Annotated in this window: 48 protein-coding genes and 3 tRNA genes (1 of these 51 running past the window's edge); 30 read left to right on the forward strand and 21 right to left on the reverse strand. The window is 63.3% G+C overall.

What is annotated here, in order from left to right:
* Nucleotides 1–47: 47 nt before the first annotated feature.
* Nucleotides 48–770: a 1-(5-phosphoribosyl)-5-[(5-phosphoribosylamino)methylideneamino]imidazole-4-carboxamide isomerase gene (gene hisA / locus VXL81_RS17800; protein WP_340545015.1), complete on the reverse strand. Its 723-nt coding sequence runs from the start codon at nt 768–770 to the stop codon at nt 48–50.
* Between the two features lie 193 nt (nt 771–963).
* Between hisA and VXL81_RS17805 the strand changes: the two genes are divergently transcribed.
* Nucleotides 964–1350: a DUF2147 domain-containing protein gene (locus VXL81_RS17805; RefSeq protein WP_340545016.1), complete on the forward strand. Its 387-nt coding sequence runs from the start codon at nt 964–966 to the stop codon at nt 1348–1350.
* 72 nt (nt 1351–1422) lie between these two features.
* On the opposite strand, the gene VXL81_RS17810 is transcribed toward VXL81_RS17805, so the two are convergent.
* Both VXL81_RS17810 and VXL81_RS17815 read right to left on the reverse strand, forming a co-directional pair.
* The gene (locus VXL81_RS17810) at nt 1423–1674 is read right to left on the reverse strand and encodes a WGR domain-containing protein (protein ID WP_416555467.1); all 252 of its coding nucleotides are present in this window, start codon (nt 1672–1674) and stop codon (nt 1423–1425) included.
* Between the two features lie 171 nt (nt 1675–1845).
* Entirely contained in the window at nt 1846–2382 is a 537-nt protein-coding gene (locus VXL81_RS17815) for a peroxiredoxin-like family protein (RefSeq protein ID WP_416555469.1), read from the reverse strand.
* Nucleotides 2383–2484: 102 nt separating this feature from the next.
* Here VXL81_RS17815 and VXL81_RS17820 point away from each other — a divergent pair, with 102 nt between their 5' ends.
* Entirely contained in the window at nt 2485–3216 is a 732-nt protein-coding gene (locus VXL81_RS17820; RefSeq protein ID WP_416536741.1) for an AraC family transcriptional regulator, read from the forward strand.
* A gap of 94 nt (nt 3217–3310) precedes the next feature.
* Here VXL81_RS17820 and hisH read toward each other — a convergent pair whose 3' ends face one another.
* Both hisH and hisB read right to left on the reverse strand, forming a co-directional pair.
* Complete coding sequence (gene hisH, locus VXL81_RS17825; RefSeq protein WP_340545020.1) at nt 3311–3949, reverse strand: imidazole glycerol phosphate synthase subunit HisH; 639 nt, start codon at nt 3947–3949, stop codon at nt 3311–3313.
* Nucleotides 3950–4537, reverse strand: coding sequence for an imidazoleglycerol-phosphate dehydratase HisB (gene hisB, locus VXL81_RS17830; RefSeq protein ID WP_340545021.1), 588 nt, complete (start codon nt 4535–4537; stop codon nt 3950–3952). It lies immediately after the preceding gene.
* A gap of 203 nt (nt 4538–4740) precedes the next feature.
* Here hisB and VXL81_RS17835 point away from each other — a divergent pair, with 203 nt between their 5' ends.
* Nucleotides 4741–4980, forward strand: a complete 240-nt coding sequence (locus tag VXL81_RS17835) for an Lrp/AsnC family transcriptional regulator (RefSeq protein ID WP_340545022.1) — start codon at nt 4741–4743, stop codon at nt 4978–4980.
* A gap of 508 nt (nt 4981–5488) precedes the next feature.
* Here VXL81_RS17835 and VXL81_RS17840 read toward each other — a convergent pair.
* The 6 genes from VXL81_RS17840 to VXL81_RS17865 form a co-directional block, all read right to left on the reverse strand.
* Nucleotides 5489–6841: an aminotransferase gene (locus VXL81_RS17840; protein WP_416555471.1), complete on the reverse strand. Its 1353-nt coding sequence runs from the start codon at nt 6839–6841 to the stop codon at nt 5489–5491.
* 201 nt (nt 6842–7042) lie between these two features.
* Nucleotides 7043–7117, reverse strand: a tRNA-Gly gene (locus VXL81_RS17845).
* Nucleotides 7118–7360: 243 nt separating this feature from the next.
* Nucleotides 7361–7435, reverse strand: a tRNA-Gly gene (locus VXL81_RS17850).
* A gap of 67 nt (nt 7436–7502) precedes the next feature.
* Nucleotides 7503–8414: a NaeI family type II restriction endonuclease gene (locus tag VXL81_RS17855; RefSeq protein ID WP_416545344.1), complete on the reverse strand. Its 912-nt coding sequence runs from the start codon at nt 8412–8414 to the stop codon at nt 7503–7505.
* Nucleotides 8415–8516: 102 nt separating this feature from the next.
* Nucleotides 8517–9491: a DNA cytosine methyltransferase gene (locus VXL81_RS17860; protein ID WP_416540446.1), complete on the reverse strand. Its 975-nt coding sequence runs from the start codon at nt 9489–9491 to the stop codon at nt 8517–8519.
* Nucleotides 9492–9649: 158 nt separating this feature from the next.
* Nucleotides 9650–9724 (reverse strand) — tRNA-Gly (locus VXL81_RS17865).
* A 234-nt stretch (nt 9725–9958) separates the two neighbouring features.
* Here VXL81_RS17865 and VXL81_RS17870 point away from each other — a divergent pair.
* Nucleotides 9959–10165 (forward strand): hypothetical protein, encoded by a 207-nt coding sequence (locus tag VXL81_RS17870; RefSeq protein ID WP_340545026.1) that lies wholly within the window; start codon nt 9959–9961, stop codon nt 10163–10165.
* 115 nt (nt 10166–10280) lie between these two features.
* Here the strand turns inward: VXL81_RS17870 and VXL81_RS17875 are convergent, their stop codons facing one another.
* The 3 genes from VXL81_RS17875 to VXL81_RS17885 form a co-directional block, all read right to left on the reverse strand.
* Nucleotides 10281–13721, reverse strand: coding sequence for a pyruvate carboxylase (locus VXL81_RS17875; RefSeq protein ID WP_416545346.1), 3441 nt, complete (start codon nt 13719–13721; stop codon nt 10281–10283).
* Between the two features lie 126 nt (nt 13722–13847).
* Nucleotides 13848–15053: an alpha-hydroxy acid oxidase gene (locus VXL81_RS17880; protein WP_416555473.1), complete on the reverse strand. Its 1206-nt coding sequence runs from the start codon at nt 15051–15053 to the stop codon at nt 13848–13850.
* A gap of 582 nt (nt 15054–15635) precedes the next feature.
* The gene (locus VXL81_RS17885) at nt 15636–17432 is read right to left on the reverse strand and encodes a diguanylate cyclase (RefSeq protein ID WP_416555475.1); all 1797 of its coding nucleotides are present in this window, start codon (nt 17430–17432) and stop codon (nt 15636–15638) included.
* Between the two features lie 230 nt (nt 17433–17662).
* Here VXL81_RS17885 and VXL81_RS17890 point away from each other — a divergent pair, with 230 nt between their 5' ends.
* A complete protein-coding gene (locus tag VXL81_RS17890; RefSeq protein ID WP_416555477.1) occupies nt 17663–20023 on the forward strand; it encodes an ATP-dependent helicase in 2361 nt (786 codons plus the stop codon).
* A gap of 334 nt (nt 20024–20357) precedes the next feature.
* Here VXL81_RS17890 and VXL81_RS17895 read toward each other — a convergent pair whose 3' ends face one another.
* Nucleotides 20358–20576, reverse strand: coding sequence for a DUF1127 domain-containing protein (locus tag VXL81_RS17895; RefSeq protein WP_340545031.1), 219 nt, complete (start codon nt 20574–20576; stop codon nt 20358–20360).
* A gap of 328 nt (nt 20577–20904) precedes the next feature.
* Between VXL81_RS17895 and VXL81_RS17900 the strand changes: the two genes are divergently transcribed.
* From VXL81_RS17900 to mraY, 8 genes are all read left to right on the forward strand, one after another.
* Nucleotides 20905–21975 carry an Mrp/NBP35 family ATP-binding protein gene (locus VXL81_RS17900; RefSeq protein WP_340545032.1) on the forward strand — a complete coding sequence of 357 codons (1071 nt, stop codon included), beginning with the start codon at nt 20905–20907 and terminating at the stop codon, nt 21973–21975.
* 698 nt (nt 21976–22673) lie between these two features.
* A complete protein-coding gene (gene mraZ, locus VXL81_RS17905; protein WP_340545033.1) occupies nt 22674–23177 on the forward strand; it encodes a division/cell wall cluster transcriptional repressor MraZ in 504 nt (167 codons plus the stop codon).
* A 3-nt stretch (nt 23178–23180) separates the two neighbouring features.
* Nucleotides 23181–24185: a 16S rRNA (cytosine(1402)-N(4))-methyltransferase RsmH gene (gene rsmH, locus VXL81_RS17910; protein WP_416540442.1), complete on the forward strand. Its 1005-nt coding sequence runs from the start codon at nt 23181–23183 to the stop codon at nt 24183–24185.
* Nucleotides 24185–24559, forward strand: coding sequence for a cell division protein FtsL (gene ftsL / locus VXL81_RS17915; RefSeq protein WP_014874069.1), 375 nt, complete (start codon nt 24185–24187; stop codon nt 24557–24559). Before rsmH ends, ftsL begins: the two co-directional genes overlap by 1 nt.
* Complete coding sequence (locus VXL81_RS17920) at nt 24556–26343, forward strand: peptidoglycan D,D-transpeptidase FtsI family protein (protein ID WP_416555479.1); 1788 nt, start codon at nt 24556–24558, stop codon at nt 26341–26343. The genes ftsL and VXL81_RS17920 overlap by 4 nt, the downstream gene beginning before the upstream one ends.
* A gap of 15 nt (nt 26344–26358) precedes the next feature.
* Complete coding sequence (locus tag VXL81_RS17925; protein WP_416536754.1) at nt 26359–27843, forward strand: UDP-N-acetylmuramoyl-L-alanyl-D-glutamate--2,6-diaminopimelate ligase; 1485 nt, start codon at nt 26359–26361, stop codon at nt 27841–27843.
* Entirely contained in the window at nt 27840–29252 is a 1413-nt protein-coding gene (locus VXL81_RS17930; RefSeq protein WP_416555481.1) for a UDP-N-acetylmuramoyl-tripeptide--D-alanyl-D-alanine ligase, read from the forward strand. Before VXL81_RS17925 ends, VXL81_RS17930 begins: the two co-directional genes overlap by 4 nt.
* A 27-nt stretch (nt 29253–29279) precedes the next feature.
* Nucleotides 29280–30362: a phospho-N-acetylmuramoyl-pentapeptide-transferase gene (gene mraY, locus VXL81_RS17935; protein ID WP_061048820.1), complete on the forward strand. Its 1083-nt coding sequence runs from the start codon at nt 29280–29282 to the stop codon at nt 30360–30362.
* A 331-nt stretch (nt 30363–30693) separates the two neighbouring features.
* Here the strand turns inward: mraY and VXL81_RS17940 are convergent, their stop codons facing one another.
* Nucleotides 30694–31608, reverse strand: a complete 915-nt coding sequence (locus tag VXL81_RS17940; protein ID WP_416555483.1) for a glutaminase — start codon at nt 31606–31608, stop codon at nt 30694–30696.
* Between the two features lie 129 nt (nt 31609–31737).
* On the opposite strand from VXL81_RS17940, the gene murD reads away from it, so the two are divergent.
* Both murD and VXL81_RS17950 read left to right on the forward strand, forming a co-directional pair.
* Nucleotides 31738–33168 carry a UDP-N-acetylmuramoyl-L-alanine--D-glutamate ligase gene (gene murD / locus VXL81_RS17945; RefSeq protein ID WP_416555485.1) on the forward strand — a complete coding sequence of 477 codons (1431 nt, stop codon included), beginning with the start codon at nt 31738–31740 and terminating at the stop codon, nt 33166–33168.
* Entirely contained in the window at nt 33168–33509 is a 342-nt protein-coding gene (locus VXL81_RS17950; RefSeq protein WP_416555487.1) for a thiamine-binding protein, read from the forward strand. Before murD ends, VXL81_RS17950 begins: the two co-directional genes overlap by 1 nt.
* 56 nt (nt 33510–33565) lie before the next feature.
* Here the strand turns inward: VXL81_RS17950 and VXL81_RS17955 are convergent, their stop codons facing one another.
* The gene (locus VXL81_RS17955; protein ID WP_340545041.1) at nt 33566–34747 is read right to left on the reverse strand and encodes an NAD(P)/FAD-dependent oxidoreductase; all 1182 of its coding nucleotides are present in this window, start codon (nt 34745–34747) and stop codon (nt 33566–33568) included.
* A gap of 132 nt (nt 34748–34879) precedes the next feature.
* Here VXL81_RS17955 and ftsW point away from each other — a divergent pair, with 132 nt between their 5' ends.
* The 15 genes from ftsW to VXL81_RS18030 all read left to right on the forward strand — a co-directional run bounded on the left by ftsW (nt 34880) and on the right by VXL81_RS18030 (nt 52472).
* Nucleotides 34880–36049: a putative lipid II flippase FtsW gene (gene ftsW, locus VXL81_RS17960; RefSeq protein ID WP_340546293.1), complete on the forward strand. Its 1170-nt coding sequence runs from the start codon at nt 34880–34882 to the stop codon at nt 36047–36049.
* A gap of 84 nt (nt 36050–36133) precedes the next feature.
* A complete protein-coding gene (locus VXL81_RS17965) occupies nt 36134–37231 on the forward strand; it encodes a UDP-N-acetylglucosamine--N-acetylmuramyl-(pentapeptide) pyrophosphoryl-undecaprenol N-acetylglucosamine transferase (protein WP_416555489.1) in 1098 nt (365 codons plus the stop codon).
* Nucleotides 37228–38625, forward strand: a complete 1398-nt coding sequence (murC, locus tag VXL81_RS17970; RefSeq protein WP_340545043.1) for a UDP-N-acetylmuramate--L-alanine ligase — start codon at nt 37228–37230, stop codon at nt 38623–38625. Before VXL81_RS17965 ends, murC begins: the two co-directional genes overlap by 4 nt.
* Before the next feature lie 58 nt (nt 38626–38683).
* Nucleotides 38684–38938 carry a DUF2484 family protein gene (locus VXL81_RS17975; protein WP_340545044.1) on the forward strand — a complete coding sequence of 85 codons (255 nt, stop codon included), beginning with the start codon at nt 38684–38686 and terminating at the stop codon, nt 38936–38938.
* Nucleotides 38935–39186 (forward strand): DUF2484 family protein, encoded by a 252-nt coding sequence (locus VXL81_RS17980; RefSeq protein ID WP_340545045.1) that lies wholly within the window; start codon nt 38935–38937, stop codon nt 39184–39186. Before VXL81_RS17975 ends, VXL81_RS17980 begins: the two co-directional genes overlap by 4 nt.
* 193 nt (nt 39187–39379) lie before the next feature.
* Nucleotides 39380–40303, forward strand: a complete 924-nt coding sequence (gene murB / locus VXL81_RS17985; RefSeq protein WP_416555491.1) for a UDP-N-acetylmuramate dehydrogenase — start codon at nt 39380–39382, stop codon at nt 40301–40303.
* A 286-nt stretch (nt 40304–40589) separates the two neighbouring features.
* On the forward strand, nt 40590–41510 hold the full coding sequence (locus VXL81_RS17990) for a D-alanine--D-alanine ligase (protein WP_340545047.1): 921 nt from the start codon (nt 40590–40592) through the stop codon (nt 41508–41510).
* A complete protein-coding gene (locus tag VXL81_RS17995; protein WP_416536763.1) occupies nt 41498–42391 on the forward strand; it encodes a cell division protein FtsQ/DivIB in 894 nt (297 codons plus the stop codon). The genes VXL81_RS17990 and VXL81_RS17995 overlap by 13 nt, the downstream gene beginning before the upstream one ends.
* Nucleotide 42392: 1 nt before the next feature.
* Nucleotides 42393–43727 carry a cell division protein FtsA gene (gene ftsA / locus VXL81_RS18000; protein ID WP_014874087.1) on the forward strand — a complete coding sequence of 445 codons (1335 nt, stop codon included), beginning with the start codon at nt 42393–42395 and terminating at the stop codon, nt 43725–43727.
* A 438-nt stretch (nt 43728–44165) separates the two neighbouring features.
* The gene (gene ftsZ / locus VXL81_RS18005) at nt 44166–45944 is read left to right on the forward strand and encodes a cell division protein FtsZ (RefSeq protein ID WP_416536764.1); all 1779 of its coding nucleotides are present in this window, start codon (nt 44166–44168) and stop codon (nt 45942–45944) included.
* Between the two features lie 213 nt (nt 45945–46157).
* Entirely contained in the window at nt 46158–47093 is a 936-nt protein-coding gene (lpxC, locus tag VXL81_RS18010) for a UDP-3-O-acyl-N-acetylglucosamine deacetylase (protein ID WP_416536765.1), read from the forward strand.
* 641 nt (nt 47094–47734) lie between these two features.
* On the forward strand, nt 47735–48583 hold the full coding sequence (locus VXL81_RS18015; protein ID WP_416555493.1) for an outer membrane protein assembly factor BamD: 849 nt from the start codon (nt 47735–47737) through the stop codon (nt 48581–48583).
* A 28-nt stretch (nt 48584–48611) separates the two neighbouring features.
* A complete protein-coding gene (recN, locus tag VXL81_RS18020) occupies nt 48612–50258 on the forward strand; it encodes a DNA repair protein RecN (protein WP_416555495.1) in 1647 nt (548 codons plus the stop codon).
* 114 nt (nt 50259–50372) lie between these two features.
* Nucleotides 50373–52064, forward strand: coding sequence for a chloride channel protein (locus VXL81_RS18025; RefSeq protein WP_340545053.1), 1692 nt, complete (start codon nt 50373–50375; stop codon nt 52062–52064).
* Nucleotides 52065–52280: 216 nt separating this feature from the next.
* Entirely contained in the window at nt 52281–52472 is a 192-nt protein-coding gene (locus VXL81_RS18030) for a hypothetical protein (protein ID WP_340545054.1), read from the forward strand.
* 402 nt (nt 52473–52874) lie between these two features.
* Here the strand turns inward: VXL81_RS18030 and VXL81_RS18035 are convergent, their stop codons facing one another.
* The 4 genes from VXL81_RS18035 to cobS form a co-directional block, all read right to left on the reverse strand.
* Entirely contained in the window at nt 52875–53216 is a 342-nt protein-coding gene (locus VXL81_RS18035) for a DUF427 domain-containing protein (protein WP_416555497.1), read from the reverse strand.
* A gap of 62 nt (nt 53217–53278) precedes the next feature.
* Nucleotides 53279–55069, reverse strand: coding sequence for an aminopeptidase P family protein (locus tag VXL81_RS18040; RefSeq protein WP_416555499.1), 1791 nt, complete (start codon nt 55067–55069; stop codon nt 53279–53281).
* Between the two features lie 235 nt (nt 55070–55304).
* Nucleotides 55305–57182: a cobaltochelatase subunit CobT gene (gene cobT, locus VXL81_RS18045; protein WP_416536768.1), complete on the reverse strand. Its 1878-nt coding sequence runs from the start codon at nt 57180–57182 to the stop codon at nt 55305–55307.
* 192 nt (nt 57183–57374) lie between these two features.
* Nucleotides 57375–57671, reverse strand: the end of a protein-coding gene (gene cobS, locus VXL81_RS18050) for a cobaltochelatase subunit CobS (RefSeq protein WP_416536769.1). The gene runs 690 nt beyond the window's last position; the window shows 297 of its 987 coding nt (coding positions 691–987); the start codon falls outside the window, past its right edge; its stop codon occupies nt 57375–57377.

Raw genomic sequence — 57671 nt, forward strand, 5'->3', positions numbered from 1 at the left:
TGGCCCATTCACCCCCGGGATATTTTCGGCCAGAAGAAGACCAGGTCTCAGCCCTTCAGGATCTTCAGCGCCTGCGCGAGGTCGATGGCCCCATCGTAGAGGGCGCGGCCGGAAATCGCGCCATTGAGCGGCGCGCCGCAGGATTTCAGGGCCTGCAAATCGTCGAGCGAGGACACGCCGCCCGAGGCGATCACCGGGATGCTGACGGCATTGGCCAGATCTGCCGTTGCCTCGATATTCGGCCCCTTCATGGCGCCGTCGCGCAGAATATCGGTGTAGATGATCGCGGCAACACCTGCGTCTTCGAAGGATTTTGCCAGATCCGTAACCATCACATCGGTTTCCTCGGCCCAGCCTTTGGTCGCAACGCGGCCATTGCGCGCGTCAATGCCGACGGCAACCTTGCCCGGGAATGCACGTGCCGCCTCGCGGACCAGATCGGGATTTTCCACCGCCACGGTGCCAAGGATCACCCGCGCCAGCCCCTTGTCGATCCAGCGTTCGATGGTCGCCATATCGCGAATACCGCCGCCCAGCTGTGCGGGCACCTGGCACCGTTTCAGAATGTCCTCGACCGGGGCCGCATTGACCGGCTCGCCTGCAAAGGCACCGTTGAGATCGACCAGATGCAGCCATTCGCAGCCTGCGGCGACAAACTCCAGCGCCTGTGCGGCCGGATCGTCGTTGAAGACCGTTGTCTTGTCCATATCGCCATGCAGCAGGCGAACGGCTTGCCCGTCCTTGAGATCAATTGCGGGGTAGAGGATCATATCGCGTGCCCTTATCGGTACTGCCAGAACTGTCTGAGCCGGGGCCGCTGCCTCCGGTCGCCGGTGATCGGGGGCGGGCCTGCTCTGACGCCTCTTTTGCACAAGGCGGCCCGTGATTGCAACGCGACCCGAGGTCAAGCTTGCCTGAATTGCCTGTTGGCGGCCAGACTGGCTGCAAAAGGGAGGATGACACATGAAGAAACTGGCACTTGGCGTGACATTTGCACTGGGGCTGGCGGGCATGGCGGCGGCGGATCCGGTGCTGGGCACCTGGAAGACGCAGACGGATGACGGCTCTTATGCGCATGTCACCATGGCGCCCTGCGGCGCGGCGGTCTGCGGCAAGATCAGCCGGACCTTCAATGCCGAGGGAGAGTATAAATCCCCCAATATCGGCAAGACATTGGTGATCGATATGGTGGCCAATGGCGACGGGTCTTATGCGGGCAAGGTCTGGCGGCCGTCGAACAACAAGATCTACATCGGCAAGATGAACCTGTCGGGCACATCGCTGGCTCTGCGGGGCTGTGTCGCGGGCGGGCTGATCTGCTCCAAACAGACCTGGAGCCGCGTGAAGTAAACAGCCGGAGTGCTGTGAGTGATCGGACGGGCGGCGTGGACGGTATGTCTGCGCCGCCTTTTTTGTGCCGGTCTAGAACAGCCCCAGCTGAACCGGAATCGGGACAAAGCCGCGTTTGATCTGACGGTCGCGCTGCTGCGCCGCTGCGTCCAGCGCGATCTCCTGCGAGGCATAGTAGCTGCGCCGCTGCTGCCCTCCGGCCTCACCCAAGGGCCCGCTGGTCTGCTCGACACACCATTCGCCAAACAGGGTTCGGCTCAGATGCAGCACGCAATAGCGGTGCTGGCCTTCCTGGTGGTCGAATTTTTCAAGACGGATCTGCACCGGACGGTGACCTGCAAGCGACTGGGATATCTGGGTCTGCGGTGTATGCCCTTGTGCGGCACCGCTGTCCATCCATTCTTGCCCGGATTTCTGCCTGTCGACCTGAGGCAGGTGGCGATCCGGCCACAGCACGCCGTGGCCGACAGGCGCCGCGACCTGGCGCAGCCCGCGTCAGACGTCGCCGTCGTATTCGCCGCGCGCCGGATAGTCGTTGGCGATGGCGAAATCCAGCGCCGATACCAGTTCCGAAAAATGCGGCCGGACAAAGGGCATGGTCTGCACTGACCCATAGTAGAGCGTCTGCTCAGGGGTCACCATGAACAGGCCCGGTTCGGAGAACAGCGCCGGCTCCTCGATCCCGATTGATGTCTTCCCGCGTGAGGTCGACAGGTACAGACCCCATTGGCGGGCGACATTCAGGGGCAGATCATAGCCAAACCGTAGGTTCTTCGCCTCGATCTTCTCGGCCATAGCGCGGGTGCGCTCTTCGCCGTCCGCACTGACCGCAATGCAGTTCACGCCACGGCTGGCGAAATCGGCCACCCGTTTTTCCAGTTCCTTGAGGTAGTTGGCACAGATCGGGCAGTGCAGTCCGCGATAAAAGCAGATCACGGTGCCGCGCTGGCTGTCTTCCCGCGACAGGTCAAACGGTCCATGGTCCAGCGTTGGCAGGGTCAGATCGGGCGTGGTTTGGCGTGGCATCAACATGTTGTCGCTCCTTGTTCGAAGTCAGCTCTGGGGGCTTGTCTCGAAGTATGACGCAGCATAGTGTCAGATAAATCCGAAAAACCTGACGGAAACACCGATACCATGGACCGCCTGACCACATTGATGGAGCGTTTCCAGCTCTCCGTTCGCGCTGCCGCACCGGGAGAGGCCAATCTTATCGCTCTGGCGGATGCGTCGGGGGAGCCGGTGCGGCTGCTCTACAGCAGTTGTGATGATGCCCCGGCGCAACCGCCCGACAGGGTGATGTGGGCGGCACGGGTGGATTGGTCAGGGCGCCGCAATCCGCTCATCGCCGCACTGCCCGGGCTGGTGGATTATGATATCGCCGACAAGCCGGAGGCCCGGGATCTGCTGCGGTTGATGCGGGACGAGGCTGATGCGCAGCGCTGCGGGGCGCAATCGGTGATCAACCGGCTGGGGGAGGTGCTGATGGTGCGGCTGCTGCGGCATCAGATCCGCGAGGGTGCTACGGAGCCAGGGCTGCTGGCAGGGCTGTCCGACCCGCGTCTCAGCCGGGCGATTGTGGCGATGCACGATCACCCCGGCCGCCTTTGGAGCAATGCCGATCTGGCCGAGGTCGCCGGCCTGTCGCTGTCCCGCTTTGCCGAGCTGTTCGGGGCCGCTGTCGGCGAAACCCCGATGGGGTACCTGCGCCGCTGGCGGTTGATTCTGGCGCATCAGGATCTCACGCGCGGCGACCGGGTGGAGGCCGTGGCCCGCCGCTATGCCTATGCCAGCCCCGAAGGCTTCAGCCGTGCCTTTCGCAAGGCCTATGGTGCGGCGCCGCTCTCGCTGCGCAGGGCAGCGGCCTGATCGCGCCCCGCCTGTCATCTTTCCATAAATACTCAAAAACAAAAGCCGCCTGTGCAGCAGGCGGCTTTTCATATGCTGCGGGCCAACCGCTGTGTCACGGTCGCCAGGTCAGAAAATTCCCGATCATCCGCAGGCCGATATCCTGGCTTTTCTCCGGGTGAAACTGCATCCCCACCATGGTGTCGCGCCCGATGACGGCCGTGACATCGCCGCCATAGTCCACATGCGCCAGCCGTTCCGCCGGATCGGTGACGCGGAAATGATAAGAATGCACGAAATAGCAGTGATCGCCTGAGGAAATACCATCAAAAATCGCGTGGTCATGGTCGATCACCAGATTGTTCCAGCCCATATGCGGCACTTTCAGACTGTGGTCGCTGGGGGTGATCTTGACCACATCGCCCTCAACCCAGCCAAGGCCGGGCGTCTCGCGATACTCATGACCGGTGGTGGCCATCAGCTGCATGCCGACGCAGATGCCGAGGAAGGGGCGGCCGTTCTGCTCGACCGCCTCCACCATCGCTTCATAGATGCCGCGATGGCCGCGCAGTTCTTCTGCGCAGGCCGGAAAGGCGCCGTCGCCGGGCAGCACCAGCCGATCGGCCCGCGCCACCACATCCGCGTCAGAGGTCACGATCACCTCGCCACCATTCACCTCCCGCGCCATGCGCTGAAAGGCTTTTTCGGCGGAGTGGAGATTGCCCGATTCATAGTCGATGATCGCGGTCAGCATTTACAGAGCGCCTTTGGTGGACGGGATCGCATCCGCCTTGCGCGGGTCGGTCTCAACGGCGGTGCGCAGCGCGCGCGCCACCGCCTTGAACGCGGCCTCGGCAATATGGTGGCTGTTGAACCCGTGCAGCTGGTCGATGTGCAGGGTGATGCCTCCATGGGTGCTCAAGGCTTGAAAGAACTCGCGCACCAGCTCGGTATCAAAGCTGCCGATCTTCTGGGTTGGCAGCTCAACGTTCCAGATCAGGAAGGGGCGTGCCGACAGATCCAGCGCACAGCGCACCTGGGCGTCATCCATCGGCAGGTGGCATTCGCCATAACGGTTGATGCCTTTCTTGTCGCCAAGTGCGGCAACCAGCGCCTGACCCAGTGCAATGCCGGTGTCCTCCACCGTGTGGTGGTCGTCGATGTGATAGTCACCCTTGGCGCGGATGGTCATGTCAATCAGCGAGTGGCGCGACAGCTGGTCCAGCATGTGATCAAAGAAACCGACGCCGGTCTGATTGTCATAGGCACCAGTGCCATCGAGGTTGATCTCGACACTGATCTCGGTTTCGGCGGTCTTGCGGGTGATCTGAGCGGTACGCATGGTCGGCATGTCCTTGATATCCTGCCGCTGCTTATAGGGGCAGGGCGGGGCCGCGCTCAAGCCTGCCGCGTCAATTGGCGCAAAACTGTTGCGCCAATTGTCTGCGGCCAGCCTCTCATGCCCGTCGCCGGGGATTGCCTCTGCTGCGCCCGCATGCCAGCTTGGCGCGCAAACCACGCATTCCCAAACAGTTGAGGGCCATCATGTCCACCTGCGTCTTTATCCAGATCCGCTGCAAACCCGGCACCACCTACAAAGTGGCCGAAGAGATTGCCCTGCGTGAAATCCACTCCGAGCTGTATTCCACCAGTGGCGATTATGATCTCCTGATGAAACTCTACATTCCCAGCGATCAGGATGTTGGCAAATACATCAACGATCAGCTGCTCGATATCGAGGGAATCGAACGCTCGCTGACAACGATGACGTTCAAGGTGTTCTGACCTGGGATCCGGCTCAAAGGCTCAGACAGGAAGCTCTGCGGCCCGCAGCCTGTCAGGCAGAACTTCACGCAGAGTTTCAGCCAGACTGTCCGGCGGCAGGGAGTGACGCGGTCCGTGCCGCCTCACGTCCCATGCCCCGGTTCCCCCGACCTACCGGATACAGTGGTCCCCGGACCCATTGGTCTCCGTATCCCACAGGTCCCGGACCATCAGGTTCCCCCCGAAACCATCCGACCACAGGGCCATGCGGGATCGCGAAATGCGCTGGTGCTGAAATGCAAGGTTTGGAACACCCTTGGGATAAGACAAACCTCGCAGTAATTTGTGATCCTTTCACGGGGAAAAACCGCAAGATTGTGACATTATCGGATATCGCACAGATCTCGCGGGTGTCGCTATCAGCCTGTTGTCTGGCGAGGCGGAGGTCTTGGGGGCGATAAACAAGCAGCGCCTCAGCCGGGGCGCTGCTCTTGTCGGTCCGTCGTTGCACACTGGGGCGTCTGCGGCCTCAATGCGCCAGGTGACCGGCTGCTTTCAGCTCTTCGAAACTGGCGTCGATCGCGGTTTTCAGGCGTGCCAGCATGTCGTCCACCTCATCCTTCGTGATGATCAGCGGCGGGCAGAGCGCGACCGCATTCCCGGCCACGGCCCGCAGGATTAGACCATTGTCCTGACACAGCCTTTGCGCGGTGGCCCCGGCAAGACCCCTGTCAAAGCTTGCGCCGGTGGTCTTGTTCGACACCAGTTCCAGCGCCGCGATCAGCCCCTTGCCGCGCACTTCGCCGACCAGCGGGTGATCGGTGAAGATCTCGCGCAGCTGCGCCTGCATGTAGCTGCCAACCTCGGCGGCGTGGTCGAACAGATTGTCGCGCTCGTAGATTTCGAGCGTCTTCAGCGCGGCGGCACAGGCGACCGGGTGCCCGGAGTAGGTATAGCCATGCCCAAACACGCCGACCTGATTGGTCTGATCCACCATCGCCTCATACATCCAGCCCGGAATGACCGAGGCCGAGATCGGGAAATAGGCCGAGGACAATTGCTTGGCAAAGGTCATCAGATCCGGCTTGATGCCCATGGTGGTGCAGCCGAAATCGGCGCCGGTGCGCCCAAAGCCACAGATCACCTCATCGGCCCAGACCAGAATGCCATATTTGCGCAGCAGCGCCTGTAGCCCCTCATAGTAGCCCTCCGGCGGCACGATCACACCAGAGGCGCCGGTGATCGGCTCCACGATCATCGCCGCAATCGTGTCGGGATCTTCCGCCAGGATCTGGTCTTCGAGGTTCTGAAGGATGCGCTCGACAAACTGCGCCTCGGTCTCATTGCCCTTGCGGGCGGTGTAATAATGCGGCGAGTCGGCGCGCAGGATCGACAGCGCCTCCAGCGGGGCATCAAAATGCGCAAGATTCGCGGGCAGGGAGGTCAGCGAGCCGGCTGCAACCGTGACCCCGTGATAGCCGCGCTCGCGGGTGATGATCTTGCGCTTCCCCGGCTTGCCGATTGCGTTGAAGTAATAGCGCAGCATCTTGTAATGGGTGTCATTGGCGTCGGAGCCTGAGTTGCCAAAGAAGATATAGGCGTTCTCCACCGGCACCATCGCGGCCAGCTTCTTCGCCAGATCCTGGATCGGCTGATGGGTCTTGCCGCCAAAGGTGTGCGAAAATGGCAGCTTATGCAGCTGCTCGGTGATCGCATCCATCACTTCGGTATTGCTGTAGCCCAGCGATGTACACCAGAGCCCGGCCAGCCCTTCGATATAATTGTTGCCCTCGCTGTCGAACACAAAGATGCCCTCGCCGCGCTCAAGGCAGAGCTGTTCGGTGGCGGTGAAATTGGTGGTGGGATAGATGACCGGGGCCATGGGCTGTTGTCCTCCTGAGCTGAAGCGCCAGACCTGCGGCGCATAGGCGATGGGGCTCTGGCCCCTTTGGCACAGCATTGGCGGGTTTTGAGAGTCGCGTCAAAGGAATTTGATCAAATGTTCGCGCAAGCGCATCGTGGCGCTGATCCGGGTGCGGAAACGCAAAAGGCCGCTCGTAAAGAGCGGCCTTTGCAGTCCAAATGGAGCGGGCGAGGCGATTCGAACGCCCGACCCTAACCTTGGCAAGGTTATGCTCTACCCCTGAGCTACGCCCGCGCTGCCATTTGGTGAGGCGGTGTTTAGGAAATTGCCGCAGCACCTGCAAGAGGAAAAATGACAGCTGCGTGAAGAAATTAATCGGACGCCCACCCGCACGTCAGCCCTGCACGTCAGCCCCGTGCGCAGATCCAGACCGCCGCAATCGTCATCGCCGTAAAGACACCGCAGATAGCCGGGTAACCCTGTGTTTTTGTTAGAAAAACAAAAAGCCGCTCAAAAGAGCGGCCTTTGTGATCCCGATGGAGCGGGCGAGGCGATTCGAACGCCCGACCCTAACCTTGGCAAGGTTATGCTCTACCCCTGAGCTACGCCCGCGCTGCCATCCGGTGAGGCGGTGAATAGGCAATTGCGCGCAGGGCTGCAACCGAAAAACAGCGGGTTTTCACCTCGGATCGAAAAAATCTTCGCGGATCGTGTGACCGGCGCTGGCGGCCAGCCGCGCCTGCATCAGGTTGGAGAGCTGCGCCGATATGAACTCCGAGCCGCCGCAATGGGGCAGGTCAAGTGCGCGGATCAGCTGCGCATCCTTGCGCCCCTCGAGGATAACGATGCCCTCCCGCCCCAGAAGGTCCCGCGTGCCATGGCCGCCATCCGAGCGGATCCGCCGCATGAAATCCTTCTGCGCGGCCACCGCCTCGACGACGTCACGGGGAATCGGCTGACGCTGCACCTCCCGGAACAGCGTCGCCATCCGGGCATTGCCACTCTCCCCGGCAAAGATACGCGCCACCACCCGCTCCGGCAGCAGGCGCCAGAAATTGGCCGGATAGGGCTGATCGCAGAGCAGCCAGAGAATATTGCCAAACCCCTCGGCCGAGATCGAGCGTTTGGCGTCCTTGTTCTGACCGGCGGTCAGATAGGCCTGCCGTGCGACGATCAGCCCGAGGTAACAGCGCGCCCGCGGCTCATCCGCCGCCACCAGGATACAGGGCTGGTCGACGGCTTCGGTCGGGATCATCCAATTGCTGCCCATGGTGTGTTTGATATCCACATCATGGCCGAGGATCACGGTATCCAGCCGCCCCTTTGGCAGGCGCAGCAGCGCCCGCAGCTCAATCTCGACGCGGGTGCCGATATAGGTCTTCTCGGTTTTTTCCAGATCCTCATAGGCGCGCCGCCCGGTCTTGGCGGTCAGGATCACATCGTCGATGCACGTGCGCAGCATCAGCGGAAAGCCGGCCGCCAGCTCCATCGGGCCGCCTGCGCGGCTGGTGATATCCTGTGCCAGCGCGCTGAGCAGCAGGTGATCGGCATGGCCGGGATGGATCCGGCTGGGCGGCAGTTTCTGTTTCATCGCAGAGCCTGTTCCCGGTTGCAGCCGTGGCTTGAGTATTTTGGGAAAGGTGACAGGGCAGGATGTGGCCCCACATCGCGCAGCGCCATCACGACGGCCCGATCAACGCCCGGTGGCAGGGCTGGTCACCACCTTCAGGCTGGGGCGTGCGATGGCCTGACGGATCTGCCGGGCCACGGCTTCGGCCACCGGCGGCGGAAAGGCATTGCCGACCTGGCGATAGGCGTTGGTCTTGGCCCCGGTGAAATGCCAGCTGTCGGGGAAGCCCTGAATGCGCGCCACCATCCGCACGGTGAGGCGCGGCATGTCGTTGTGAAAGGGATCCGGCGCCTCATAGGCGATGGTGCGCCCCTCGACGCCCAAGGCGGCCCAGGCGCGCCGCGCCCGGGTGGGGCCGAGGTCCGGCCCGCCATGTTTCTTGGAGCCGCCCACAATCGTTGGCGCAATCTCATCGGCCCTGGCGGCCCAATCCTCGGCCCCGCGCCAGCCGCGTTCCTTCATCAGGTCAAGCAGGGTCTCGCCCACGGTGCGGGGATTATGCGGCAGCGGCTCGGGCCAGTTGAACTGGCCGGAGAATTCCTTGCGCAGGGCGACGATGGCCACCCGCGGGCGCAGCTGCGGCACGCCGAAGTCGGAAGCATTCAGCAGGCGCCAGTCGGTCTCATAGCCCAGTTTGGCCAGCTGTTTCTTCAGCTTCTCGCGGTAGTCATGGAATACTGCATCCAGAAAGCCGCGCACATTCTCGATCATCACCGCGCGGGGGCGGGTGGCGGCGACGATTTCGATGGCATCGTCAAAGAGGTTGCGCTCGTCCTTCTCGCCCAGCTGTTTGCCGGCCACCGAAAATGGTGGGCAGGGCAGCCCGCCGGCCAGCAGGTCAATGCCGCGATAGGCGTCGGCATCCGCCTTGAAGGCGCGCACATCCTCTTCCAGCACATTCCACTGGGGCCGGTTGTGGCGCAGAGTGGCGCAGCAATGTTTGTCGATTTCGACCAGCGCGGTGTGGTCAAAGCCGGCTTTCTCAAGCCCCAGTGCCTGGCCGCCTGCACCAGCGCAGAGTTCTACCGATGTGAGCATGCTGCCGTATCACCTGTTCTCATGCTGCCGTTGCAGCTGTTCGCGCTCTGTTCTTAGGCGCTGAAGTGATTCCGCGCAAGCCAGAGGCTATGTCGTATTTCACAAACGCGAAAGGCCACCGTTGCGTCTGCAAGCGGTGGCCTTTTCATGTGTCCAAATGGAGCGGGCGAGGCGATTCGAACGCCCGACCCTAACCTTGGCAAGGTTATGCTCTACCCCTGAGCTACGCCCGCGCTGCCATTCGGTGAAGCGGATTTAGTCATTCACAGGCAGGGCTGCAAGGGAAAAACGCAAAGCCGTCGGCAAAAAAATGACCGTCACGGTGTTTTGAGCGACGGAAGCCGCCACGTGCGGCGTTTTACCCTTATGATGATGACATGAGCCTGGCCAAGACGACCTGAGGTTTGCGAGCCAACGAGCCGGGCCAACCCGCGGAGATATCTGCGAAACCGAAAGGGAGCCCCGAGATGACACTGCTTAGCAAACCGCTGCGCGACCGGATGGGTAAATCCTTGGACGACAGGCTGGACACATTGCGCATCCTTGGCCTGACCGTCGCCATTGGTCTGGCGATCGGCGCCAAACTCACCACGGATGGGCAGGCTGCGGGTCTTCATACCGCCGAGGCCCCGGTGATGTTGCCACCACAGATCGAGACACAGGCGCTGATCTGACCACCGCGCATCTGGCAGACCGCGCCACCTCACAGAAAAAGGCGCCCCCGGAATGCGGGGACGCCTTCATATGATAGTCGCAGTGCCTGTCATCGGTGACAGGCGCGGGCTGTGATCACTCCAGCTCGATCAGCAGATCCTTGGCGTCGATCTGCCCGCCTGCCTGCACATGCAGGGCCTTCACCACCGCATCGCGCTCGGCATGGATGCCGGTTTCCATCTTCATCGCCTCGATGGTCAGCAGCAGGTCGCCCTCATGCACCGGCTGGCCAACCTGCACGGCAACGGTGGCCACGACACCGGGCATCGGCGCTCCGACATGGTTGGCATTGCCCTGCTCGGCCTTGGGCCGGGCCTGCGTCGTCGCCTTGACCAGACGGTTCGGCACGCGGATGACGCGGGGCTGGCCGTTCAGTTCGAAAAAGACTTTGACCTCGCCCTTGTCATCGGTATCGCCGATGGCCTGCAGGCGGATTTCCAGCGTCTTGCCGGGGTCGATTTCTGCGGTGATCTCCTCGCCCGGTTCCATCCCGTAAAAGAAGGTGCGGGTGGGCAGGCTACGGACCGGACCATATTGGCGATGGCGGCCCATGTAGTCGAGGAACACCTTGGGATACATCAGGTAGCCGTTCAGATCCTCGTCATCGACGGCCTTGCCTTCCAGCTCCCGCGACAGCTCCGCACGGGTCGCTTCCAGATCGACCGGGTCCAGATGGGCGCCGGGGCGATCCAGATTGGGCGCGTCGCCTTTCAGCACCTTGGATACGATCCCCTCAGGGAAGCCACCCGGAGGCTGGCCGAGGTTGCCGCGCATCATGTCGACAACCGAGTCCGGGAAGGCCACATCACTCTTAGGATCCTCGACGTCGTCACGGCTCAGACCCTGGCTGACCATCATCAGTGCCATGTCGCCAACCACTTTGGACGAGGGCGTCACCTTCACGATATCGCCGAACATCTGGTTCACATCGGCATAGGTCTGGGCGACCTCATGCCAGCGATCCTCCAGCCCCAGGCTGCGCGCCTGTGCCTTCAGGTTGGTGAACTGGCCGCCGGGCATCTCGTGCAGATAGACCTCCGAGGCGGGCGCCTGCAACCCGGATTCAAAGGCGGCATATTGCATCCGCACCTGTTCCCAATAGTCCGAGATTTCGCGGATCTTGGCGATGTCCAGCCCGGTGTCGCGGTCGGTGTTGCGCAACGCTTCGACGATGGAGCCGAGGCAGGGCTGCGAGGTGCCGCCACTGAAGGCGTCCATAGCCGCGTCCACCGCATCGACGCCGGCATCCGCTGCCGCCAGGATGGTGGCACCAGCCACACCCGAGGTGTCATGGGTGTGGAAATGGACCGGCAGGCCGACCTCTTCTTTCAGCGCCTTGACCAGCTGGCGGGCAGCGGCCGGCTTCAGCAGGCCCGCCATGTCCTTCAGGCCCAGAATATGCGCGCCTGCCGCTTCCAGCTCCTTGGCCATGCCGACATAATACTTCAGGTCGTATTTGGCGCGGTTCGGATCAAGGATATCGCCGGTATAGCAGATGGTGCCTTCGCAGATCTTGCCGCTTTCAACGACCGCATCCATGGCGACGCGCATGTTCTCGACCCAGTTCAGGCTGTCAAAGACGCGGAATACATCAACGCCGGTGGCCGCCTGTTTCACAAAGCTCTGCACCACATTGTCGGGATAGTTGGTATAGCCGACACCATTGGAGGCGCGCAGCAGCATCTGGGTCATCAGGTTCGGCATCCGCTCGCGCAGGTCGCGCAGGCGCTGCCAGGGGCATTCCTGAAGGAAGCGATAGGCCACGTCGAATGTCGCACCGCCCCAGCACTCGACCGAGAACAGCTGGCTCAGGTTCTGGGCATAGGCCGGGGCCACCTTGATCATGTCATGGCTGCGCATCCGGGTGGCCAGCAGCGACTGGTGGCCGTCGCGCATGGTGGTATCAGTCAGCAGCAGCTGACGCTGCGCCTTCATCCAGTCGGCCACGGCCTGCGCGCCCTTTTGCTCCAGCAGGTTGCGGGTGCCATAGGGCTGCGTCGCGGCATCGGCCTTGGGCGCGCGCGGCTCTTTCAGATCGGGATGAGGCGCCGGGCGACCTTCGGTTTCGGGATGCCCGTTCACCGAGATATCAGCGATATAGGTCAGCACCTTGGTGCCGCGGTCGCGGCGCTTGGCGAATTGGAACAGCTCCGGCGTCTCGTCGATGAATTTGGTGGTGTATTCATTCGACAGGAAGGTCGGGTGTTTCAGCAGGTTCTCGACAAAGGCGATATTGGTGCTGACACCGCGCACCCGGAATTCACGCAGCGCGCGGTCCATGCGGGCAATCGCCTTTTCCGGGGTGGGGGCCTTGGCCGTCACCTTGGTCAGCAGCGAATCATAGTAACGGGTGATCACGCCGCCCGCATAGGCGGTGCCGCCATCCAGACGGATGCCCATGCCCGTGGCCGAGCGGTAGGCGGTGATTCGACCGTAATCCGGGATGAAGTTGTTGAGCGGATCCTCGGTAGTCACCCGGGTCTGTAGCGCATGACCATTGAGCTGGATCTCGTCCTGCGATGCCTTGCCGGTGGCCTCGGCAATGGTCTTGCCCTCGGCGATCAGGATCTGCGCCTGCACGATGTCGATGCCGGTGACTTCCTCGGTCACCGTATGCTCCACCTGCACCCGCGGGTTTACCTCGATGAAGTAGAATTTGCCGTCGTTCATATCCATCAGGAATTCGACGGTGCCTGCGCATTCATAGTTCACATGCTGGCAGATCTTGCGGCCCAGATCGCAAATTTCGGCGCGCTGTTCCTCGGTCAGATAGGGGGCGGGCGCACGCTCGACCACTTTCTGGTTGCGGCGCTGCACCGAGCAATCCCGCTCATAAAGGTGGTAGATTTGCCCATGTTTGTCGCCCAGGATCTGTACCTCGACGTGGCGGGCGCGGGTGATCATCTTTTCCAGATAGCCCTCGCCATTGCCAAAGGCCGCTTCCGCTTCGCGGCGGCCTTCCAGCACCTTTTCCTCAAGTTCGGATTCGCTGTGGATCGGGCGCATACCGCGACCGCCGCCGCCCCAGGAGGCTTTCAGCATCAGGGGATAGCCGACCTCAGCCGCTTCGGCGCGGATCGCATCCATGTCATCGCCCAGCACTTCGGTGGCGGGGATCACCGGCACGCCGGCCTCGATTGCGACGCGACGGGCACTGGCCTTGTCGCCGAGCGCGCGCATGGTTTCCGCCTTCGGACCGATAAAGGTGATGCCGTTGCGGGCGCAGGCATCCACGAAATCCGGGTTCTCCGACAGCAGGCCGTAGCCGGGGTGGATCGCATCGGCGCCACTTTCCTTGGCCACGCGGATGATCTCGTCAATCGACAGATAGGCGGCCACCGGTCCCAGACCTTCGCCGATCCGATAGGCTTCATCCGCCTTGAACCGGTGCAGGCCCAGCTTGTCCTCTTCGGCATAGACGGCAACCGTCTTCTTGCCCATCTCATTGGCTGCCCGCATGACGCGGATGGCGATTTCGCCGCGGTTGGCGATCAGGATTTTCTTGAAGTCAGTCATGGCTTCCTCGGGGTCGTGCAGTTTGGCGGAGTGATAAGCGCAAATTAGGGTCCGGTATAGACGTAGTTCTGGGTATGGACAGCGTGATAGCGCTGACCTGAGGCCAGAATCCGGCAAAAAATACGATTACGGCGGAGATTTTAGGTCCGTATCGGTCCTAAATGTCGCAAATGGCGGCGCAATCGGCTGAAGTGGGAGCGGTTGCGGCAGCATCGTCAGGTCCTCCGCCCCCAGCTGGCCCATGTTTGCCAGCAGATCCAGGCGCAAAAGATCGATCAGATGGTCCGGCCCCTGCGGGCCAAGCGCTGCCAGGGCAAAGTGGAACGCGCGGCCTAACATGACGTAGTCCGCCCCCAAGGCCAGGGCGCGCAGGATATCCAGACCACCTTCGATACCGCTGTCGAAAATCAGCGGCAGGGTGGTGGCCGCACGGATATCCGGCAGGGCCTCGATGGTGGCGCGGGCCGCATCGAACTGGCGCCCGGCATGGTTCGATACCCACAGCGCATCGACGCCAAGCGCCTCCAGCGGTGCGGCATCCTCGGCGCGCATCACCCCCTTGATGATCAGCGGCCCCTCCCAATGGTCGCGCAGCCATTTCACATAGTCCCAATCGGGCGAGGTGCGCAGCAGGTAGCCGACATGGGCCGTCGACGACAGGCTGTCGCTCTGGCCGGTCACATATTTATCCAGCGTCCGCATATGCGGCATCCCCCGGCGCGCCATGCCCAGGGCCCAGGCCGGTCGCATCGCCACCTGTGCCAGCAACCGGGGCGTCAGCCGGGGGGGCTGCGTCAACCCGGAGCGCGTCTGCCGTTCCCGGCGCGAGGCCACGGGCACATCAACTGTCAGCACCAGACCGGCAAAGCCTGCGGATTTGGCGCGCTGCAGCATATCGCGGCGGATGGCGGGATCCTTCGGCGGGTAAAGCTGGAACCACGGCGCCGCCCCGAGGTCATCGGCCAGATCTTCGGGGGACTGGCTTGCCACGGTCGACAGGCAGTAGGGCAGGCCCTGCGCCGCGGCGCAGCGGGCCAGCTGGCGTTCCGCGTCGGGCCAGATCAGCCCCGACATGCCAACTGGCGCAATGCCAAACGGCAGCGGGCGCGACACGCCCAGAAACTCGGAGCTGAGCGAGGGCTGTTGCGGCCCATGCAGAATCGACGGGGCAAAGCCGATACAATCCAGCGCTTTGCGGTTGCGGGCGGTGGTCGCCTCTCGCCCGGTGCCACTGTCCAGATATTCCCAAACGAAACGGGGCAGGCGCCGCCGGGCGCGCTGGCGAAGGTCACTGAGAGCGGGGTAACGCTGGTGCAGATCCATGCTGCGCATTTGTCGCTGCCTTGCAGCAAAAGTCTAGTGTGGAGTGCAGCATTGAAACATTTTTGTAACTATTTGGACCGCACCCGTTCCAGCTCCGGCGCTGTTGTCGTCCGTATGTGCCACCTGCTGCGCGCCCTTTTGGTGCCTCGCTCGCGGGTCGCTGCCATCCGTTACCACCCCGGTGCATTGTGCGGGCCTCTATCGCTTGCGAGCCTTCTGATCGGCGTCTTGTTGCGGCCCTGCGGGGATCACGCCGGGTCGTGGGGCCGCACAGGCCCAGAGCCAGGCCCATCGGGCGCGCGATGTGTCCGCCAATTGCAAAAGGGGGCTATTGCGCGCCCGATGGGCCAACAGTCGGCGTCGGGGCGTGTCATCCTGCTGGCTGGTCAATGACCGATCCGAAGGATCGCGCAGCGAGCGCGAAGCCCATGTCGAAGGCGGTCTGCCCAAGCGCCCAGTTGCCCGGTCACGCCGTCAATCCAGCCGCCGCAACTGGGGCGCTGGCGCCGGGTGCATCGTTTGGTCGCTGTGACGGGGCTTTGGTCAATGCCCGTCGGCCCGGTTTCTGCTGCGGGGGCAGGGGTCTCCGGCCTACTCCGCAGCGATCGAGCTGCCCGAATCCGACGGCCTTGAGGGACCTGTCTGCGCGGCAGGGTTGCGTGGCGCCTGCTCTGCGGCGGAGGCGACACAGACCTGGTTGCGGCCTTTCGCTTTTGCATCGTAGAGCGCTTCGTCGGAGGCGCGCAGCAGGTCCTGTGGCATCGTGCCGTGGCGCGGGTAATGGGCCACGCCAAGCGAGATCGAAATCCCCGGCAGCGCCTTCTCGCCGTAGCGGACGACAATCGCCTCCACGGCCTGGCGCAGCAGCTCGGCCTTGGTCATCACATCCTGCTGGCTGACCCCGGGAAGGATCAGCGTGAATTCCTCTCCGCCCGGACGGCAGGCCACTTCATCGCCGTCACAGGCCTGTTCCAGCACCGAACCGACCGCCCGCAGGACCATGTCACCGGCATCATGGCCGTGATTGTCATTGAACTTCTTGAAGTGATCCACATCCACCGCAATCAGGCTCAGCGGTGTGCCGCTCTTCTGGCTGCTGGAGATGCTCTTGCGCAGGGTCTCCGTCATGTGGCGGCGGTTGAACAGACCGGTCAGCGGATCACGCACCGACTGATCATGCAGCTGGTCGCGCATCCGCACATTGGCGATCGCCATGGAGATCTGTTCGGCGCACATCTGGGCCAGTTTCTTGCTGCTGCGGAACTCTTCGGTGGCGTCGCTCAGCGCGCGCAGATGCATCAGGCCGACGGTCTCGCCATGGGCCAGAATCGGGAAGCAGTAATAGGCGCGGCCGTCATGCGGCTCGGCATGTTCGCAGACAAAATCAATCTCGGAGGAGCCGAATTCATAGCTGCGGCCGCGACGCAGACCCCAGCATTCTTCCGGGTGGATATGGTCCTTGTGACTGCCGCCATTCCAGCTGGCACAGCCGTCGAGCACATCGCGCGAGTTGGAGTAGACATAGACGCTGCCCTCAGCCGTCGGCAGGATATGGGTCATGAAACGGGCCACCATGTCGAACAGCTCGTCGAGCGAACGGCTGGATTGCAGCCATTCGTTCAGCTCGCCCAGCAGCTGCACTTCACGGGCAAGCCGCAGCTGCTCGTCCAGGATCTCGCGCTCGGTCTCGTTGCGCTGGCGCAGCTGATTCATGCGGAATCGGTTCGATTTGAACACGACATAAACTGCAATTGTCATTGCCAGCAGCGCTATGGATGTCAGCACGATCAGCGACAGTCGCACCCGGTTGATGAAGATATTCCGCAGCTCGGTGATATCGGTATAGAAATCAATCGCACCGTCGAAATGCCCGTTATGAATAAGGGGCATGTATACCTGTGCGATCTCCCGCGTGACCTCGCTGTTGTAGTTGCCGGTTGCCAGGGTCAGCCCGTCGACGTCATAGGCGGGCAAGGCATCGTGCATATAGTAGACCTCACCTTTGGCGACCTTGGTGGTGAAAAAGACATTTGCCTCAAACTCGCCGATTTCATCGCTGCGCGAGGACCAGAAAATTTCGCCCGAGCTGGTCAGCAGGCGATAGCGGTAGACATCGGTTTCCTCGGTGAACAGCGCCAGCATATGGGCGTCATGCGGCTGGATGATGCCCTCCTCGAACGACTCCTCCGGTTTTGCCATATGCAGGACGATCCGCCGCTGCCAGAGTTCCGCCTGTTTGCGGATGTCGGCTTCCAGCATGTGATCGACGATGGGGGTTGGCACCGCAAAAACGGCCCAGACCGAGGCGGCCGCGGCCACAACCAGCACGAAAAGGAGTGACATGCTGCGGGTTCTCTCCGCGACGCTGGTTTTGAGATCAGGTTTCATGGTGCCGTCTGCCGTCCGATTGAGAGTGCCCTCACGGCGCTATGGCCGCTGGTCCATGCTGGTCGGTTGAGTTTTCAATTGTGTTAATCGTTAACCTAAATTCCGGGGTGTCGGGGTTTAAACTACTGAAGATTTTCGGGATTTGCCCGGTTGATCTGTTGCGGATGCCTGCGGAACAGACTGTGAACGCCCTCTTTCCGCCGGGATTGAATCACGTTAATGTCCTGCCCATGAGCAGTTTTGACGATATCGACCCCTATGAGGGGATTTCGCTGTCCGCGCGGGCCATGGCGGCGCGGCCGATGCCCTATCTTGACGGGCTGAACCCCGCACAGCGCGCCGCCGTCGAATGTCTGGAAGGGCCCGTGCTGATGCTGGCAGGGGCCGGCACCGGCAAGACCAAGGCGCTGACTGCGCGGATTGTCCATCTGCTGACCACCGGCACGGCCAAACCAAACGAGATCCTTGCCGTGACCTTCACCAACAAGGCCGCGCGCGAGATGAAGGAGCGCGTCGCCGGAATGCTGGGACAGGCGGTTGAGGGGATGCCTTGGCTTGGCACCTTCCACTCGATCTGCGTGAAACTGCTGCGCCGTCACGCCGAACTGGTCGGGCTGAAATCCAATTTCACCATTCTGGACACCGACGATCAGATCCGGCTGCTGAAACAGCTGATCAAGGCCGAAGGCATAGATGACAAACGCTGGCCTGCGCGGACGCTGGCGGGGGTGATCGACGATTGGAAAAACCGCGCGCTGACGCCTTCCCGGGTGCCGGTCGCGGATGCCAGCGCCTATAATCACCGTGGCGTGGACCTCTATGCGCAGTATCAGGTGCGGCTGAAGGATCTGAATGCGGTCGATTTCGGCGATCTTCTGCTGCATATGGTCACCATCTTTCAGGACAACCCGGATGTGCTGGAACAATACCAGCGCTGGTTCCGCTTTATCATGGTGGACGAATATCAGGATACCAACGTGGCCCAGTATCTCTGGCTGCGGCTTCTCGCGGGCGCGCATAAGAACATCTGCTGCGTTGGTGACGATGATCAGTCGATCTATGGTTGGCGCGGGGCCGAGGTGGGCAATATCCTGCGGTTTGAAAAGGATTTTCCCGGCGCCAATGTGGTCCGGCTGGAACAGAACTACCGCTCGACCGAACATATTCTCAGCGCCGCCTCCGGGGTGATCCGGGGCAACAGCGGACGTCTGGGCAAGGAACTCTGGACCGAGGCACGCGGCGGCGAAAAGGTGCGTCTGATCGGCCATTGGGACGGCGAGGAGGAGGCCCGCTGGATCGGCGAGGAGATCGAGGCGATGCAGCGCGGCACCCGTGGCCTTGCCCCCATCGACCTCAACAATATGGCGATTCTGGTGCGGGCCTCGCATCAGATGCGCGCCTTTGAAGACCGCTTTCTGACCATTGGTCTGCCGTACCGGGTCATCGGCGGGCCGCGCTTCTACGAGCGGCTCGAAATTCGCGATGCCATGGCCTATTTCCGGCTGGTGGTCAGCCCGGAGGACGATCTGGCGTTTGAGCGGATCGTCAATACCCCCAAACGTGGTCTTGGCGACAAGGCGCAGCAGACCATCCAGACCATGGCGCGCAGCAATGGCGTCTCATTGGTCGAGGGCGCGCGGCTTGCGGTGGAGAGCGGCCAGATCAAGGGCAAGGGCGGCAATGCCCTGCGCCAGCTGGTCACCGATCTTTCCCGCTGGGGACGTCTGGCGGGCGACGCCGACATGACCCATATGGAGCTGGCCGAAACCATCCTCGACGAGAGCGGCTACACCACCATGTGGCAGACCGACAAGAACCCGGATTCGCCGGGCCGTCTGGAAAACCTCAAGGAACTGGTCAAGGCGCTGGAGGCGTTTGAAAACCTGCAGGGCTTCCTCGAACATGTCAGCCTGATCATGGACAATGACAAACAGGATGCGGCGCAGAAGGTCTCCATCATGACGCTGCACGCCGCCAAGGGGCTGGAATTTCCTGCCGTCTTCCTGCCGGGCTGGGAGGATGGTCTCTTTCCCTCGCAGCGCTCGATGGACGAAAGCGGCCTGAAGGGCCTCGAGGAAGAACGCCGTCTGGCCTATGTCGGTATCACGCGGGCCGAGGACATCTGCACGATCTCCTTTGCCGGCAACCGCCGTGTCTTTGGTCAGTGGCAATCGCAGCTGCCCTCCCGTTTCATTGATGAGCTGCCCGAAGAACATGTCGAGGTGCTGACCCCGCCCGGTCTCTACGGCGGCGGCTACGGCGCGGCGGCTCCGGGCGGTTTCGGGGGCGTGCGCTCCACGATTGAGGATCGCATGGCCTCTGCCGATGGGTACAACTCGCCGGGCTGGAAACGCATGCAGTCCCGCGCCGGAGAGCGTGGGCTGTCCCAGCCCAAGGAAAGCAAGTCCAGCGTCATCGACCTCACCGCCACCTCCGCCTTCACTGCCGGTGAACGGGTGTTCCACCAGAAATTCGGCTATGGCGCGATCACCGCGATCGAGGGAGACAAGCTGGAAGTCGCATTCGAGAAGGCCGGCACGAAAAAGGTTGTCGCCCGTTTCGTCACCGCAGCAGAGGACGTGCCGTTCTGACCGCGCCGACTGCGGGTCTGATCCAGCACCGATAGATCCCCGCCATCGGCAGGCGGGCACCAGCTCGGGCGTCGGCAGTTTGCCGGCGCCTTTTTGCGTCCTGTCATCAATGGGAGGCGCTGCCGATCAGGCAATCAGGCACAAAAAAACGGCGGTGCCAGGGAGGAGGAGGGCACCGCCGTTCTGTACAACACCATACCATCAGGGAGGAGGAGGCATGGTGTATCAGGGTCCGGCTATGACGCCGGTATAGGGTGCGGTGACATCAGGGAGGAGGAGGATGTCACCGCGATAGCAGGCTCCCAAGGGAGGAGGAGAAGAGAGCCTGATCTCTTTATTTCGTGCCGTATGCGGCCTCATAGGCGACGCTGCGCAGCATGGAGCGGCTCAGCCCCAGGTCAGCCAGCTCGCGACCGGAGAGCGTCGACAGCTCATCCATGGTCTGGCGATACAGGCGGTAGCGTGCAATCTTGCCTTTCAGCTCGTCGAACATGGCGCGCGGGCTGAAGGCCAGAGCGCCTTTGCGGGTTGTGATATTGTCAACAGCGGCCATCGGTGTTGTCCTTAACGTCTATGAATGTCTGGCCGTTCCCGGCCTCTCTTGGCCTCATAAATATGATAATGCTGCACACGCACAATCCCTGAAAGAGGCATTTCTGCTATGCAGCAAATGCATGGGTTTCCTTGCGGAAACCGGGTTGATCTTGCCGAGGTATGCGCCAATCGGTGTGCTGATGCCTAAATTCGCGGCAGGCGGCAAACGGGCAGGCTACAGGCCGCGCGCAGATTGGGGCCGACCGGGAGCCTGTGCAGGGTCCGATGCGGTCTTGGGCTTGTCGGCCGCAGGTCTTATATGGCGGGTAACCAACAGGAGACAGGCCATGACCCCCACCCAGGATGAGATTCGCGACGCCCTTGCGCGGCTGCAACTGCCCGATGGCGGAACGCTGGTCTCGCGCGACATGCTGCGCGCGCTTATGGTGGAGGGAGGCCGCGTCAGCTTCGTGATCGAGGCGCCCAGCCCGCAGATCGCCGCCCAAATGGAGCCGCTGCGCCGCGCTGCCGAGGCAACCGTTCTGGCGCTGCCGGGGGTGGAGAGCGTCTCCGCGGCGCTGACCGCCCACTCCGATGCCGCCGCGCGGCCCGCGCCGACCCTGAAACTGGGCGGCCACCCCAAGCCGCAGCAGGGGCCGCTGAAACCCAGCGGGGTGAAACGCATTCTCGCCGTGGGATCGGGCAAGGGCGGCGTGGGCAAATCCACCGTCAGCGCCAATCTCGCCGTGGCGCTCACCCGGCAGGGGCGCAAGGTGGGCCTGCTCGACGCTGACATATATGGGCCCAGCCAGCCACGCATGATGGGGGCGAGCGGCCGCCCCGCCAGCCCTGACGGCAAGATCATCGAACCGCTGCACGCCCATGGCGTCACGCTGATGTCGATCGGCTTCATGGTTGACGAGGCCAAGGCGGTGGTCTGGCGCGGCCCGATGCTGATGGGCGCGCTTCAGCAGATGCTGGGGCAGGTGAACTGGGGGGAGCTTGACGTGCTGATCGTCGATCTGCCGCCCGGCACCGGCGATGTGCAGCTGACCTTGTGCACCAAGGCCGAGCTGTCCGGCGCCATCGTGGTCTCCACCCCGCAGGATGTGGCGCTGCTGGATGCGCGCAAGGCGATTGACATGTTCAACACCCTGAAAACGCCGGTGCTGGGCCTGATCGAAAATATGTCCTTCTTTGCCTGCCCGGATTGTGGCGGCGAACATCACATCTTTGGTCACGGAGGGGTTGCTGCCGAGGCTGAGCGCATCGGGGTGCCCTTGCTCGGGGCGCTGCCGATTGATCTTGAGACCCGGCTGGCCGGTGACAATGGCACTCCCATCGCTGCCGGTGACGGTCTGATGGCCGAGGCCTATGCAAAAATGGCCGAAGGTCTGATCCGCGGCGGCATGGCCTAGATCGCGAAGCTGAAACGCTCCCGGCGCTGCTGGGAAATCATGGGCCGCGTGGGAATTGATGGGCCGTGTGGGAAATTATGGGCGGCGTTGAGACATTTTGGCCCGCTTTCCCGAATCACTGTGCTGTTCTGGCGTGATTTTCAGGCGATATCGCCCGGATCACGGGATTTGCCCCGGTCCAACTGCCACACGCACCCGTGAACGGAATGTGAACATTCTGACTCTCCAGACTCGCTCTCAAAATTTCTGGGAAATCATGGCACTTTTTCCAAGCCAGATGTGACCCTACATATAGTGGCCTTTATGGTAACTTAATCTACCACTGGACGTATCTGCGATTCTTTCCCGTAGAATCGGCTCGTCGTTATCTAGATGTGCAGATGTGGTCCATAAAAAACAGTTGTCGCCCACGTATTCCCATAGTATCCCTAGTTCATCGAATGAGACGAAGAGCAGGGGCACCAAACGACCCCAACCAAGACTACTAAGAAGCAGGTTTCATACAGGCCTTCGCTTTCATCGAAAATAGAGAGATCCGGCGCGCGAGCGAGCAGACATCCCCCCAGGTGGCGCGCGCAGTCGGACACCCCGCAAGTCGGGACAAGGAGGCGGGTTGATCAGTGGCAGCAGATCAGCCCGCCCCTTTTGCTTCTGGGGATAGCTTCGGCACGAGGGACGCTGAAAAAAGGGACGATAGATTGGGCCGTAGGTTCAGAGGTGAAAGCCACCACAAGGTGGATACAAAGGGGCGGGTCTCGATTCCGGCCTCCTTTCGCCGTGTTCTGGAAGCGGGTGACCCCAACTGGCAATCCGGCAGCAACCCCGAACTGGTCATCGTCTATGGTGACCACCGCCGCAATTTCCTGGAATGCTACACGATGGAGGCGATCGAGGAAGTCGACGCCAAAATCGACGCCTTGCCGCGCGGCTCGATGCCGCGCAAGATGTTGCAGCGCATGTTCCACGGTCAGTCCTTCCCGACCACTGTTGATGAAACCGGGCGGCTGGTGCTGCCCGCCAAGCTGCGCAACAAGATCAATCTGGAGGCCGAGGCGTTCTTCATCGCCGCCGGCGACACCTTCCAGATCTGGAAGCCTGAAACCTATGAAGAGGAAGAACTGGCAAAATCCGAGGAGTGGCTGGACGATCTGCCCGAGGACTTTGACCCGGCGGAATTCCTCGATGGCGCCGGAGGCGCTTGATCCATGACAACGGACCGCCCAACCTCAACCGGTCCTCACGTACCGGTCCTTCTGCGTCCGCTGCTGAAAGCCGTGGCGCCGGTTTCCGGGCGCTGGCTCGATGGCACCTTCGGGGCCGGGGGCTACAGCCGGGGCCTGCTGGAGGCGGGGGCCGATCACGTGATCGGCGTTGATCGCGATCCGCTGGCCTTTGAAATGGCTGAAAGCTGGATCGGCGACTATGCCGGCCGCCTGACCCTGCAACAGGGGGTGTTCTCCCGCATGGATGAATATGCGCAGGATCTCGACGGCGTCGTCCTCGATCTTGGCGTCTCCTCCATGCAGCTGGATCTGGCCGAACGCGGCTTTTCCTTCATGCGCGACGGGCCGCTGGATATGCGGATGTCGCAGGATGGCCCCTCTGCCGCCGATCTGGTCGCGGAACTGGACGAGGCGGCGCTGGCCGATATCCTGTTCCTCTTTGGCGAGGAACGCGCCAGCCGCCGTATTGCCCGCGCCATCGTGAAGGCCCGCACCGAGGCGCCGATCACCACGACACTCCAGCTCGCCGGAATCATCGAGAGCTGCCTGCCGCGCTCCAAACCCGGCCAGTCACATCCGGCAACCCGCAGTTTTCAGGGGCTGCGCATCGCGGTGAACGCCGAATATGAAGAGCTGTTCGAGGGGCTGCTGGCCGCCGAACGCGCGCTGAAACCCGGCGGCCTGCTGGCGGTTGTGACCTTCCATTCCATCGAAGATCGCATGGTCAAACGCTTCTTCCAGCATCGCGCGGGCAAAACCGGTCGCGCCAACCGCTACGCCCCCGAGGTCGAGGAAACGCCGTCGCAATTCACGCTGGTCACCCGCAAGGCCGTCGGGCCGGACGATCAGGAGCTGGCGGACAACCCGCGCTCCCGCTCCGCCCGGCTGCGCGTCGGTCGCCGCACCGGGGCCGCGCCGATTGCGATCAGCGCCAAGGATATTGGCATGCCGCAGCTGAAACAGGCGCAGGCAAGAGAGAAACGCTGATGAAGACCCTGCTTTATATCGCCACCTGTCTCGCCGTCTTTGGGCTGGCTTTCTGGGCCTACCGCGAGAATTACACCACCCAGCAGGTGCTGAAGGAAACCCGCAGCCTGCAACGCCAGATCGGCGCATCGCAGGTCCGGCTCAGCGTGCTGCGCGCCGAATGGGCCTATCTCAACCGTCCCGACCGGCTGCGCGAACTGGCGGAACTCAATTTTGATCGCCTCAGCCTGCTGCCGCTGCGCCCGGAACAGTTTGGCCGCGTGGATGAGGTCGCCTATCCGCCGCAGGAGGATGAGCTGCTGGATTTCACCAATGGGGTTGAGGTTTCCTCGCTTGGGGCCAATGGGCAGACCGCAACGGGGACACAGCCATGATCCGCACGCCGCTACGCCCGCTGGCGCGGATCCTGACCGCGCGCGCGCGGGGCGAGAACCCGGATGCCATCGAACGCGAAAACCTGCGCCAGCGCCACGCCGAGATGCAGGCCCATGCCCGCCAGCGCGCCGAGGGGCGGCTGCTGGTTCTGGGCATGTTCTTCCTCTGCGCTTTCACCGCGATTGGCGCCCGTATGGCAACGCTGGCCACCTCGGAGCCGGTCGAACCGGTCGCCAGCGCGCCGGGCAGCGCCATTGCCATGCAGCGCGCCGATATCGTCGACCGCAAGGGCCGCATTCTGGCAACCAACTTCGAGACCCATTCGCTCTATGCCCAGCCACCGCAGATGGTCGACCCGGACGGGGCGGCGCGGCGTCTGGCGGAGATTTTCCCCGATCTGGAGCTGGAACGCCTGCTGAAGGATTTTTCCGGCAAGCGTAAGTTCATCTGGATCAAGAAAAAAATCAGCCCCGAACAGAAACAGGCCGTCCATGACATCGGCGATCCGGGGCTGCTGTTTGGTCCGCGCGAAATGCGTCTTTACCCCAATGGCAGCCTGGCGGCCCATGTGCTGGGCGGCGCCGGTTTCGGCAAGGAAGGCGTCAGCGCTGCCGAGGTGATCGGTGTTGCCGGGGTCGAAAAACAGTTCGACGACTATCTGCGCGACCCGGCCAACGGCGGGCGGCCCTTGCAGCTCTCGCTGGATCTGACGGTGCAGGCGGCATCCGAGCGGGTGCTTTTCGGCGGCATGAAGCTGATGAACGCCAAAGGCGCCACCTCGATCCTGATGGATGTTCACACCGGCGAGGTGATTTCGGTGGTGTCGCTGCCGGATTTCGATCCCAATGACCGCCCACGTCCGCCGACCTCAGGTTTCGATCCCTCCGACAGCCCGTTGTTCAACCGCGCGGTGCAGGGGGTCTATGAACTGGGCTCGACCTTCAAGATTTTCACCGCAGCTCAGGCCGTTGATCTGGGGCTGGTGAATTCCGAGACCATTATCGACACCTCCGGTCCAATGCGGATCGGGCGCTTTCCGATTGGCGAGTTCCACAACAAGAACTACGGCAAGCTGAGTGTCGCCGATATCATCGTCAACAGCTCCAACCGGGGCACCGGGCGCCTTGCGCTGCAGATCGGTGCCCAGCGGCAGCAGGATTTCCTGCGCGCCATGGGGATGTTTGATCCGACGCCGATCGAAATCGCCGAGGCCGCAGGCGGTAAGCCGCTCAAACCCAGCAAATGGGGCGAGCTGAGCACGGTGACGATTTCCTATGGGCACGGGCTGTCCACCAGCCCGATGCATCTGGCGGCCGGTTATGCGGCCATCGCCAATGGCGGCCAATATGTCAGCCCCACCATCCTGCGCCAGAAGGGGCCGCAGCTGGGCCACCGGGTGATGTCGGCTGAGGCGGCCCGTCAGGCCCGCGCCATGCTGCGCAAGGTGGTGACCAGCGGCACCGCTTCCTTTGGCGAGGTTCCGGGTTATCAGGTGGGCGGCAAGACCGGCACCGCCGATAAACCCAAACCACGCGGCGGCTATTACGAAAGCAAGGTCATCGCCACCTTCGCCGCGATGTTCCCGGCCCATGATCCGAAATATGTGCTGGTGGTGACGCTGGATGAACCCTCGGTCATCGCCCATGGCGAGGAGCGCCGCACCGCAGGCTGGACCGCTGTGCCCGTCGCTGGCGAAATGATCGGTCGGATCGCGCCGCTGCTTGGCCTCAGACCGCAAGTTGAACCGGATGAGATGGCTGCTATAACCCTCACCTCAAACTGATCAGGTGGGGTTGCTATGGGCACCATTGAAAACCGTCCTCTTAGCCAGCTGGGGCTGACCGCTCGCGGCGGTGTCGATCCGACGATCCATGGCATTGCCGTGGACAGCCGCAAGGTGGTCGAAGGGGGGCTGTTTGCAGCCCTTCCGGGCAGTCAGGTGCATGGCGCCAAATTTGTGCCCGCCGCTCTCGGCAATGGGGCGGCTGCGATTCTCACCGATGCGGCAGGCGCGTCGATTGCGGCGGAGCTGCTGCGCGAGTCGACCGTGGCGCTGGTGGTGGTCGAAGACCCGCGTCAGGCGCTGGCCTATGCCTCGGCGCTGTGGTTCGGCGCACAGCCCGAAACCATGGTGGCAGTGACCGGCACCAATGGCAAAACCTCGGTGGCGAGCTTTGTGCGCCAGATCTGGGTGGAGCTGGGCCATAAGGCGGTGAACCTCGGCACCACGGGGGTTGAGGGCGCCTGGAGCCATCCGCTCAACCACACCACCCCGGAGCCGGTTACCCTGCATGACGCGCTGGCAAAAGCGGCGGCGGCGGGGGTTACCCATGCCGCAATGGAGGCCTCCTCGCACGGGCTGGATCAGCGGCGTCTGGATGGTGTGCATCTGGCGGCGGCGGGGTTCACCAATTTCACCCAGGACCACCTCGATTACCACGAGACGTTTGAGGCATATTTCGCCGCCAAGGCGGGCCTGTTCCGCCGGGTGCTGCCCGATGATGGCGTGGCCGTCATCAACATGGACGACCCGCGCGGCGCCGAGATGCGGGCGGTCGCCGCTGCGCGCGGGCATGAGGTGATATCGGTCGGGCGCGGTCTCGGTGATCTGAGCCTTGTCGGTGCGCGTTATGACGCCTCGGGGCAGGACATGCGCTTTACCTGGCACGACCGGCCCTATCAGGCGCGGCTCAACCTTATTGGCGGCTTTCAGGCGGAGAATATCCTTTTGGCCTGCGGTCTGGTGATTGCAAGCGGCGAGGACCCGGATGCGGTCTTTGCGACGCTGCCGCATTTGCAGACCGTGCGCGGCCGGATGCAGCTGGCGGCCACGCGCGAAAATGGCGCGACGGTTTTTGTGGATTACGCCCATACGCCTGATGCCGTGGCCACCGCGATCAAGGCACTGCGCCCGCATGTGCTGGGTCGGCTGGTCGCCATTGTTGGTGCCGGTGGTGATCGCGATGCCGCCAAACGCCCGCTGATGGGGCAGGCGGCGCAGGACAATGCCGATCTGGTGATCGTGACCGATGACAACCCCCGCAGCGAGGACCCGGCCGTGATCCGCGCCGCCGTCAAGGGCGGCGCGCCGGATGCGATGGAAGTTGGCGACCGGGCTGAGGCGATCCTGCGCGGCGTTGATGCGCTGGGACCGGGTGACGCGCTGCTGATCTGTGGCAAGGGCCATGAGACCGGCCAGATCGTTGGCAGTGATGTTTTGCCCTTTGATGATGTGGAGCAGGCCAGCATGGCGGTCGCGGCTCTGGACGGGAGGTTGGTATGAGCCTTTGGACAGCTGAGGAGGCGGCAGCGGCCACCGGTGGTCAGGCGATTGGCGACTGGAGCGTGAATGGCATCTCCATCGACACCCGCAGCATTGCGGCGGGCGATCTCTTTGTGGCGCTGAAGGCGGCGCGCGATGGCCATGACTTCGTGGCGCAGGCGCTGGAGAAAGGCGCTGGTGCGGCGCTGGTCTCGCGCAGGCCCGAGGGCGTCGGTGACGATGCGCCGCTGTTGCTGGTGAATGACGTGCAGGCCGGGCTGGAGGCTCTGGGCCGGGCAGGTCGTGCGCGCACGGATGCACGGGTGATCGCGGTCACCGGATCGGTCGGCAAGACCTCGACCAAGGAAATGCTGGCGCGGATGCTGTCCGATCAGGGGCGCACCCATGCGGCTGTTGCCAGCTATAACAACCATTGGGGCGTGCCGCTGACGCTGGCGCGGATGCCGCGGGACACCGAATTTGCCGTCATCGAGATCGGCATGAATCACCCCGGTGAAATCAGCCCGCTTGCCAAACAGGCGCGTCCGCATGTGGCGATGGTCACCACCGTGGCGCCGGTGCATCTGGAGGCCTTTGACGGGATCGAGGGCATCGCCGCCGAGAAAGCCGCCATCATCGACGGGCTGGAGCCGGGCGGTGTTGCGGTGCTGAACGCCGATATTGCCGAGGCTCCGATCCTGCACTCCGTTGCCGAGGAGGCAGCGCGCCCTGCGCAGTGGTTTGGCACCGGTCAGGGGCCGATCGTGCCGGGCTATCGCCTGACCGGAACCGCCTCACGCGGGGATGAGACAGAGGCCGAGGTCACGCTGCCGGATGGGCAGCGATATCGCCTGAATATCCAGTCGCTTGGCGCCCATTTTGCGATGAACGCGCTTGGCGCGCTGGCCTGTCTGGCGGCGCTGGGTCTGGATCTGGCCAAGGCCGTGCAAAGCCTGTCGCTCTGGTCGCCGGTCACCGGGCGCGGGGCGCGTGAAACCGTGACGCTTGGCGCGGGGCAGGGCGAGATCCTGCTGCTGGATGACAGTTACAACGCCAATCCGACCTCGGTCGCGGCGGCGCTGGCGGTTCTGGCCGCGACCCCCTGCGCGGGACGGCGGATTGCCTATCTGGGCGATATGAAGGAGCTGGGACCGCAGGAGGCCGATCTGCACGCGGCCCTTGCCGATCTGCCCGCGATGGCGGATCTCGATGTGGTGCATTGCATCGGCCCGCTGATGGGGGCACTTCATGCGGCGTTGCCTGCGGACAAACGCGGTGGTCACTATGCCAGCAGCGGTGATGTACAGGCAGATCTGGCGGGTCAGATCGCGGCGGGGGATGTGGTTCTGGCCAAGGGGTCGCTCAGCATGGCGCTGGCCAAGGTTGTTGACGGCATCCGCGAATTGGGCCATGGCGAGGCCACTTTCTGAACTTTGACGAACTGAGGACCGGCTGACATGCTCTATTGGTTAACCGCGCTGTCGGATGGGGGCGATCTTTTCAACCTCTTCCGCTACATCACCTTCCGCGCGGGCGGGGCGTTTCTGACGGCGCTTCTGTTTGGGTTTCTGTTTGGGCCACCGCTGATCAATGTGCTGCGCAAGAAGCAGGGCAAGGGTCAGCCGATCCGTGATGACGGCCCCGAAGGGCATCTGGCAAAGGCCGGCACGCCCACCATGGGCGGGCTGCTCATCGTCGGCGCGCTGGTGACGGCGACGCTGCTCTGGGCGCGCTGGGACAATCCCTTTGTCTGGCTGGTGCTGTTTGTGACGCTGTCCTTTGCGCTGATCGGTTTTGCCGATGATTATGCCAAGGTCTCCAAGCAGAACACCGCAGGCGTACCGGGCAAGCTGCGGCTGGCGCTTGGGATCACCATTGCGGTGATCGCCGCCCTCTGGGCCTCGGCCTATCATCCGGTGGAGTTGCAGAACCAGCTGGCGCTGCCGGTGTTCAAGGATACGCTGATCAACCTTGGTCTGTTCTACGTGCCGTTTTCGATCTGCGTGATCGTCGGCGCGGCCAATGCGGTGAACCTGACCGATGGGCTTGACGGGCTGGCGATTATGCCGGTGATGATCGCGACCTCGACCCTTGGGGTGATTGCCTATGCGGTGGGGCGTGTGGACTTTACCGAATATCTGGATGTGCATTACGTGCCCGGCACCGGGGAAATCCTGATCTTTGCCGCGGCGCTGTTTGGCGGCGGTCTGGGCTTCCTTTGGTACAATGCGCCGCCAGCGGCGGTGTTCATGGGCGATACCGGCTCGCTCGCCCTTGGCGGCGCCTTGGGCGCCATCGCGGTGGTCACCAAACACGAGCTGGTGCTGGCGATTGTCGGCGGGCTGTTCGTGGTGGAGGCACTGTCGGTGATCATTCAGGTGCTCTATTTCAAGCGCACCGGCAAACGGGTCTTCCTGATGGCGCCGATCCATCACCACTATGAGAAAAAGGGCTGGGCGGAGCCGACCATCGTGATCCGCTTCTGGATCATCTCGCTGATCCTCGCGATGATCGGTCTGGCCACGCTGAAAGTGCGCTGAGCCACGCCGGATCGCCGCCGCGCAGGTCATCCTGCGGGGCGGTGTGCCGATCTGGTCTGATATCTGAAACCGCTCGGGGCTGAAAATGCCTTGGGCGGTTTTGCGTAAGAAGAAGGCGGCGCCGCCGGAGGGGCGGAGGGTGGATGACCTTTGCCAGGGGTCATCTCCGTCTGTCGGCCTGTGCGGATCCCCATACGCCCGGAGTCTTGACCTTGAAAGGGTCAGTTGGGCGGGGACGTTCTCCTGATCTTGGTGTTGCAACGGATGTGAGCATAACGCTGCCGCCTGAACGGATGGTAAGCCCTGCGTGCGCCGGGCTGGCAACGGCGGCTCAGAACACCGACCAGTCCATCTCCCGCGCCAGCCGCTCCATCGCTTCGGTGCCCAGTTTCGAATTGCCGTTGCGGTCTAACCCCGGCGACCAGACGGCGATGCTGGCCTTGCCCGGTACGCTGGCCAGAATACCACCGCCAACCCCGCTTTTGGCGGGCAGGCCGACGCGATAGGCGAACTCGCCCGAGCCATCGTAATGCCCGCAGGTCAGCATCAGCGCATTGAGCCGCCGCACCCGGTCCAGCGAGACCAGCCGCGGGCCGACACCGGCGCCGATCAGGAAACGGCCGGCACGGGCCAGCTGGGTGGTGGTCAGCTCGGTGGCGCAATGGTGGAAATAGGTGCCGAGCACCTTGTCCGGGTCATTCTTGAGATTACCGCAGGAGGCAAGGAAATGGGCATGGGCGAAATTGCGGTGCCCATGGGCGGTTTCGGAGCGGGCAACCGCGCCATTGATGTGGATATCGTCATCCTCGGCGGCGGCGCGGATAAAGCCCAGGAATTCGGCCAGCGCATCGCGCGGTTCGCGGCCCGCCAGCACCTCATCCGTGGTGACAATGGCGCCTGCATTCACAAATGGATTGCGCGGCCGGCCGCGTTCATGTTCCAGCTGCACGATGGAGTTGAAGGCGGTGCCGGAGGGTTCGCGACCAACCCGCTGCCAGAGCTGATCGCCGGAGCGCCCGAGCGCAATCGCCAGCGTAAAAAGCTTGGTGATGCTCTGGGCCGAGAACCGCGTGGCGGCATCCCCGGCGCTGTAGATCTGGCCGTCGGCGGTGGCCACGGAGATGGCAAACTGGTGGGGATCGACTTGCCCCAGTTCGGGAATGTAGCTGGCCACCTCGCCCCGGTCGGGATCGTCGCGAAGATCGCGGTTGATGACATCGAGGATCTGCTGCAATCGCGCGTCCATGGCTGTGGGGCCTCCCAATTTTTGGCCGACACTAGCCGGGTGTCGGCGGACTGGCAAACGCAACGGGACTGGTGTTGGTTCCCCTGATCGGGTAGCGATTCGAGCAAAGATCAAATGGGAGGGCAGGCGATGATCCCTGTGACCGGATTCGAAGGCGCAACTGTAGCGGTGCTGGGGCTTGGACGGTCTGGCCTTGCCACCGCGCGGGCCTTGCGTGCAGGCGGGGCAGAGCCGGTCTGCTGGGATGACAACCCCGGCGCGCGGGCCCGGGCCGAGGTCGAGGGGTTCACCTGCCGGGATCTGCTGAAATCCGGCGCCTTTGACGATGTTGCATCGCTGATCGTCTCGCCGGGTATTCCGCATCTCTACCCCAAACCCAACCCGGTGATCCGCGCAGCGCTGGTGGCGGGGGTGCCGGTGGACAATGATATCGGGTTGTTCTTCCGGTCCATCGCGACCCAGGGCTGGGAGCAATACGATCAGGCGCCGCGCATCGTGGCGGTTACTGGCTCCAACGGCAAATCCACCACGGTGGCGCTGCTCCACCATATTCTTCAGGAGGCCGGTCGCGAAAGCCAGCTGGCGGGCAATATCGGCCGCGGTGTGCTGGATATTGATCCGCCGGGCTCCGGGGGCGTGGTGGTGCTGGAGCTGTCGAGCTATCAGACCGATCTGGCGCGGGCGCTGACGCCGGACGTGGCGGTGTTCACCAACCTCAGCCCCGATCATCTGGACCGGCACGCGGGCATGGGCGGCTATTTCGCGGCCAAACGCCGGCTGTTTGCCGAAGGCGGCCCGGATCGTGCGATCATTGGCGTCGATGAGGATGAGGGGCTGTATCTCGCCGGTCAGCTGTCGGAGGCGGCCAGCGATGACCGGGTGATCCGCATTTCTGCCAGCCAGAAACTGACCGGACCGGGCTGGCAGGTCTTTGCCCGCAAGGGGTTCCTGAGCGAATACCGCAAGGGGCGGCAGGCGGCCTCGATTGATCTACGTCAGATGCAGGGGCTGCCGGGCGCGCATAACCATCAGAATGCCTGTGCGGCCTATGCGGCAGCGCGGGCACTTGGGCTGGCCCCGCGCCTGATCGAGGAGGCGCTGGCCAGCTATCCGGGTCTGCCGCATCGCAGCCAGACCATCGCGACCCATCAGGGGGTGCGGTATGTGAATGACAGCAAGGCCACCAACCTTGACAGCGCGGCCAAGGCGCTGAGCGCGTTTGACAATATCCGCTGGATCTGTGGCGGGCTGGAGAAAGAGGGCGGCCTGGACGCTCTGCGCGGCCAGACCGGCAAAGTGCGCAAGGCCTATGTGATCGGTCGCGAGGCGGCAGGCTTTGCCATGCAGCTGGATGTGGAGGCCGAGGTCTGCATCACCATGGCGCAGGCGGTGGCCCGGGCCGCCGCTGAGGCGGAGGCGGGTGATACCGTCCTGCTGGCCCCGGCGGCAGCGAGTTTCGACCAATATGACAACTTCGAGCAGCGCGGAGAGGATTTCATCGCCGAGGTGCAGAAGCGACAGGGGGAGGCCCCGGTGCAACCCGATGGGGAGACAATCTGATGGTCGAGACGACAGCGCCGCAGAACACGGTGATGCTGGCCTTTCAGGTCATTCCCCGGCTGCGTGAGGGCAATAACTTCGAGGTTGTGGACCGCGCGATTGATGTGGTGAAGGCCTCAGGTCTGCCGTTTCAGGTGGGGGCGATGGAGACCACGATGCGTGGTGAGCTGGATCAGCTGCTGGGGATCGTGAAACAGGCCGAACAGGCCTGTCTTGATGCCGGGGCGGTGGAGGTGATCACCAATATCAAGATCCATACCACCACGCCTGATGCGCATGACACCTTCTGCACCTATACGCGCGGCGTCACGCCGGCCAATAAGGTGTTTATCGAGGAGTGACGCGAGGGGTGAACGGGGCGGCGTTTCTTGCTGGCCCGAGCGGAGACTCCCGAGGCTCAGCCCTTGGCGGCGATTGCGGTTCCGGCCGCGACACCGGAGGCCCAGGCCCATTGGAAGTTATAGCCGCCCAGCCATCCGGTCACATCAACCGCTTCGCCAATCGCATAAAGCCCTGGAACCGTCTTGGCCTCCATGCTCTTTGACGACAGCGCATCGGTGTCGATACCGCCCAGCGTCACCTCGGCGGTGCGATAGCCTTCGCTGCCCGAAGGGGTGAGCGTCCAGTTTTCCAGTTGGTCGCAGAGATCGCGCAAGGCGGCGTCGGACTGGTCGGCGAGCCGCCCCTTCAGGGCGAATTCAGGGGCCAGGAACTCCACCAGCCGTCCGGGCAGGTGACGGGCCAGTTCGGTGGTCAGATCCTTGCGCCCGGTTTCCTGACGCTGGCGGCGCAGGTGATCAAACAGCGGCGTTTCCGGGATCAGGTTGACGCGGATCTGCTCCCCCTCGCGCCAGTAGGACGACAGTTGCAGCACCGAGGGGCCGGAGAGGCCGCGATGGGTGAACAACAGCGCCTCGTCAAAACTGGTGCGATCATTGGAAAGCCGTGCGGGCAGGGCGACGCCCGCAAGAGGTTTGAAGCGGTCTTCGGAGAAGGTGAACGGTACCAGTGCCGGGCGGGTTTCGGTCAGCGGCAGCTCAAACTGGCGCGCCAGATCATAGGCCAGACCGGTCGCGCCCATCTTCGGGATCGACTTGCCGCCCGTGGCAATCACCAGATTGCGCGCGGTCAGCACCTGCGGCTTGCCCTCTCGCTCCACCGCGACGCGAAACCCATCCGGGCTGCGGCTTACCGAGGTGACGGAGGTCTGCAACCAAAGCTCGGCCCCGGCGGCCTGCATCTCCTGCACCAGCATGGCGACGATCTGTTTGGCCGAGCCATCACAGAACAGCTGGCCCAGTGTCTTTTCATGCCAGGCGATGCCGTGGCGGTCCACCAGCTCGATGAAATCCCACTGGGTGTAGCGCGCCATGGCGGATTTGCAGAAATGCGGGTTCTGCGACAGGTAGTTTTCGGGGCTGGCGTACATATTGGTGAAATTGCAGCGCCCGCCACCGGAAATGCGGATTTTCTCGCCCGGCGCCTTGGCGTGATCAATCACCAGCGTGCCTGCGCCGGAGCGGGTTGCACACATCATGCCGGCCGCGCCGGCGCCAAGGATCAGGGTTTCATATGCCATGCCCGGCCATAGGCGCGGATAACTGCCAAAGGCAAGAGGAAGAGGGTGGCCTGAGGCAAAGTTTCCGGTTACTGTTTGCCTAACGATCCCGAAAACGGGACGGATGACGAGGCAGATAGTGGCGGTACTTCCATGACTGAAATGGTCTATGGCGCGCTCCCCGTACAGGCGGGCGAGCCGATTCTACCCAAATGGTGGCGGACGCTGGACAAATGGACGATGTCCTGCGTCCTGATGTTGTTTGTCATCGGGCTGCTCTTGGGGTTGGCCGCTTCGGTGCCGCTGGCCGAACGCAACGGGTTTGACAATTTCCACTATGTCGAGCGGCAGGCGATTTTTGGTATCACCGGGCTGGTGGCGATGCTGATCACCTCGATGATGTCGCCAACGCTGGTGCGGCGACTGGCGGTGATCGGGTTTGTCTGCGCCTTTGTCGCGCTGGCGCTGCTGCCGGTGTTTGGCACCGATTTCGGCAAGGGCGCGACGCGCTGGTACAGCCTCGGCTTTGCCTCGTTGCAGCCGTCGGAGTTCCTGAAGCCCGGATTCATCGTGGTGGCGGCCTGGATGATCGCCGCGAGCCAGCAGATCAACGGCCCGCCGGGCACGCTGATGTCCTTTGGCCTGTGCCTGACGGTGGTGCTGATGCTGGTGATGCAGCCTGACTTTGGTCAGGCCTGTCTGGTTCTGTTCGGCTGGGGCGTGATGTATTTCGTGGCCGGTGCGCCGATGCTGCTGTTGGTGATCATGGCGGCGGTGGTCGTGATGGGCGGGGTTGTGGCCTATTCCAGCTCCGAGCATTTTGCCCGCCGCATCGATGGCTTCCTGAACCCTGAAATCGACCCGACCACCCAGATGGGCTATGCCACCAATGCCATCCGCGAAGGTGGGTTGTTCGGTGTCGGCGTTGGCGAGGGCGAGGTGAAATGGTCGCTGCCGGATGCCCATACCGATTTCATCATCGCAGTGGCGGCCGAGGAATACGGGCTGGTGCTGGTGGTGATCCTGATCCTGCTTTATTCGGCGGTGGTGGCCCGCACGCTGTTCCGGCTGATGCGGGAGCGCGACACGTTTATTCGGCTTGCCGGAACCGGTCTTGTCTGTACCTTTGGCGTGCAGGCGATGATCAACATGGGCGTTGCGGTGCGGCTCTTGCCGGCCAAGGGCATGACTCTGCCGTTTGTGAGCTACGGTGGCTCCTCGCTGATTGCCGGCGGGATCGCGGTGGGGATGTTGCTGGCGTTTTCGCGGTCGCGCCCGCAGGGCGAGATTGCAGATTTCCTGCGCGGACACGGGCGCGGCTGAGCCTGCCCGATTGAAGCGCACCCCTCGGTCTGCCCTGCGCGGTCGGGGGGGTGAGTGAGCAGAGACAGAAAGACCGAAAATACGATGGCGCAGAAATTGCTCTTGATGGCGGCGGGTGGCACCGGGGGGCATATGTTCCCCGCGCAGGCCCTGGCCGAGGCGATGCTGAGACGCGGCTGGCGGGTGAAACTGTCAACGGACGCGCGGGGCGCGCGGTACACCGGCGGCTATCCGCATACCACCGAGATTGCCGAGGTGCCCTCGGCCACCTTTGCCCGCGGCGGGCTGCTGGCCAAGGCGATGGTCGCGCCGAAGATCGCCGCAGGTGTCACAAGGATGGTGATGCAGATGCGGCGGGACCGGCCTGACGTGGTGGTCGGCTTTGGCGGCTATCCGTCGATCCCGGCACTGGGGGCTGCGACCCTGCTGAAGCTGCCGCGTATGATCCATGAACAGAACGGCGTGCTGGGCCGGGTCAATCAGCTGTTTGCTCCCCGTGTGGCCGGGGTGGCCTGTGGCGTCTGGCCCACGGCGCTGCCGGAGGGGGTTGATGGCGTCCATGTCGGTAACCCGGTGCGCGCCGCGGTGCTGGAGCGGGCAGGGGCCGGTTATATTCCGCCGGGTGACTATCCGATGTCGGTGCTGGTGATGGGCGGCAGCCAGGGCGCGCGGATTCTGTCGGATGTGGTGCCCGCAGCGATTGCCGCACTGCCAGAGGCGCTGCGCAGCCGGTTGCGGGTCTCGCATCAGGCGCGCGATGAAGATGGTGCACGGGTTGCGCAATTCTACGCCGAACAGGGGATCGCGGCGGATGTGCAGCCGTTTTTCACCGATGTGCCCGCCCGCATGTCGGAGGCGCAGCTGGTGATCTCGCGCTCCGGTGCGTCGTCGGTTGCGGATATCTCGGTGATCGGCCGCCCGTCGATCCTGATCCCCTTTGCCGCGGCGGCTGGCGATCACCAGAGCGCCAATGCCCGTGGGCTGGTCGATGCCGGGGCGGCGATCCTGATCCCGGAAAGCGCTCTTGACGTTTCGGCGCTGACAGAGCAAATGAGCGCGGTTCTCAGCAATCCCGATGGTGCCAGTCAGATGGCACGGGCCGCCTTGCAAGTGGGTATTCCCGATGCGACCGAGCGGCTGGTGGGGCTTGTTGAACAGCTGTCCGAGGAAGGAATGACATGAACCCTGCGACCAAACTCCCCGGTGATGTGGGCCCGATCCATTTTGTTGGCATCGGCGGCATCGGCATGTCCGGCATCGCCGAAGTGCTGCTGAACCTTGGCTATGTGGTGCAGGGCTCGGATCTGAAGGCGTCAAAGATCACCAACCGGCTGGAAGAGCTGGGCGCGCGGATCTTTGTCGGGCAGGCGGCGGAAAACCTGGAAGACGCGGCGGTTGTGGTCATTTCCTCGGCGATCAAACCGGGCAATCCAGAGCTGGACGAGGCGCGCCTGCGTGGCCTGCCGGTGGTCCGCCGGGCCGAAATGCTGGCCGAGCTGATGCGGCTCAAATCCAACATCGCCATCGCAGGCACCCATGGCAAGACAACGACCACCACCATGATGGCGGAGCTGATGGTGGCCGGTCATTTCGACCCGACCATTGTCAATGGCGGCATCATTCACGCCTATGGGTCGAACGCGCGGATGGGCCAGGGCGAGTGGATGGTGGTTGAGGCCGACGAAAGCGACGGCACCTTCAACCGCCTGCCCGCAACCATTGCGATCGTCACCAATATCGACCCTGAGCATATGGAGCATTGGGGTGATTTCGACACGCTGCGCGACGGGTTTTACGACTTTGTCTCCAATATTCCCTTCTACGGCGTCGCGGTCTGCTGCACCGACCATCCCGAGGTGCAGGCGCTGGTTGGCCGGATCACCGACCGCCGGGTCGTGACCTATGGGTTCAACGCGCAGGCAGATGTGCGGGCAGTCAACCTGACCTACAAGGCGGGCGTGGCGCATTTTGATATTCATCTTCAGGCCGAGGATCGCGTAATCGAAGGCTGCACTCTGCCGATGCCGGGGGATCACAATGTCTCCAACGCGCTGTCGGCAGTGGCCGTGGCGCGCCATCTGGGCATGAAAAGCAGCGAGATCCGCGAGGCTCTGGCGGCCTTTGGCGGCGTCAACCGCCGCTTCACCAAAGTGGGCGAAGTGGACGGTGTCACCATTATTGACGACTACGGCCACCACCCCGTCGAGATCACTGCCGTGCTGAAAGCGGCCCGGCAGGCCTGCGAGGGCCGGGTGATCGCGGTGCATCAGCCGCACCGTTATTCGCGCCTGTCCAGCCTGTTCGAGGATTTCTGCGCCTGTTTCAACGAGGCCGATGTGGTCGCCATCGCCGAGGTCTTTGCCGCGGGCGAAGACCCGATCGAGGGCGCCGGGCGCGACGATCTGGTGGCCGGTCTGATCCGTCATGGCCATCGCCATGCCCGCGCGCTGCTGGATGAACCCGATCTGGAGCGGCTGGTGCGTGAACAGGCCCGACCCGGCGATATGGTCGTCTGCCTTGGGGCGGGTACCATCAGCGCCTGGGCCAATGGTCTGCCCGAGCGGTTGCGGGGCTGAGGGTGGCTGGCGTGATCTCCTATCCGCGGGCGAGCGTCCCGGCGGTTGAGGCAGCGCCATGCTGAGCCTGCTGGCCTCTGTCCTGTGGGTGTTCATTGCCACCGGCGTGGCCGCCCTGCCGGTTCGCTGGCAGCGAGGGCCGGGGATTGCGCTGGTCGCTGTGGCGCCGGTGCTGATCTATTTCCTGGGGCGAGACCACGGCTGGTTTGCCGCTGCCTTTGGCTGTTTTGCGCTGGTGTCGATGTTCCGCCGTCCGCTGCTGCATGTGCTGTCGCGCCTGCGCCGAGCCTCCGGGCCGGAGGTTGGCGAATGACGCAGTCGCTGATCCTGGCCTGTCTCTGGGTGGTGGCCGCCAATGTGCTGGCGATGCTGCCGAGCCGGGACAATCACTGGTCGCGCGCCTATCTCCTGATTGCCTTTGGCATCCCGCTGCTGGGCTATGTCACCTATGAAAACGGTCCCTGGTGGGGGCTGGCGGCGCTGTTTGCGGGCATGTCGATGCTGCGCTGGCCGGTGATCTATCTGGGCCGCTGGCTGCGCAACCGCCTGAGCCGCAGCTGAACCCCGCCGATTTCCACGAATGAGCGCTCTGCCCTTTGCGCCGGGCTACGGGCTGGGCCATTGTGTGCATGGGCAAAACCAGAGTACACGCAGGGCCGGTCCGGGCTGCTGAGTCTCGTCGTCGTTTGCCCGCTGGGTGCTGCGTCGGCTGGCTTGGCCGGGGTGGACGCCAAGACAGGCAGGGGCAGAGCATATGAACATCGACGGGCTGCGCGGCAAGCTTCATCCGAATCGCGATCTGGCAGGGTTGACCTGGCTGCGGGTTGGCGGACCGGCGGACTATCTGTTTCAGCCTGCCGATGTGGAGGATCTGGCGCATGTTCTGCGGTCTCTGGATCCATCGGTGCCGGTGTTCCCGATGGGAGTCGGCTCAAACCTGATCGTGCGCGATGGCGGGTTGCGGGCGCTGGTGATCCGGCTGGGGCGCGGGTTCAACACGATTGAGGTCGAGGGCGACACGGTGACCGCTGGCGCTGCTGCGCTGGATGCCCATGTGGCCCGCAAGGCCGCGGATGCGGGGGTGGATCTGACATTTCTGCGCACCATCCCCGGTTCGATCGGTGGCGCGGTGCGAATGAATGCCGGTTGCTATGGCAGCTATGTCGCAGATGTCTTTCAGTCGGCAACGGTGGTGCTGCGCAGCGGTGAAGTGGTGAGGCTGAGCGGTGAGGACCTGAAGTTCGCCTACCGCCAGAGCGACCTGCCGGAGGGGGCGGTGCTGGTTTCGGCGGTGTTGCGCGGCCCGATGGGCGATCCCGAAGCCCTGCATGCGCGCATGGAAGAGCAGCTGGCCAAACGCGATGCCACCCAGCCGACGAAGGACCGGTCAGCCGGGTCGACCTTTCGCAATCCGGCGGGGTTTTCATCGACCGGTCAGGCCGATGATGTCCATGATCTGAAGGCCTGGAAAGTGATTGATGATGCCGGAATGCGCGGCGCCCGGCGCGGCGGTGCGCAGATGAGCGAGAAGCATTCCAATTTCTTGATTAACACAGGTGGCGCATCTGCCGCAGATCTTGAGGGATTGGGCGAAGATGTCAGAAAAGAGGTTTACGCCAATTCTGGCATAACGCTAGAGTGGGAAATCATGCGGGTGGGGGATCCGCTTTCCAAATAGCCGATAAAGGCCATGTTTTTCAGAGGGTTATCTCTGATCAGCAGGTCGCTCCTGTGGGAATCGCAGCAGCTGGCGAACTGGAAAAGCGCGATCTTGGTAAAGGCACTGTTAACGGGCCGGTAACGTTTATGACGTTAATGTGGTGACAGCGAACCACAGTGGTCCGTCCGGTGCGGGGAATAGACCTCGCAAGACGAAAAAGCAGGCCTTGGCCTGCGCGAATTGGGGTCAATTTACGACCGCATAACAAGGGGCGAGAAGCCCCGGAACATTTGAGGCGCTTGTCGTGAGTAAGTCGAGCAGGACACTCCCGAAAGTGGCGGTATTGATGGGTGGCCCCTCGGCTGAACGCGAGGTGTCTTTGTCCACAGGGCGCGAATGCGCCACCGCGCTGCGGGACGAGGGATATCAGGTTACAGAACTGGACGCGGGTCCGGATCTCGCGGCGCGTTTGCAGGCGGATCGTCCTGACGTGGTGTTCAACGCCCTGCATGGCCGCTGGGGCGAGGATGGCTGCGTGCAGGGGCTGCTGGAATGGCTCGGCATCCCCTATACCCACTCCGGCGTGCTGGCCTCTGCCCTGGCGATGGACAAGCAGCGGGCCAAATCCATCTATCGCGCCGCAGGTCTGCCGGTTGTCGAGAGCGGCATCTATTCCAAGACCGAGGTGATGGCCGGCCATGTGATGGCGCCGCCCTATGTGGTGAAGCCGAATAACGAAGGCTCCAGCGTGGGGGTCTATCTGGTGAATGAAGTCGCCAACGGTCCGCCGCAGCTGTCGCAGGACATGCCCGATCAGGTGATGGTCGAGAGCTTTGCCCCCGGCCGCGAGCTGACCACCACCGTACTGGGCGACAGACCACTGACGGTGACCGATATCCTGACCGACGGCTGGTATGACTATGACGCCAAGTACAAACCCGGTGGCTCGCGTCATGTGCTGCCTGCGGATCTCCCGGAGGAGATCTTTGCGCTCTGTCTCGAATATGCAGTGAAGGCCCATGAGGCGCTGGGGTGCCGGGGCATCAGCCGCACCGATTTTCGCTGGGACGAAACGCGCGGCGCCGAGGGGCTGATCCTGCTGGAGACAAATACCCAGCCCGGGATGACGCCGACGTCGCTGACGCCGGAGCAGGCGGAACATGTGGGTATGACATTCGGGCAGCTCTGCGCCTGGCTGGTTGAGGATGCGACATGCCCTCGCTGATCACGCGGTTTCGCAAACCCCGCGAGGGGCGTTCCGATCCTGCCCCCTCCCGTCTGACCTATCGCATCCAGCGCTGGATGCTGACCCCGGGCATTCGCTTTGGTGTGCGTTTTGGCATTCCCTTCTGTCTGGTCTTTGTGGCCGGCACCGTGTTCATGGCGGATGAGGCGCGACGCGACCGGTTGCAGGTGATGATCAGCGATCTGCGGGCCTCGATCGAGGAGCGCCCCGAATTCATGGTCAATGTGATGGCCATCGACGGGGCGGGGCGCAGCGTGGCCGAAGATATTCGCGAAGTGGTGCCGATTGATTTTCCCATCAGCTCCTTCGATCTGGATCTGGCCCAGATCCGCGATGAAATCACCGGTCTGGATCCGGTGCGGACGGCGGATGTGCGGATCCGCCCGGGTGGGGTGCTTCAGGTCACGGTGGAAGAGCGCAAACCCGCAGTTGTCTGGCGCAGCCGCGAAGGTCTGGCGCTGCTGGATGCCAATGGCGTGCATGTGGCTGAGCTGGGCGCGCGCAATATGCACCCGGATCTGCCGCTGGTGGCCGGGCGCAATGCCGACGACGCCATTGAGGAGGCGCTGCGGCTGTTTGCGGTGTCCAAGCCGCTGGGACCGCGGATGCGTGGGCTGGTGCGGATTGGCGAACGGCGCTGGGATCTGGTGCTGGACCGTGGCCAGCGGATCATGCTGCCGGCCGAAAATCCGGTGCCCGCATTGGAGCGGGTGATTGCCGTCAGCGAAGTGCGCGACCTTCTGGAGCGTGATGTGGCGGTGGTGGATATGCGCCTGGCGGCGCGTCCAACCGTAAGAATGACCGAAAACGCCGTCGAGGACTGGTGGCGGATCCGACAGTTGAACGCAGGCGGGCTATGATATGACCGATCTCTACCAATCCCAAAGAGCCATGCGGCAGATGCGACGTCAGGCGATGCAGCGCGGTGTTGTGGCCATTCTGGATGTGGGCAGTTCCAAGATTGCCTGTCTGGTGCTGCGTTTCGACGGCACCGGGCGGCTGAGCGAGGATAATTCCATTGGGTCCCTGGCGGGGCAGTCAGGGTTCCGGGTGATCGGCGCGGCCACCACGCGCTCTCGCGGGGTGCAGTTCGGCGAGATCACCGCCATGCAGGAAACCGAACGCGCGATCCGCACGGCGGTTCAGGCCGCGCAGAAGATGGCCGAGGTGCGGGTGGATCACGTGATCGCCTGTTTTTCCGGGGCCAATCCGCGATCCTACGGGCTGGATGCGCAGGTGGATCTGGAAGGTCAGGTGGTGACCGAGAATGAAATCGCCCGCGTGCTGGCGGCCTGCGAGGTGCCGGAATATGGCGCTGGACGCGAGGTGCTGCATGCCCAGCCGGTGAACTTTGCGCTGGACAACCGGTCGGGTCTGAATGACCCGCGCGGGCAGATGGGGCAGACCCTTGCAGCGGATATGCACATGCTGACGGTTGATGCGCTGACCGTGCAGAATCTGGTGCGCTGCATCCAGCGCTGTGATCTGGAGCTGGCGGGCATCGCGTCCTCGGCCTATGCGTCCGGGTTTGCGGCACTGGTTGAGGATGAGCAGGAGCTGGGGGCGGCTTGTATCGACATGGGCGGCGGCTCGACCTCGATTTCGGTCTTTATGAAGAAACATATGATCTATGCCGATGCGGTGCGTATGGGCGGTGATCACATCACCAGCGATATTTCTATGGGGCTGGGGGTGCCAACGGCCAACGCCGAGCGGATCAAGACCTTTCACGGTGGCGTCCATGCCACCGGCGCCGATGACCGCGAGATGATTGATATCCACGCCGATACCGGCGACTGGGAACATGACCGCCGCACTGTCAGCCGGGCTGAACTGATCGGGATCATGCGGCCGCGCGTCGAAGAGATCCTTGAAGAGGTGCGCGCCCGTCTGGATGCGGCAGGGTTTGACAGCCTGCCAAGCCAGCAGATCGTGCTGACCGGCGGCTCCAGCCAGATCATGGGGTTGGACGGGCTGGCCAGTCGCGTTCTGGGGCAGCAGGTGCGCCTCGGCCGGCCTTTGCGGGTTCACGGCCTGCCGCAGTCGGCAACCGGTCCCGGCTTTGCCTCCGCCGTTGGTCTCAGCCTGTTTGCCGCCCATCCGCAGGATGAGTGGTGGGATTTTGAGATGCCGGTGGACCGTAACGCCAGCGGCACGCTGAAACGGGCGGTAAAATGGTTCCGCGACAACTGGTGAGGCCTCTGTCGGAGTAGGGGGGACAGGCCCGCTCCGCGCCTTCGCAGTGCCGCCTTCATTAATCAAATGTTAACGAAAAACTTCGCTGGCAAGGCGGTTTCGCGGGTGACAGCGAAATCCTGCCGCGTTAATGTTCCGGTAACGACCGCATCATGCGGCGCATGTAGGCCGAGCAGTGGCCACCAGTATCAGTGACGAGATGTGCTTTCGAGGGCTTTGGTTTTCGGAGGCTGCCGTCATGTTGTGGTGTGTTGCTGGGCTTTCCACAGCATTTGCCAAAATCGGCGAAATGTCGCGAAATTAGACAATACTATGTCTATATTTTGTGGAAAATAGCGCTTTTTTGGATGACGCGACTCGTGCTGCGCGGTAGGATTGTCGCAAAGATGGACAGGAATAGGCCCTTGCGGGAGGGCTGATAACACAGGCGGAACGAGCATGACCTTGAACCTTTCGATGCCCGGCCAGGAAGAGCTGAAGCCCCGGATTACCGTGTTTGGCGTCGGCGGGGCAGGCGGCAATGCCGTCAACAACATGATCGACAAACAGCTGGACGGCGTGGATTTTGTCGTCGCCAATACCGACGCGCAGGCGCTGCAGCAAAGCGCCTCCAAAAGCCGCGTCCAGCTGGGCATCAAAGTCACCGAAGGTCTGGGCGCCGGCGCGCGCCCCTCGGTTGGGTCTGCCGCTGCTGAAGAAAGCATTGAACAGATCGTTGATCACCTCGCGGGCGCGCATATGTGCTTTATCACCGCAGGTATGGGCGGCGGCACCGGCACCGGGGCTGCGCCGATCATCGCGCAGGCCGCCCGTGAACTGGGTGTGCTGACCGTTGGTGTTGTCACCAAGCCGTTCCAGTTCGAAGGCAACAAGCGGATGCGTCAGGCCGAGGAGGGTGTCGAAGCCCTGCAAAAGGTCGTCGATACGCTGATCATCATTCCGAACCAGAATCTGTTCCGTCTGGCCAATGAAAAGACCACCTTCACCGAGGCGTTCTCGATGGCGGATGATGTCCTTTATCAAGGTGTCAAAGGCGTGACCGATCTGATGGTGCGTCCGGGTCTCATCAACCTCGACTTTGCGGACGTGCGCGCCGTGATGGACGAGATGGGCAAGGCGATGATGGGCACCGGCGAGGCCGAGGGCGAAGATCGCGCCGTGCAGGCCGCCGAGAAGGCCATCGCGAACCCGCTGCTGGACGAAATCAGCCTCAAGGGCGCGAAGGGTGTTCTGATCAACATCACCGGCGCACATGACCTGACCCTGTTTGAACTGGACGAAGCGGCCAACCGCATTCGCGAAGAGGTCGATCCCAACGCAAACATCATCGTCGGCTCGACCCTCGACACCGCGATGGAAGGCAAGATGCGGGTTTCCGTTGTGGCCACCGGTATTGATGCCGTGGATGTGCACTCCGACATTCCGGTGCCGCGCCGTCCCATGTCGGCACCGCTGAAGCAGACCGTCAGCGTTGAAGACAGCCGCAGCGCCGCGCCGCTGGAGCTGAGCAGCCCGGTTGAGCAGCCCGCAGCTGCCGCCGAACCCGTGGCCGCCGCTCAGGAAGAGCCGTCGCTGTTTGCGGAATTCGACGATGGTCAGGCCGCCGCTGAAGGTCACTATGAAGAGGTGCTGGAGGACGCGGGCGAACAGCTAGGCGCCGACGGTCTGCCCGCACCGGCCTATCAGGGCACGCCCGCGCCGGAATTCCAGCCGCAGGCCGAAGTTGCGGCCCATCAGGCCGAGAGCTTTGTGGCACCAAAGGCGCCCGCACCCGGTACCCCGTCGCCAGAGGCGATCGTGCGGCTTCAGGCGGCTGCGCAGCGCGCCCAGCCTCAGCAGCCGATGCAGCAGACACAGATGCAGCAGCGCCCGTCGATCGACACGGTTCAGCCGCGGGCCCCGCAGCAGGTGCAGCAGCAGCCTCAGCAGGTGCAGCAGCCCGCCGCAGCGGGTCACGAACAGCGCCGCTTTGGGCTCAATTCGCTGATCCATCGCATGACCGGCAGCGCCGCTGAAGGCCAGGCCGCCAAGCCGCAGCAACCGGCACGTCAGCAGCCGCCCATGCAGCAGGCCGCCGCACAGCAGGCCCCGATGCACCAGCCCCAGGTTGCGCATCACGGCCAGCAGGCGGCACCCGCAGCGCAGCCGCAGCGGCAGGCGAACCCGGAGCAGGAACGCATCGAAATTCCCGCATTCCTGCGCCGTCAAGCCAACTGAGCTGATCACATATAAGTCAAAAAGGTCGCCATAGGGCGACCTTTTTTCGTTTTAAATCAGCGAGTTGGCGCCGGTTGGGCAGGGTTTTGCCGATCTGTTACAGGGATGTTTCATTCCGTTACAAAGATTGAGTTGAGCCTAACGAAGTGACACCTTACCTCTGTTCCGCAACAAGGGCCCAAGTACGGCCCACCCTTACGGAATGAGGCCATCGTGCAGAATACGCTTAAAGCATCAGTGACGTTTGACGGTGTGGGGCTCCACTCCGGCAAACCCGTTCGCATGATCCTGAAGCCTGCATCGGCTGGCCACGGCATCTGCTTCCGGCGCACTGACATCGCTTTGGGCAACACCATGGTGCCGGCGCTTTGGGACCGGGTCGAGCGGACGCCATTGTGCACGCGGCTGGTCAATGCCTCCGGTGTTTCGGTTTCCACGGTGGAGCATATCATGGCCGCGCTGGCGGGCTGTGGCATCCACAATGTGATGATTGATATCGACGGCCCGGAAGTGCCGATCATGGATGGGTCTTCGGCGCATTTCGTGCGGGGCATCATGCAGACCGGTATTCAGCGCCTTGCGGCGCCGGTCACCGCCTATCAGATCCTGAAGCCGGTGAGTGTCAGCCATGACGGTGCCACCGCCACCCTGTTGCCGAGCAACCGCCTGACCATCGAGTTCCACATCGACTTTGCCGAGACGGCGATTGGCCGTCAGAGCAAGACGCTGGATCTGCGCAATGGTGCCTTTGCGCGTGAGCTTTGCGACAGCCGCACCTTCTGCCGTCGCGTTGACGTCGAAAGCATGCAGGCCAATGGTCTGGCGCTGGGGGGTGTCCCCGGCGAGAACGCGGTTGTGTTCGACGGCCCGCAGGTCGAGAGCGGCGCGGGGCTGCGCCACTCGGATGAGCCGGTGCGCCACAAGATGCTGGACGCGCTTGGTGATCTGTCGCTGGCGGGTGGCCCGGTCTTTGGCCACTATATCGGCGAGCGTGCCGGTCATTCGCTGACCAACACATTGCTGCGGGCGGTCTTTGCGACACCCGGCGCGGTGCGTCAGGTGAGCTGCGATGCAGCGATGACAGCGCGCCTGCCGGGGCAGGGGCTGGTCTGGGCGGAGATCCCGACCGATGCGCGCCGCGTTGCGTAACTGAATTGAGGCTATCGGGCGGGAACGTCGGCTGGGGGGCCTGACGTTCAACCTGGGTTCCCCCGGACAATCGGGGTGCACCCGGCGCCAACCGGACCGCGGGCTGCAACGACAGCACTCCGGTCACTCGCGAACTGATGATTGCAGCACAGACGCCGGGCGCAGACTGCACCACAGTTCGATCCAATACAGGCCTATGCGTTGGCGCAGCCCGACCGGGGCAGATTGCGCCGGGGGCACCGGGGGAGATCTTCGAGCCGTCCTTAGGTCGTGACCCTAGAGGGGCGGGGCGGTTCGAAGATCACACCGGCGGCTTCACGGCGCAGCGCGCGGCCTCAGCGTGCCCCAAAGCGGCTTGCCGGGACTTGTCCAGATCCCGTTTGGTTCGAACCCTTGCAGCGCTCACCTCATATTGACCAATGTTTTCGGATGCGGCGAACCCCGGCGCGGCATGGGGTATCGGCTGGCGTGGGCCATGTTGTGGCGGGCCGGGGCTGCTTCGCACTCTTGACCCCGCCGCGCTTTCTCTGCCAAGTGGGCGGGAAATCGGTTAAAGACGTTTTGCGCGTCAATTGAATGTGCTAGACCGGGCAGAACCGGGGTTCACACCCGTAAGTAAATGACGGTGAGGTTAGGCGAACATGATGGGCATGGGGGCGGCAGCCAAAACCATCGGCGCGGTTCTACTCGTAGCTGCGCTTTCGGGATGTGGCGGAGACGGGGGCGCGGCCAAGAGTTCGCAGCCACTTGACGGGTTCACCCCGGAGCAGATCTACGAGCGCGGCGAATTCGAGATGGAGCGCAACCGGACCGAGGATGCGGCCTTTTACTTCTCCGAGATCGAACGTCTTTACCCCTATTCCTCCTGGGCGAAACAGGCCCTGATCATGCAGGCCTATGCCTATCATCTGGGGCGTGACTACGAGGACAGCCGCGCTGCCGCACAGCGCTATATCGACTTCTACCCGACCGAAGAAGACGCCGCTTATGCGCAGTATCTGCTGGCGCTGAGCTACTATGATCAGATCGACGAAGTGGGCCGCGATCAGGGCCTGACCTTTCAGGCGCTGCAATCGCTGCGCACCGTGATCGAGGTCTACCCGGACAGCGAATATGCCAGCTCGGCAATCCTGAAGTTCGATCTTGCCTTTGACCATCTGGCGGGCAAGGAGATGGAGATCGGCCGCTACTATCTGCGCAAGGAGCATTATACCTCGGCGGTGAACCGGTTCCGCGTTGTGGTCGAGGATTTCCAGACCACAACCCATACCGCAGAGGCGCTGCACCGTCTGGTCGAGGCCTATCTGTCGCTGGGGCTGGTGAATGAGGCGCAGACCGCCGGTGCCATTCTGGGCCATAACTATCAATCGACCGAATGGTATGAGGACAGCTTTAAGCTGCTGACAGACAACGGGCTGAAAATGCGCGATGTCGGCAACAACTGGCTGAGCCAGATCTACCGTCAGTCCATCAAGGGGGAGTGGCTGTAATTGCCACTTCCGCAATTGGGGCCGGGCCATGCTGCGCGCGCTTGATATTCGCGATATCCTGATCATCGACCATCTTGAGCTGAATTTTCAGCCGGGTCTCAACGTGCTGACCGGGGAGACCGGGGCCGGCAAGTCGATCCTGCTGGATTCGCTTGGTTTTGTGCTGGGCTGGCGGGGCCGGGCCGAACTGGTGCGCCAGGGCGCCAAACAGGGGGAGGTGCTGGCCGAGTTCGAGCTGTCGCCAGACCATCCGGCCCATGCGGTGCTGGCTGAGGCGGGGCTGCCCGGAGGCGATACGCTGCTGTTGCGCCGGGTGAACACCGCCGAGGGGCGCAAGACCGCCTGGGTGAATGACCGGCGCTGTTCGGGCGAGGTACTGCGGGCGCTGTCGGACACGCTGCTGGAATTGCATGGCCAGCATGATGACCGGGGCCTGCTGAACCCGCGCGGCCACCGCGCCATGCTGGATGAGTTTGCCGGTCTTGGCGATCTTCTGCGGACCGTCCGCGATCGCTGGGCCGCTGCCAGCCGCGCCCGAAAGAGCGTTGCCGAAACCCGCGCCGCGCTGGAGGCCATCCGCGCCGAAGAGGATTTCCTGCGCCATGCGGTGGCGGAGCTGGACGCGCTTGACCCGCAGCCCGGCGAGGATGCTGCACTGGATCAGCGCCGCCGCGAGATGCAGTCCGCCGAGCGGATCCGTGGCGATATCCAGCGCGCCCAGAGCATCCTGACCGATGGTGCCGAAACGGCACTGGGGGATGCGCAGCGCTGGCTGGAAGGGGTCTCTGCGCAGGCGGACTCGGCGCTGGATGCGCCGATTGCGGCGCTGTTGCGGGCGATGATCGAACTGGGTGAGGCGCAGGATGGCGTTGCCCGTGTGCTCGACGGGCTGGAGTTCAATCCCGGTGAGCTGGAAGAGAGCGAGGAGCGGCTGTTTGCCATCCGCGCGCTGGCCCGCAAACATGATGTGCTGCCCGATGATCTGGGCGGCTATGCTGAAACCCTGCGCGAGAAACTGGCGGCGGTGGATGCCGGGGATCAGGATCTCGCCGATCAGGAGGCCGCACTGGCCGAGGCCGAGGCGGCCTATGCGGGGGCGGCGGCGCAGCTGTCGGCGGCGCGGCGGGAGACGGCGGCGGCACTGGATGCGGCGGTGATGGCTGAGCTGACCCCGCTCAAGATGGAACGCGCGGTGTTTGAAACACGCCTGACCGAGGCCGAGCCGGGACCGGAGGGCAAGGACGCGGTTGCCTTTACCGTGGCCACAAACCCCGGCGCGCCGGCGGGGCCGCTGAACAAGATCGCCTCGGGCGGTGAGCTGAGCCGCTTTTTGCTGGCGCTGAAGGTCTGCCTGCGCGGCGAGACCGGCAATCAGACGATGATCTTTGACGAGATCGACCGCGGCGTGGGCGGCGCGACGGCGGATGCGGTGGGGCGGCGGCTGAAGGCGCTGGCCGATGGCGGGCAGGTGCTGGTTGTGACCCATTCGCCGCAGGTGGCGGCCCAGGGCGCGCATCATTGGCGGGTGCAGAAGCAGGTTGTCGACGGGCAGACGCTGTCGCAGGTGGTGCCGCTGGATGAGGACGAACGGGTCGATGAGCTGGCGCGTATGGTTTCAGGTGATACAATCACCTCGGAGGCCCGCGCTGCCGCCAGGGCGCTGCTGGTGGGCTGAGCTAAAACTGTTGCCCGGATCGTTCTAAGCTGTTGAGTTTTCACGATGGCTTAACCAACCTGCCGATAGTTTGCCGCGTAAACAGACAAGAACGACACCGGGACAATCGGGTTCATGCCACAGACCATACGCTCCGCCATTTCCGCCCAGCTGGCTCAGGGGGTTGCTGGCGTGCGGGATGTCTGGCGGGTGCTGCGCCACCGGGGGCCGAGCCAGTTTCAATTCTGGTTTATCGCCTTGCTGATCGGGATCGCTGCCGGGTTTGCGGCGCTGTTCTTCCGCAAGGGGATCACCGCCTTTCAGGCCTGGGTCTATGGCGCGGAGGATGTGAATTTCCTGCATAGTTTCGCACAGGACATGCCCTGGTACTGGCTGATGATCATTCCGACCCTTGGCGGGCTGGTGGTGGGGCTGATCCTGCACCGGTTTACGCCGGATGCCCGAGTGCGATCCGTTGCCGATGTGATCGAGGGCGCCGCGCTTGGCGATGGGCGGGTGGAAATTCGCGCCGGTCTGGCGTCTGCCTGTGCCTCTCTGATCACGCTCAGTACCGGCGGATCAACCGGTCGCGAGGGGCCGGTGGTGCATATGGCGGGGGTGATCTCGACCTGGGTCAGCAATCGCATTCAGGCCGATGGCATCACCGGGCGCGATCTCCTGGGCTGTGCGGTGGCGGCGGCGGTTTCTGCCAGCTTCAATGCGCCTATTGCCGGGGCGCTCTTTGCGCTGGAGGTGGTGCTGCGGCATTTCGCGGTCCATGCCTTTGCGCCCATTGTCATCGCCTCGGTGGCCGGAACCGTGATCAACCGGCTGGAATATGGCGATGTGACGGAGTTCGACCTGATCACGCCGGGGGCGCTGCAATTCTACGTCGAGCTGCCGGCCTTTCTGATGCTTGGGCTGATCTGCGGGATCGTGGCGGTGGTGCTGATGCGGTCGATCTTCTTTGCCGAGGAAATCGGCAATGCTGTGCAGACAAAGCTGGGTCTGCCGCGATGGCTGCGTCCGGCGGCCTCTGGCCTGCTGCTGGGCGGGCTTGCGGTCTGGTTTCCCCATATCATTGGCGTTGGCTATGAAACCACGGTTCTGGCCCTCACGGGCGCGCTGGTGCTGCATCAGACCATTCTCTTTGCCATGGTCAAAACCGCGGCCGTGGCGATCACCATGGGCGGGCGCATGGGGGGCGGGGTGTTCTCACCGTCGCTGATGGTCGGGGCGCTGACCGGGCTCGCCTTTGGGCTGATTGCGACCGCTGTGCTGCCGGATGTGTCGGGGACGCATACGCTCTATGCTTTTGCCGGGATGGGCGCCGTGGCGGCGGCGGTGCTTGGCGCGCCGATTTCCACGACGCTGATCGTGTTCGAGCTGACCGGCGACTGGCAGATCGGCCTGGCGGTGATGGTGGCGGTGTCGATGTCGACGGCGCTGGCGTCGCGGATTGTCGACCGGTCGTTCTTTCTCACCCAGCTGGAGCGGCGCAATATTCATTGCGCGGCGGGGCCACAGGCCTATCTGCTGTCGATGCTGCGCGCCGGAGCGGTGATGCGGCCACTGGGCGATCCGCGTTGCGCCAGCGCGGAGGACTGCGCCGCGCTGATTGACCAGGGGCTGTCGGTCCGCGCCTCTGCCTCGCTGGAGGCCGCGATGCCGATCTTCGACCGGGCCGATCTCAGCTATCTGCCGGTACTGGCCGAAGGGGAGGGCGGCGATAATCCGCCGAATCTCATCGGAGCCCTTTACCACATTGATTCGCTGAAAGCCTACACCCGCGCGCTGGCTGCGGCGGCTGCGGAGGAGCATAGTTGAGGATTGAAAACTACGGCGGCTCATCGTCAATTTGCGACATTTCCCATAAAGCCGTCGCTTAAAGACAAGTTTACCCGCAAAAGACGATCCCAAATATGTGATATTTCTGAAACGGGTGTTCGCTTTTTTCCAGAAGAAATTTTAACCTTTATCGGCCCAGCGGCTTAAATATGGTTAACATAAGGATAATGGTGATCATTCTTCGGAAGTGAAAACATGCAACACAAAACAATCAGCCCGACAGAGGCTGAAACAGTGGCGAAGGCAGTAGAGCAGGAAAATGAGCGGGCGTCTTATGAGGCCCTGATCGACTATGTCGTTCAAAGCGCACGGGATGCACAGATGTTCTGTACCGGTGAGGCCGTCGAGGCCGCGCGTCAGCATCTTTGTCAGACCATCCTGAACTAGGGGGGCATGCGACATCCGTCGCGCCTATTTGTTTCTTCGTCGGTATCTTATTTGGTCCTGGGGCAGGGTTCCGGGCGGGCTCTCTTTGGCCTGCAAAAACGGTAGCGAAATAACGATCAATATGATCGTTATACGTGCATCTTTCTAATTGCTGTATCGGGTGAATATGTGAAGTCCGAATTTTCCGACCGCGTCAGTGGCCGTTTTTCGGATCCGTTCGCGACCCATCAGATGGCGTTTTCCGACAATCGCGCGCTGCTGCGCCGGGGCCTGCGGGCGGTGGGTTGCCCGGTTCCCAGCGCGGTTTCCTGATGAGCGAAAGGCTGCTTATCCACGAAAAAGGCGCCCCGAGACGGGGCGCCCTGACTGCATAAGAGCGTGTTTTTGCCGATCGAGCCGGGCCTAGATCCGCTCCACTTTCACGGTGTCACCGGTGACGAAGGCAAGGTGGTTCTTGATCTGCGCTACGGCCTCATTGGGTGTTTCGTAGCTCCAGACCGCGTTTTCGGTCACGGATGATTTGTTCACAATCGAGAAGTAGCTGGCATCGCCCTTGGCCGGGCAGTGGGTGGTCTTGTCGCTGCGGTCAAGGAAGGCTGTCGCGATGTCGCCGCGGGGAAAATAGATGACGGGCGCCAGATCGCCCTCGCTCAGCTCAAGCGCGTTGCTGCTCTCGCCCAGCACGGCACCACCGGAGCGCACCACCCAGGTGCCTTCTGCTTTGCGAATATGGATCTTTGTCATGGCCTTTTCCTTCACGTCGTTCGTCACGGATCAATGTCGTCTTCAGATGTAACACTGCGGTATCACAGCGGCGCCGTTGCGGCATCCAGCCAGCGTTGTGCTGGGTCTGTTACGTTGGGTCCTATCTTGGCGGCTACATCCGCATGATAGGCGTTCAGCCAGTCCCGCTCTGCCGTGGTGAGCAGGTCCACCACGATCAGGCGGCGGTCCAGCGGGGCGTAGGTCAGGGTGCGCCAGCTCAGCATTTCGCGTTCGGCGTCGGCGCTGTCCAGCTCAGGCGCCGGTTCTACCACCAACAGGTTCTCAATGCGAATACCAAAAGCGCCTTCGCGGTAATATCCCGGTTCATTGGAGAGGATCATGCCGGGTTCCAGCGGTACGGTGCCGGCACGGCTGAGCCGCTGCGGGCCTTCATGTACGCTGAGGAAGGCGCCGACCCCGTGGCCAAGCCCGTGGTTGAAGTCCTGCCCGGCCAGCCAGAGCGGCATTCGTCCCACCGCCTCGATGTCGCGACCGGCAAGCCCCTTGGGCCAGCGCAGGCGGGACATGGCGATCATGCCCTGCAGAACGCGGGTATAGGCCTCGCGGGCTTCCTGCGGTGGGGTGCCGATGGCGAGGGTGCGGGTGATGTCGGTGGTGCCGTCCAGGTATTGCCCGCCGCTGTCCAGCACCAGCAGATGCCCGTCCAGCAGCGCGGCATTGCTGTCCTCGCTGACCCGGTAGTGGATGATGGCGCCATTGGGGCCGGTGCCCGAAATGGTTTCAAAGCTGATGTCGCGCAGCTTCGGATCCTTGCGGCGGGTGGCTTCGAGATGTTTGACCACGTCGATTTCGGTGATGCTGCCGGGGGGCTGGGCGTCCAGCCAGGCGAGGGTTTCCACCACGGCGGCACCATCGCGGAGATGAGCGGCGGCGCTGCCTGCGATCTCGGCGGCGCATTTGCGGGCCTTGGGCAGGGCGCAGGGGTCACCGGCCGCAACCAGCGCATCGCCGAGCTGATCGGCGACGATCCGGGGCAGGGTCGTCAGATCGACGGTGACGGAGGCATCTTTGGCCTGCGCCAGCTCAGCCACGGCGGACAGGAAGCTCTGCGGCGCATGAACGGCCACATCCGCGCCGAGGTGATCCCTGACACCCGTCAGCTTCTCTTCCGCCATGAACAGATCGACCCGCGCGTTGGCGTGCAGGATGGCAAACCCGTGGGCGACCGGGTTGTGGGCGATATCGCTGCCGCGGATGTTCAGGAGCCACATGATGCTATCTGGCAGGGTGATCACGGCGGCGCTATGTCCGGCGTCGCGCAGCTCTTGGGCCACAGAGGCGGTCTTTTCGGAGGCGGATGTACCTGCATAGCTGAGCGGATGGGCGATGACGGGCTGCACCGGCGGGGTGGGCTGATCCTGCCAGATGCGATCCACCAGATTGTCGACCGGCACGAATTCAAACCCGTGCAGATCGAGCCCCTGCATCTGGCTGGCCGAATGCAGCCAGGGGTCATAGCCGATGCGCCCCCCGGTCGGCAGCTGCTCCTTCAGCCAATCGGCCAGCTGTACCTCGGGCCAGTGCACCGGGGTAAAGACCCCCGCGACCTGCTGTTTTACCTGCGTGCGGTAACGCCCGTCGATAAACACCCCGGCCACATCGCGCAGCACGACACAGAAGCCCGCAGAGCCGGTAAATCCGGTGAGCCAGGCCAGACGTTCATCGCCGGGGGCGACATATTCGCCCTGATGGGCATCGCTGCGCGGCACCAGAAAGCCGTCGAGCCCTTCACGCTGCAATTCGGTGCGCAAAGCCTCGAGGCGGGGCGGGCCCTGTTCCGGGCGGGCTGTCACGTCGAAGGTCTGGAACATCGGCTCCCTCCATCTGTTTCGGGTGGTCCGCGACGGTTGGTCAGGGCGCAGCGGCCGGCCCTTCTGGGCGGGTGTTGCGCAACGTCGGCAGGAACAAGGAAATGGCGCGGCAGTCACGGCGCGCTCTGTCGCGAACACTTGTTCCAAATCCGGCGACGTCCCGCAACCCCTGTAACACAAAGCCCCGCACCGAAGCGGCGCGGGGCTTTGATTCAGAGCGGCGCGGCTGGCGTGCTCAGCTCGCGCGTTTGATGCCCATCACCCGGGCGCGGGCGCGCGGGTCACTGTCAAAGAGAGCGGCCAGCTGCTCGGTCATGGCGCCTGCCAGCTGTTCAACATCGGTGATGGTCACGGCGCGATCGTAATAGCGGGTGACGTCATGGCCGATGCCGATGGCCAGCAGTTCAACCTGTTTGCGCCGCTCGACCATCGCGATCACATCACGCAGGTGTTTTTCCAGATAGTTGGCCGGGTTCACCGACAGGGTGCTGTCATCCACCGGCGCGCCATCGGAGATCACCATCAGGATCTTGCGGGCTTCCTGACGGGCGACCATGCGGCGGTGCGCCCATTCCAGCGCCTCGCCGTCGATATTCTCCTTCAGCAGGCCCTCTTTCATCATCAGGCCAAGATTGTCGCGGGTCCGGCGCATCGGCGCATCGGCGGCTTTGTAGATGATGTGGCGCAGGTCGTTCAGACGGCCGGGGAGTTGCGGGCGACCGTCATTGAGCCAGGCCTCACGCGCGAGCCCGCCTTTCCACGCGCGGGTGGTAAAGCCGAGGATTTCGACCTTCACGTTGCAGCGCTCCAGAGTGCGGGCCAGAACGTCGGCGCAGATCGCGGCGATGGAGATTGGCCGACCGCGCATGGAACCGGAGTTGTCCAAGAGGAGCGTCACCACGGTGTCGCGGAATTCGGTGTCTTTCTCCCGTTTGAACGACAGCGGCGTGGTGGGGTTGGCCACCACGCGGGCCAGACGGCCGGCGTCCAGAATGCCCTCTTCGAGGTCAAACTCCCACGAGCGGTTCTGCTGCGCCTGAAGGCGGCGCTGCAATTTGTTGGCAAGCCGCGAGACGGCCCCTTTCAGCGGTTCCAGCTGCTGGTCCAGATAGGCGCGCAGCCGTTCCAGCTCCGCCGGTTCGGCGAGATCCTCGGCGGCGATTTCCTCGTCATGGGCATCATCGAAGACCTTATAGTCGGGATCAGCCTCCGACACGGCGGGCGGCGGTGGCGGGTCCAGCGGAGCCTCGCCATCGGGCATTTCGGTATCTTCAGCCAGCTCTTCATCGGCCATCTCGTCCATCGAGACCTGCGCCTGGCTTTCGTCCTGCTGCTGCTCCTGGGCCTGTTCGGGGTTGGCGTCGGCCTCTTCCTCTTCGGAGTCGTCCTGACCGCTGCTGTCGGGGTCCTGCTGCTCCTCGGCGTCGTCTTCGGCGTCGCTGTCCTGTTCGTCGTCGAGCTGATCCGGGTCGTCGCCCAGCTGGTCGCCATAGCCCAGATCGGTGATCACCTGCCGCGCGAATTTGGCGAATGCGGCCTGATCCTCGATGGTGTCACCGAGATTGGCCAGTGTGTCGCCGGCCTGCTGCTCAATGAAACCGCGCCACAGTTCCATGACGTTGGCGGCGGCCTCGGGCATCGGGCGGCCGGTCGCCAGATGGCGGATCAGATAGCCGGCGGATACCGCCAGCGGCGCCTCGGTTGCGGATTTGATCTGGTCGTAACCCTTGCGCAGGGCTTCGTTCTGGATCTTAACGTCGATATTGGAGGCGGTGCCGGGCATGTGCCGCGCGCCCATCGCCTCGCAGCGGGCGGATTCCAGCGCCTCGTAGAGATCAAGCGCCATGTCGCCGGGGGGGGCATAGCGGGCATGGGTGGCGGGGTCGTGGAATTTGTGGCGCAACGCCAGCGCATCGGCGGTGCCACGGGCCAGCAGCACCTCTTCGCGGGTCATCCGTCGGGAGACCTGAGGCAGCCGCATATTGTCGCCGGACAGACCGGCAGGGTCGACCGAGTAGGAGACGTTCAGCTCGGAATCATTGGCCATGACCTTGGTGGCTTCGGCCAGCGCCTTCTTGAACGGATCGGCGGGGTTGTCGTTGGGCTTTTTCATGGTCGCACCTAGTCCCTTGTGAGCATCCCCCCTCGTGTCGGAAAAGTCCAGTGGCACTGCTGCGGATAGGGCAGCGCCGGTCCCGGCGGGGTGAGAGGCGAAGCGCCCGCCCGTTTTGCCGGAGGCAAACCTTCGGTCTGGCGGGGGCAGTTCGGGCGCTGCCCGGCCTTGCGGCCGGGCGGCACATTGCTGTTAGCCCAGCGAAACGCTCGCGGCGCTTTCCGGCAGCTCTTCGTCAAAGCAGCGCTGGTAGAACTCGGCCACGGTCTGGCGCTCCAGCTCGTCGCATTTGTTCAGGAACGACAGGCGGAAGGCATAGCCCACATCGCGGAAAATCTCGGCGTTCTGGGCCCAGTTGATGACGGTCCGCGGCGACATCACGGTGGAGAGATCGCCGTTCATGAAGGCGGTGCGGGTGAGATCGGCGACGGTGACCATCTGGCTGATGGTCTTGCGACCCTTCTCGGTGTTGTAATGCGGCGCCTTGGA

The sequence above is a fragment of the Phaeobacter sp. JH204B genome, from assembly GCF_048055755.1.
GTDB classification, from domain to species: domain Bacteria; phylum Pseudomonadota; class Alphaproteobacteria; order Rhodobacterales; family Rhodobacteraceae; genus Phaeobacter; species Phaeobacter bryozoorum.

Coding starts and splice junctions, on each gene's coding strand:
- hisA (WP_340545015.1), bottom strand. CDS start 770: ATGATCCTCTACCCCGCAATTGATCTCAAGGACGGGCAAGCCGTTCGC.
- VXL81_RS17805 (WP_340545016.1), top strand. CDS start 964: ATGAAGAAACTGGCACTTGGCGTGACATTTGCACTGGGGCTGGCGGGC.
- VXL81_RS17815 (WP_416555469.1), bottom strand. CDS start 2,382: ATGTTGATGCCACGCCAAACCACGCCCGATCTGACCCTGCCAACGCTG.
- VXL81_RS17820 (WP_416536741.1), top strand. CDS start 2,485: ATGGACCGCCTGACCACATTGATGGAGCGTTTCCAGCTCTCCGTTCGC.
- hisH (WP_340545020.1), bottom strand. CDS start 3,949: ATGCTGACCGCGATCATCGACTATGAATCGGGCAATCTCCACTCCGCC.
- hisB (WP_340545021.1), bottom strand. CDS start 4,537: ATGCGTACCGCTCAGATCACCCGCAAGACCGCCGAAACCGAGATCAGT.
- VXL81_RS17835 (WP_340545022.1), top strand. CDS start 4,741: ATGTCCACCTGCGTCTTTATCCAGATCCGCTGCAAACCCGGCACCACC.
- VXL81_RS17840 (WP_416555471.1), bottom strand. CDS start 6,841: ATGGCCCCGGTCATCTATCCCACCACCAATTTCACCGCCACCGAACAG.
- VXL81_RS17855 (WP_416545344.1), bottom strand. CDS start 8,414: ATGAAACAGAAACTGCCGCCCAGCCGGATCCATCCCGGCCATGCCGAT.
- VXL81_RS17860 (WP_416540446.1), bottom strand. CDS start 9,491: ATGCTCACATCGGTAGAACTCTGCGCTGGTGCAGGCGGCCAGGCACTG.
- VXL81_RS17870 (WP_340545026.1), top strand. CDS start 9,959: ATGACACTGCTTAGCAAACCGCTGCGCGACCGGATGGGTAAATCCTTG.
- VXL81_RS17875 (WP_416545346.1), bottom strand. CDS start 13,721: ATGACTGACTTCAAGAAAATCCTGATCGCCAACCGCGGCGAAATCGCC.
- VXL81_RS17880 (WP_416555473.1), bottom strand. CDS start 15,053: ATGCGCAGCATGGATCTGCACCAGCGTTACCCCGCTCTCAGTGACCTT.
- VXL81_RS17885 (WP_416555475.1), bottom strand. CDS start 17,432: ATGAAACCTGATCTCAAAACCAGCGTCGCGGAGAGAACCCGCAGCATG.
- VXL81_RS17890 (WP_416555477.1), top strand. CDS start 17,663: ATGAGCAGTTTTGACGATATCGACCCCTATGAGGGGATTTCGCTGTCC.
- VXL81_RS17895 (WP_340545031.1), bottom strand. CDS start 20,576: ATGGCCGCTGTTGACAATATCACAACCCGCAAAGGCGCTCTGGCCTTC.
- VXL81_RS17900 (WP_340545032.1), top strand. CDS start 20,905: ATGACCCCCACCCAGGATGAGATTCGCGACGCCCTTGCGCGGCTGCAA.
- rsmH (WP_416540442.1), top strand. CDS start 23,181: ATGACAACGGACCGCCCAACCTCAACCGGTCCTCACGTACCGGTCCTT.
- ftsL (WP_014874069.1), top strand. CDS start 24,185: ATGAAGACCCTGCTTTATATCGCCACCTGTCTCGCCGTCTTTGGGCTG.
- VXL81_RS17920 (WP_416555479.1), top strand. CDS start 24,556: ATGATCCGCACGCCGCTACGCCCGCTGGCGCGGATCCTGACCGCGCGC.
- VXL81_RS17925 (WP_416536754.1), top strand. CDS start 26,359: ATGGGCACCATTGAAAACCGTCCTCTTAGCCAGCTGGGGCTGACCGCT.
- VXL81_RS17930 (WP_416555481.1), top strand. CDS start 27,840: ATGAGCCTTTGGACAGCTGAGGAGGCGGCAGCGGCCACCGGTGGTCAG.
- mraY (WP_061048820.1), top strand. CDS start 29,280: ATGCTCTATTGGTTAACCGCGCTGTCGGATGGGGGCGATCTTTTCAAC.
- VXL81_RS17940 (WP_416555483.1), bottom strand. CDS start 31,608: ATGGACGCGCGATTGCAGCAGATCCTCGATGTCATCAACCGCGATCTT.
- murD (WP_416555485.1), top strand. CDS start 31,738: ATGATCCCTGTGACCGGATTCGAAGGCGCAACTGTAGCGGTGCTGGGG.
- VXL81_RS17950 (WP_416555487.1), top strand. CDS start 33,168: ATGGTCGAGACGACAGCGCCGCAGAACACGGTGATGCTGGCCTTTCAG.
- VXL81_RS17955 (WP_340545041.1), bottom strand. CDS start 34,747: ATGGCATATGAAACCCTGATCCTTGGCGCCGGCGCGGCCGGCATGATG.
- ftsW (WP_340546293.1), top strand. CDS start 34,880: ATGACTGAAATGGTCTATGGCGCGCTCCCCGTACAGGCGGGCGAGCCG.
- VXL81_RS17965 (WP_416555489.1), top strand. CDS start 36,134: ATGGCGCAGAAATTGCTCTTGATGGCGGCGGGTGGCACCGGGGGGCAT.
- murC (WP_340545043.1), top strand. CDS start 37,228: ATGAACCCTGCGACCAAACTCCCCGGTGATGTGGGCCCGATCCATTTT.
- VXL81_RS17975 (WP_340545044.1), top strand. CDS start 38,684: ATGCTGAGCCTGCTGGCCTCTGTCCTGTGGGTGTTCATTGCCACCGGC.
- VXL81_RS17980 (WP_340545045.1), top strand. CDS start 38,935: ATGACGCAGTCGCTGATCCTGGCCTGTCTCTGGGTGGTGGCCGCCAAT.
- murB (WP_416555491.1), top strand. CDS start 39,380: ATGAACATCGACGGGCTGCGCGGCAAGCTTCATCCGAATCGCGATCTG.
- VXL81_RS17995 (WP_416536763.1), top strand. CDS start 41,498: ATGCCCTCGCTGATCACGCGGTTTCGCAAACCCCGCGAGGGGCGTTCC.
- ftsA (WP_014874087.1), top strand. CDS start 42,393: ATGACCGATCTCTACCAATCCCAAAGAGCCATGCGGCAGATGCGACGT.
- ftsZ (WP_416536764.1), top strand. CDS start 44,166: ATGACCTTGAACCTTTCGATGCCCGGCCAGGAAGAGCTGAAGCCCCGG.
- VXL81_RS18015 (WP_416555493.1), top strand. CDS start 47,735: ATGATGGGCATGGGGGCGGCAGCCAAAACCATCGGCGCGGTTCTACTC.
- recN (WP_416555495.1), top strand. CDS start 48,612: ATGCTGCGCGCGCTTGATATTCGCGATATCCTGATCATCGACCATCTT.
- VXL81_RS18025 (WP_340545053.1), top strand. CDS start 50,373: ATGCCACAGACCATACGCTCCGCCATTTCCGCCCAGCTGGCTCAGGGG.
- VXL81_RS18030 (WP_340545054.1), top strand. CDS start 52,281: ATGCAACACAAAACAATCAGCCCGACAGAGGCTGAAACAGTGGCGAAG.
- VXL81_RS18035 (WP_416555497.1), bottom strand. CDS start 53,216: ATGACAAAGATCCATATTCGCAAAGCAGAAGGCACCTGGGTGGTGCGC.
- VXL81_RS18040 (WP_416555499.1), bottom strand. CDS start 55,069: ATGTTCCAGACCTTCGACGTGACAGCCCGCCCGGAACAGGGCCCGCCC.
- cobT (WP_416536768.1), bottom strand. CDS start 57,182: ATGAAAAAGCCCAACGACAACCCCGCCGATCCGTTCAAGAAGGCGCTG.